The 57671-nt window shown below is 58.5% G+C and carries 52 protein-coding genes and 5 pseudogenes (2 of these 57 running past the window's edge); 17 read left to right on the top strand and 40 right to left on the bottom strand.

Annotated features, from left to right (window positions below; translation table 11 throughout):
• The 4 genes in view from NP511_RS21590 to NP511_RS21575 are tightly spaced (each overlapping or abutting the next) and all read right to left on the bottom strand, a layout consistent with a single transcriptional unit that may run on beyond the window.
• A protein-coding gene (locus tag NP511_RS21590; RefSeq protein WP_049967095.1) for a hypothetical protein crosses the window boundary here: on the bottom strand, positions 1-2251 show its 5' portion. The gene continues 1583 nt to the left of window position 1, outside the view; 2251 of the gene's 3834 nt are visible here — the first part of the coding sequence; it begins with the start codon at positions 2249-2251; its stop codon lies beyond the left edge, outside the window.
• Complete coding sequence (locus NP511_RS21585; protein WP_049967096.1) at positions 2248-2829, bottom strand: BREX protein BrxB domain-containing protein; 582 nt, start codon at positions 2827-2829, stop codon at positions 2248-2250. The genes NP511_RS21590 and NP511_RS21585 overlap by 4 nt, the downstream gene beginning before the upstream one ends.
• Entirely contained in the window at positions 2826-6509 is a 3684-nt protein-coding gene (locus NP511_RS21580; RefSeq protein WP_049967097.1) for a hypothetical protein, read from the bottom strand. Before NP511_RS21580 ends, NP511_RS21585 begins: the two co-directional genes overlap by 4 nt.
• Positions 6506-7348: a BrxA family protein gene (locus NP511_RS21575; RefSeq protein WP_049967098.1), complete on the bottom strand. Its 843-nt coding sequence runs from the start codon at positions 7346-7348 to the stop codon at positions 6506-6508. The genes NP511_RS21580 and NP511_RS21575 overlap by 4 nt, the downstream gene beginning before the upstream one ends.
• Before the next feature lie 305 nt (positions 7349-7653).
• On the opposite strand from NP511_RS21575, the gene NP511_RS21570 reads away from it, so the two are divergent.
• A complete protein-coding gene (locus NP511_RS21570) occupies positions 7654-8682 on the top strand; it encodes a Cdc6/Cdc18 family protein (protein WP_049967099.1) in 1029 nt (342 codons plus the stop codon).
• 18 nt (positions 8683-8700) lie between these two features.
• On the opposite strand, the gene NP511_RS21565 is transcribed toward NP511_RS21570, so the two are convergent.
• Complete coding sequence (locus tag NP511_RS21565) at positions 8701-9387, bottom strand: SOS response-associated peptidase (RefSeq protein WP_049967100.1); 687 nt, start codon at positions 9385-9387, stop codon at positions 8701-8703.
• Positions 9388-9568: 181 nt separating this feature from the next.
• Between NP511_RS21565 and NP511_RS21560 the strand changes: the two genes are divergently transcribed.
• The 4 genes from NP511_RS21560 to NP511_RS21545 all read left to right on the top strand — a co-directional run bounded on the left by NP511_RS21560 (position 9569) and on the right by NP511_RS21545 (position 13193).
• Positions 9569-11014 (top strand): ribonuclease H-like domain-containing protein, encoded by a 1446-nt coding sequence (locus NP511_RS21560; RefSeq protein WP_211249136.1) that lies wholly within the window; start codon positions 9569-9571, stop codon positions 11012-11014.
• A 378-nt stretch (positions 11015-11392) separates the two neighbouring features.
• Positions 11393-12229 (top strand): hypothetical protein, encoded by an 837-nt coding sequence (locus tag NP511_RS21555; RefSeq protein ID WP_049967160.1) that lies wholly within the window; start codon positions 11393-11395, stop codon positions 12227-12229.
• 2 nt (positions 12230-12231) lie between these two features.
• Entirely contained in the window at positions 12232-12552 is a 321-nt protein-coding gene (locus NP511_RS21550; protein WP_049967101.1) for a DUF8156 family protein, read from the top strand.
• Positions 12549-13193, top strand: a complete 645-nt coding sequence (locus NP511_RS21545; RefSeq protein ID WP_049967102.1) for a ribonuclease H-like domain-containing protein — start codon at positions 12549-12551, stop codon at positions 13191-13193. Before NP511_RS21550 ends, NP511_RS21545 begins: the two co-directional genes overlap by 4 nt.
• A 188-nt stretch (positions 13194-13381) precedes the next feature.
• Here NP511_RS21545 and NP511_RS21540 read toward each other — a convergent pair whose 3' ends face one another.
• The 3 genes from NP511_RS21540 to NP511_RS21530 form a co-directional block, all read right to left on the bottom strand.
• Positions 13382-13720: a DUF8158 family protein gene (locus NP511_RS21540; protein WP_136396951.1), complete on the bottom strand. Its 339-nt coding sequence runs from the start codon at positions 13718-13720 to the stop codon at positions 13382-13384.
• A 234-nt stretch (positions 13721-13954) separates the two neighbouring features.
• Entirely contained in the window at positions 13955-14443 is a 489-nt protein-coding gene (locus NP511_RS21535) for a toxin-antitoxin system TumE family protein (protein WP_084158363.1), read from the bottom strand.
• On the bottom strand, positions 14440-15051 hold the full coding sequence (locus NP511_RS21530; RefSeq protein WP_211249138.1) for a winged helix-turn-helix domain-containing protein: 612 nt from the start codon (positions 15049-15051) through the stop codon (positions 14440-14442). The genes NP511_RS21535 and NP511_RS21530 overlap by 4 nt, the downstream gene beginning before the upstream one ends.
• Before the next feature lie 813 nt (positions 15052-15864).
• Here NP511_RS21530 and NP511_RS21525 point away from each other — a divergent pair.
• The 3 genes and pseudogenes from NP511_RS21525 to NP511_RS21515 form a co-directional block, all read left to right on the top strand.
• A pseudogene (locus tag NP511_RS21525) lies at positions 15865-16611 on the top strand (type B DNA-directed DNA polymerase); the annotation flags it as partial.
• A 143-nt stretch (positions 16612-16754) separates the two neighbouring features.
• Positions 16755-17984, top strand: coding sequence for an RNA-guided endonuclease InsQ/TnpB family protein (locus NP511_RS21520; RefSeq protein ID WP_049967162.1), 1230 nt, complete (start codon positions 16755-16757; stop codon positions 17982-17984).
• 8 nt (positions 17985-17992) lie between these two features.
• Positions 17993-19110 (top strand): annotated as a pseudogene (locus NP511_RS21515) (type B DNA-directed DNA polymerase); the annotation flags it as partial.
• A gap of 139 nt (positions 19111-19249) precedes the next feature.
• Here the strand turns inward: NP511_RS21515 and orc4 are convergent.
• On the bottom strand, positions 19250-20482 hold the full coding sequence (orc4, locus tag NP511_RS21510; RefSeq protein WP_049967105.1) for a DNA replication protein Orc4: 1233 nt from the start codon (positions 20480-20482) through the stop codon (positions 19250-19252).
• Between the two features lie 630 nt (positions 20483-21112).
• Positions 21113-21436 carry a DUF6788 family protein gene (locus NP511_RS21505; protein WP_049967106.1) on the bottom strand — a complete coding sequence of 108 codons (324 nt, stop codon included), beginning with the start codon at positions 21434-21436 and terminating at the stop codon, positions 21113-21115.
• Positions 21437-21574: 138 nt separating this feature from the next.
• Here NP511_RS21505 and NP511_RS21500 point away from each other — a divergent pair, with 138 nt between their 5' ends.
• Together NP511_RS21500 and NP511_RS21495 are read left to right on the top strand one after the other, a co-directional pair.
• Positions 21575-22501, top strand: a complete 927-nt coding sequence (locus tag NP511_RS21500) for a helix-turn-helix transcriptional regulator (RefSeq protein ID WP_049967107.1) — start codon at positions 21575-21577, stop codon at positions 22499-22501.
• Positions 22498-23092: pseudogene (locus tag NP511_RS21495) on the top strand (hypothetical protein). The gene NP511_RS21500 and the pseudogene NP511_RS21495 overlap by 4 nt, the downstream one beginning before the upstream one ends.
• An 11-nt stretch (positions 23093-23103) precedes the next feature.
• On the opposite strand, the gene NP511_RS21490 reads toward NP511_RS21495, so the two are convergent.
• Complete coding sequence (locus NP511_RS21490) at positions 23104-23919, bottom strand: hypothetical protein (RefSeq protein ID WP_049967108.1); 816 nt, start codon at positions 23917-23919, stop codon at positions 23104-23106.
• Between the two features lie 163 nt (positions 23920-24082).
• On the opposite strand from NP511_RS21490, the gene NP511_RS21485 reads away from it, so the two are divergent.
• Positions 24083-24841 carry a potassium channel family protein gene (locus NP511_RS21485; RefSeq protein ID WP_049967109.1) on the top strand — a complete coding sequence of 253 codons (759 nt, stop codon included), beginning with the start codon at positions 24083-24085 and terminating at the stop codon, positions 24839-24841.
• Positions 24842-24975: 134 nt separating this feature from the next.
• Here NP511_RS21485 and NP511_RS21480 read toward each other — a convergent pair whose 3' ends face one another.
• The 6 genes from NP511_RS21480 to NP511_RS21455 all read right to left on the bottom strand — a co-directional run bounded on the left by NP511_RS21480 (position 24976) and on the right by NP511_RS21455 (position 30641).
• Positions 24976-25902 carry an ArdC-like ssDNA-binding domain-containing protein gene (locus NP511_RS21480; protein ID WP_049967110.1) on the bottom strand — a complete coding sequence of 309 codons (927 nt, stop codon included), beginning with the start codon at positions 25900-25902 and terminating at the stop codon, positions 24976-24978.
• Between the two features lie 86 nt (positions 25903-25988).
• A complete protein-coding gene (locus NP511_RS21475) occupies positions 25989-26336 on the bottom strand; it encodes a DUF8013 domain-containing protein (protein WP_049967111.1) in 348 nt (115 codons plus the stop codon).
• 71 nt (positions 26337-26407) lie between these two features.
• Positions 26408-27409, bottom strand: coding sequence for a DUF6610 family protein (locus NP511_RS21470; RefSeq protein WP_049967112.1), 1002 nt, complete (start codon positions 27407-27409; stop codon positions 26408-26410).
• Positions 27410-27534: 125 nt separating this feature from the next.
• Positions 27535-27756, bottom strand: a complete 222-nt coding sequence (locus tag NP511_RS21465; protein ID WP_049967113.1) for a DUF8129 domain-containing protein — start codon at positions 27754-27756, stop codon at positions 27535-27537.
• Positions 27757-27822: 66 nt separating this feature from the next.
• Positions 27823-28983: a hypothetical protein gene (locus NP511_RS21460; protein WP_211249139.1), complete on the bottom strand. Its 1161-nt coding sequence runs from the start codon at positions 28981-28983 to the stop codon at positions 27823-27825.
• A gap of 242 nt (positions 28984-29225) precedes the next feature.
• Positions 29226-30641, bottom strand: coding sequence for a class I SAM-dependent methyltransferase (locus NP511_RS21455; RefSeq protein WP_049967114.1), 1416 nt, complete (start codon positions 30639-30641; stop codon positions 29226-29228).
• 532 nt (positions 30642-31173) lie between these two features.
• On the opposite strand from NP511_RS21455, the gene NP511_RS21450 reads away from it, so the two are divergent.
• Positions 31174-31959, top strand: coding sequence for a hypothetical protein (locus NP511_RS21450; RefSeq protein ID WP_004595480.1), 786 nt, complete (start codon positions 31174-31176; stop codon positions 31957-31959).
• A gap of 43 nt (positions 31960-32002) precedes the next feature.
• On the opposite strand, the gene NP511_RS21445 is transcribed toward NP511_RS21450, so the two are convergent.
• Complete coding sequence (locus tag NP511_RS21445) at positions 32003-32449, bottom strand: hypothetical protein (RefSeq protein ID WP_049967115.1); 447 nt, start codon at positions 32447-32449, stop codon at positions 32003-32005.
• Positions 32450-32583: 134 nt separating this feature from the next.
• On the opposite strand from NP511_RS21445, the gene NP511_RS21440 reads away from it, so the two are divergent.
• Positions 32584-33948: a restriction endonuclease gene (locus NP511_RS21440; protein ID WP_049967116.1), complete on the top strand. Its 1365-nt coding sequence runs from the start codon at positions 32584-32586 to the stop codon at positions 33946-33948.
• Between the two features lie 36 nt (positions 33949-33984).
• Here the strand turns inward: NP511_RS21440 and NP511_RS21435 are convergent, their stop codons facing one another.
• The 11 genes and pseudogenes from NP511_RS21435 to NP511_RS21385 form a co-directional block, all read right to left on the bottom strand.
• Positions 33985-34935, bottom strand: coding sequence for a winged helix DNA-binding protein (locus NP511_RS21435; RefSeq protein ID WP_049967117.1), 951 nt, complete (start codon positions 34933-34935; stop codon positions 33985-33987).
• 44 nt (positions 34936-34979) lie between these two features.
• Positions 34980-35564 carry a hypothetical protein gene (locus tag NP511_RS21430; protein WP_049967118.1) on the bottom strand — a complete coding sequence of 195 codons (585 nt, stop codon included), beginning with the start codon at positions 35562-35564 and terminating at the stop codon, positions 34980-34982.
• Positions 35565-35646: 82 nt separating this feature from the next.
• Entirely contained in the window at positions 35647-36042 is a 396-nt protein-coding gene (locus tag NP511_RS21425) for a DUF7567 family protein (protein WP_049967119.1), read from the bottom strand.
• A gap of 72 nt (positions 36043-36114) precedes the next feature.
• Positions 36115-36480, bottom strand: coding sequence for a DUF7568 family protein (locus tag NP511_RS21420; protein ID WP_084158365.1), 366 nt, complete (start codon positions 36478-36480; stop codon positions 36115-36117).
• Between the two features lie 6 nt (positions 36481-36486).
• Positions 36487-36986: pseudogene (locus NP511_RS21415) on the bottom strand (DUF7995 family protein).
• A gap of 108 nt (positions 36987-37094) precedes the next feature.
• Positions 37095-37517 carry a DUF8025 family protein gene (locus tag NP511_RS21410; RefSeq protein ID WP_049967120.1) on the bottom strand — a complete coding sequence of 141 codons (423 nt, stop codon included), beginning with the start codon at positions 37515-37517 and terminating at the stop codon, positions 37095-37097.
• A 74-nt stretch (positions 37518-37591) separates the two neighbouring features.
• Positions 37592-38254 carry a DUF6735 family protein gene (locus NP511_RS21405; RefSeq protein ID WP_049967121.1) on the bottom strand — a complete coding sequence of 221 codons (663 nt, stop codon included), beginning with the start codon at positions 38252-38254 and terminating at the stop codon, positions 37592-37594.
• 74 nt (positions 38255-38328) lie between these two features.
• Positions 38329-38706, bottom strand: a pseudogene (locus NP511_RS21400) (hypothetical protein); the annotation flags it as partial.
• Between the two features lie 91 nt (positions 38707-38797).
• Positions 38798-38986 (bottom strand): DUF8012 family protein, encoded by a 189-nt coding sequence (locus NP511_RS21395; RefSeq protein WP_049967164.1) that lies wholly within the window; start codon positions 38984-38986, stop codon positions 38798-38800.
• A gap of 138 nt (positions 38987-39124) precedes the next feature.
• Entirely contained in the window at positions 39125-40003 is an 879-nt protein-coding gene (locus NP511_RS21390; protein ID WP_084158367.1) for a biosurfactant protein 1, read from the bottom strand.
• Positions 40004-40096: 93 nt separating this feature from the next.
• Positions 40097-40990, bottom strand: coding sequence for a transcription initiation factor IIB (locus tag NP511_RS21385; RefSeq protein WP_049967123.1), 894 nt, complete (start codon positions 40988-40990; stop codon positions 40097-40099).
• A gap of 264 nt (positions 40991-41254) precedes the next feature.
• On the opposite strand from NP511_RS21385, the gene NP511_RS21380 reads away from it, so the two are divergent.
• Positions 41255-42238: a hypothetical protein gene (locus NP511_RS21380; protein WP_136396948.1), complete on the top strand. Its 984-nt coding sequence runs from the start codon at positions 41255-41257 to the stop codon at positions 42236-42238.
• Between the two features lie 3 nt (positions 42239-42241).
• Positions 42242-44110, top strand: a complete 1869-nt coding sequence (locus NP511_RS21375) for a hypothetical protein (RefSeq protein ID WP_136396947.1) — start codon at positions 42242-42244, stop codon at positions 44108-44110.
• Positions 44111-44303: 193 nt separating this feature from the next.
• Here the strand turns inward: NP511_RS21375 and NP511_RS21370 are convergent, their stop codons facing one another.
• Both NP511_RS21370 and NP511_RS21365 read right to left on the bottom strand, forming a co-directional pair.
• Positions 44304-45170, bottom strand: coding sequence for a DNA-binding protein (locus tag NP511_RS21370; RefSeq protein ID WP_049967127.1), 867 nt, complete (start codon positions 45168-45170; stop codon positions 44304-44306).
• Positions 45171-46032: 862 nt separating this feature from the next.
• A complete protein-coding gene (locus NP511_RS21365; protein ID WP_049967128.1) occupies positions 46033-46287 on the bottom strand; it encodes a HalOD1 output domain-containing protein in 255 nt (84 codons plus the stop codon).
• Between the two features lie 119 nt (positions 46288-46406).
• Between NP511_RS21365 and NP511_RS21360 the strand changes: the two genes are divergently transcribed.
• Positions 46407-46667 carry a MarR family transcriptional regulator gene (locus NP511_RS21360; protein WP_049967129.1) on the top strand — a complete coding sequence of 87 codons (261 nt, stop codon included), beginning with the start codon at positions 46407-46409 and terminating at the stop codon, positions 46665-46667.
• A gap of 2 nt (positions 46668-46669) precedes the next feature.
• Here the strand turns inward: NP511_RS21360 and NP511_RS21355 are convergent, their stop codons facing one another.
• The 6 genes from NP511_RS21355 to NP511_RS21330 form a co-directional block, all read right to left on the bottom strand.
• The gene (locus NP511_RS21355; RefSeq protein WP_049967130.1) at positions 46670-47239 is read right to left on the bottom strand and encodes a hypothetical protein; all 570 of its coding nucleotides are present in this window, start codon (positions 47237-47239) and stop codon (positions 46670-46672) included.
• On the bottom strand, positions 47236-47592 hold the full coding sequence (locus tag NP511_RS21350) for a lipase chaperone (RefSeq protein ID WP_049967131.1): 357 nt from the start codon (positions 47590-47592) through the stop codon (positions 47236-47238). The genes NP511_RS21355 and NP511_RS21350 overlap by 4 nt, the downstream gene beginning before the upstream one ends.
• Positions 47593-47764: 172 nt before the next feature.
• On the bottom strand, positions 47765-49036 hold the full coding sequence (locus tag NP511_RS21345) for an RNA-guided endonuclease InsQ/TnpB family protein (RefSeq protein WP_049967132.1): 1272 nt from the start codon (positions 49034-49036) through the stop codon (positions 47765-47767).
• A gap of 426 nt (positions 49037-49462) precedes the next feature.
• Complete coding sequence (locus NP511_RS21340) at positions 49463-51196, bottom strand: sensor histidine kinase (RefSeq protein WP_049967133.1); 1734 nt, start codon at positions 51194-51196, stop codon at positions 49463-49465.
• A gap of 41 nt (positions 51197-51237) precedes the next feature.
• Positions 51238-53496, bottom strand: a complete 2259-nt coding sequence (locus NP511_RS21335; protein ID WP_049967134.1) for an AAA domain-containing protein — start codon at positions 53494-53496, stop codon at positions 51238-51240.
• A 487-nt stretch (positions 53497-53983) separates the two neighbouring features.
• Positions 53984-55498 (bottom strand): amidohydrolase family protein, encoded by a 1515-nt coding sequence (locus NP511_RS21330; RefSeq protein ID WP_006648261.1) that lies wholly within the window; start codon positions 55496-55498, stop codon positions 53984-53986.
• 165 nt (positions 55499-55663) lie between these two features.
• Here NP511_RS21330 and NP511_RS21325 point away from each other — a divergent pair, with 165 nt between their 5' ends.
• A complete protein-coding gene (locus NP511_RS21325) occupies positions 55664-56266 on the top strand; it encodes a helix-turn-helix domain-containing protein (RefSeq protein ID WP_158413772.1) in 603 nt (200 codons plus the stop codon).
• 151 nt (positions 56267-56417) lie between these two features.
• On the opposite strand, the gene NP511_RS21320 is transcribed toward NP511_RS21325, so the two are convergent.
• The 3 genes from NP511_RS21320 to NP511_RS21310 all read right to left on the bottom strand — a co-directional run.
• Entirely contained in the window at positions 56418-56690 is a 273-nt protein-coding gene (locus tag NP511_RS21320; RefSeq protein WP_006648263.1) for a PadR family transcriptional regulator, read from the bottom strand.
• A 186-nt stretch (positions 56691-56876) separates the two neighbouring features.
• Positions 56877-57170 (bottom strand): PadR family transcriptional regulator, encoded by a 294-nt coding sequence (locus tag NP511_RS21315; protein ID WP_006648264.1) that lies wholly within the window; start codon positions 57168-57170, stop codon positions 56877-56879.
• 182 nt (positions 57171-57352) lie between these two features.
• Positions 57353-57671 carry the 3' portion of a PIN domain-containing protein gene (locus tag NP511_RS21310; RefSeq protein ID WP_049967135.1) on the bottom strand. 194 nt of this gene lie beyond the right edge of the window, so 319 of the gene's 513 nt are visible here — the last part of the coding sequence; its start codon lies beyond the right edge, outside the window; it ends in the stop codon at positions 57353-57355.

Genomic DNA, 57671 nt, shown 5'->3' with positions numbered 1-57671 from the left:
GCGTCTCGGTGAATACGGACTTGACTTGCGATTCTACGACCTGCTCGAACACGTCCCCGTATCGCCCGTTCGTCCCACCAGTTCGGACGTAGACGTCCGCTTCTTCGAGTTGCTCCCGAATCGTCGATTCGAGCGCCCGCTGTTCGTCGCGGTGGTCGGACTCCAAGTCCGGATACGTTTCCGTCTCCTCTGACAGCACCTCCTGCATGCCCATCACGTCCCGCAAGCGGTCGATCGTCGACTCCTGTAGATCGACGGCGACGAGGACGTGCTCGCCCCCGTCCCGCCCCTCGTTCGTCGACTGCCATGCATCAACCTGATCGCTAACCTCATCGTCGCGTCCCGCGACCAGCCGTACACGAACGGCGTCAAACTCCGGCGTCGGTGCTTGCTCGATAGGGTCGAGAACAGAGTAGCCGAAACGGAGCGGGACTTTGCGCTCACCCTCGAGATCGACCTCGTGTCGACTGCCCTCAGAGAGCAGGAGGTCACTTCCCTCTCGAAGGGAGTTCTCCAACTTGGCCGAAAGTCGGTGCGACGGGATTTGCTGTGCGCGAGTCTTCGCCCGCGTCAAGATGTCTTCCTGTTCTTCAGAGACCAGCAGGTATTCCTCGTCGCCACGGTCGTTCGTCTCCGTCAGCACTTTCCGATCCTCAAGAAGGTCGATCAGCGCTGATTCGACATCGTCGCGGACGGAGTCGAACGACTCGTCAGTCGACTTGACCATCAGCCGGGCGAGGTTCGCCGGCGTCGACGGAACCTCGGAACGAACCTGATTCAGCAGGTACAGCGCCTTCGCAACGCGAACCGAGAACGCATCCTCGTCGCCGCCGGCCGAGGGAATGAGTTTGTTCTCGACCATTTCCTGCACCCATAGCGGGATGTAGGTCGTCTCTTCGACCAGCAGGTCGTACAACTCGTCCCACGTGACGAGGGCACCGACCTGCTTGTCTCCCCACTCGAACCGCGTGAACAGCGAGCGGACGAGGATGAGTAGCGCCCGACCCTGCACGTACTCTTCTTCGGTCACGCGTCCCCGTGGCATCAGTTGCTGAATCACCGTCCGGAGCAACCCGAGATCGTACTCGCGGAACGGGTACGACTCGACTGCGTCCGGGTCGGCGCCGGCAATATCGGAGTACGCGTCGAGCGTCAGGTCGGTCATCTCCCGAAGCGCGGACTCGACGGCCTGTCCACCCTCGGCGTCCTTCTGCAGCCACCGCTTTCGGACGATGATCTCGGTGTCGGCACCCTCGAGCGGTTCTTGGGCACCGTACCACGGCTGCTCCGTGACTTCGGTATCGTCGAACTCACCGTGGATACGCTCGATCGGATACTGTCCAGTCCCGATGACCGGAGGATTGGGGCCGACGCCCAGCTCCGTCAGCGCTTCCATCGTCTCTTGGAACTCCCTGTAGCGATGGCGGCCATCGCCGATGAACAGCGCCACCTCGTCGAGCCCGATCAGCAATTCTGTCTCGGTCTCCGGCGTGCTCAGCGACTCTTGAGCCGCTTCGACGCGCTCGACGAGTTCGTCGGGGTCGAACTCGTCGGGATCAACCTCCTCGATGGCGTCGTCGATTGACTGCTTGACCTCCTCTCGAGACGCGAACGGAGAGTCCTCGAGTGTCGGAACGACATCATAGAGCCAACTCCGTAGCGAAGCCCGTTCGTCGTACACATCCTCGAACGTCTGTCCGTCGTGCTCGACTTCCTGTAGCCGCTCCCAGCAGTCACCGTGGTTCATGTCGAGCTGCCACGCCCACTCGAGCAGCCAGTTCGGGTCGGTCGGATACCCGAGCTCGCGGCCGATCGCCTCGTAGATGAGGTACGGGAGCGGCGGTTCCTGTGACGCGTCCCGGTTGAGGAGGTTCAGGAAGACGGGCTTCAGGCGGTCGACGTGAGAGTTGGCGACGCTCTGTCGGAACGACTGGAAGCCCGGCCATCTGTTCGCCAACTCTTCGCCGAGGTCGGCGAACTCCGATTCGGTGTCAGCAGCGAACCCGATGAGCTTCAGGAGGTGCGTCTTCCCCGACCCGAACGTCGCGGAGATGTAGAGGAAGCGCGGTTCCTCGTGTGGATACTTGTCGACGAGGTTCCCGAGCGTGGTGAGCACGTCGCGAGCGCTGTCGGTCTCGTAGAACTCGCGGACGTCGTTCTCGGCCTGCGCTCTGGCATTGACCTTCTGGACTTCCTCGAGTTCGCGGGTCGGTGACTGCTGGAAGATGTCGTGAATGTGTGTGTCACTCATTGGAGATGCACCCCCTCAACCCGGCCTTCGATCTGGTGGGCTGGGTAGTAGTTGCGCGATTCCTCGCCGAAGAAACTCAGTTTCCCACCGACGATGTCTCCGGGGAACGGAATGCCGATCGTAGACTGGACGTTACGGCGGTCGAGTTCGTCGAGTAGTTCCGACGCACGCGTGAACGGGTAGAGGCTCCCGAGGTGCGTGAGGAGAACGACGTGTCGCTGCTGGGCTGGCGCCTCGATTTTCTCGACCATCACCGCGACGAGTTCCTCCGCTAATCGGTCTTGCATCGTTTCGGTGATTGTCGCCGGTTGGCTGTTCTCGCCGAGGTCAACCGCGAGTTCGAAGACATCGGTTTCGACGAACAGTTCGTCCAGCCGGAGGACTTGGACGGTCCCGTCATCCGGGAACTCCTCGGTACGATGCGGGTTCGTCGCCCACTCGGTGAGCCGTTCGGCGACCCGTCGCTCGTACTTCGGCTGGACGGGGACGATCACGAACGGGTTTCGGATGCCGCGTCGTCCGTCGGCGAACTGTGCGAGTCGCTCCGTGAAGTCGTGGAAGGGACGTTTGGTCGTCATCGGATAATCACCCCCGTCTCAGTCCGCTCGATACTGAGGTCGTGGCGTTCGACGAGCCGTTCCAGTTCGGAGTCCAGCGATTCGCGATCCGACGGGAGAACCCCGATCGCAGTGATGTCTGTGGGAGACTGATCCCCAACGAGTGTCTGTAGCTCCTCGAACGTATCTCGTAACTCCTCGATGTCGCTACCGGCAACCACAGCGAGGGGTTCGCTGTCGAGGAGTGTGTTCGTCGCTCGAATGAAGTCGTCAGCCTCGGTGTTGGTCGTTCCACCGGTCACTGTCGACACCGCATCCGAGACATCCTCGTACCACGATGCGGCGCGACGGAGCGGTGTGATGTATTCGCTCTCGAAGGCCGGCCGAACGTTCGAACCGAACTCGCTCGCGGGCCGAATCCACGGATGCTCCTGCAACTCGTCGACGAACACATCGATCTCAGTTTCCGCTCGGAACGAGTCCCACGCGGTCTCGATTGCGTCGTCGAGCGCCGGCGAGGTGGTTTGGGCGTCGTTAAACCGATCCCAGCCATCGTGTGTCCACCACTCGCCCTCGTAGTCGTTGATGCTGTCGCGAAGCGTCTGGCTGGCCGTTTCGCACTCTTCGGTCAGCCAGTCGTACGACTGCTGGGCGAGAGTCAACTGCGAATCGATTCGCGTGAGTGCGGGAAGGCGCAAACTCCACACTTCCTCGGCGTCGTCGTACCACTCCCGAGCGTCGTTGGTTGCTTCGACGACGTCCTTCCAGTCGGTGTCACGTGATTTGACGGCCTCTCGTCGGTTGATCGCGCTCTGCTGCTTGGCTTCGAGCTCCTCAACGAACGACTCGAGGAGGTTGCGAACGGCGCGCGTTTGGATGTCACTCTCGGCGACCAACCTGACGTCTTCCACGAGACTACCGAGTCGACCCGCGAGCGTGTCGTTCGCAGACTGGAGCCTGACGATTCCGTCCGGGATGGTCTCTGTCGAGTCGATGAACCCTCCATCGCGAAGGATACTTCGTACACCGCCACTCCCCGCGATCTTGAGACGCGTCGTCGTCAGTTTGTTCAGATCGATAACGGCATCGAGTTCGAGGGAGTCACCCGTCTCATCAACGGGCAGGAAGTCCCCCTTTCGGCAGAGGCCCCAGATAATCGCACACAGCGCGGGGCGAGCGTCCTCGTAGATCGGCTTCTTCTTCACGATGCCGTCGAGGATCGTCGCCATCGCGAGGTTCCCGCCGCGTTGCTTCAACTGTCGGCCGGTGAAGGCGCGAACGTTGTTTTGGATCGATCCACCGTGTGTTTCCGGGTCTTCTGTTGCGACATCGATCTGCTGGGCCCACGTGGGTAGCGGATCTTGTGCGGAGAGTCCCCGGAGTTCCTGTAAGTGCTCGTCGCCGACCTGCAGCATTACGGGGTGGAAGTCGTCGGGGTAGTTGACGTCGAGATACTCCTCGACTCCCGAGACCATGCCCCCGATCTGATCTCCGCGATCCTTGACGTCGAACGTCCCACTCTTGAGCGCCTCGACGAGTTTGCTCTGGACGCGAGCTGCGCGGTCGGAGAGGTCTCGTTCGACGGACTGTGGGAGCGTGTGATCTCCGACGGCATCTCTGAGCGACCACCACTCGATGAGGCTATCACGGAGATCGTCGAGTCCGTCCTCTCCGATCGTCCATTCGAGCGGGTCGCCGTCGTAGCTGATGTCTGCTGCGGCGGGAGAAATCCCTTCGACGGCGACCTCGACATCGAGTGCGTCCTCAGCGTCGACCGTCATATCGAGTTCGACCCCGTCGATACTGAATTCGTAGCGAACGGGATATTGCTCGCCGGTATCCGGGTACTCAGCCGATGTCGGGAGTGAGAGGTCGCGCACGATGTCCTCCCAGAGATACCCGTCCACGGCTTCGATGATGGACTGCCAGTCCGGGTTGTCAAGGTTTTCCTCGGAGGCTTCGATGATCTCGCGCTCTTCCGGGTGGGTGAACGCGTACTTCGGCCCGGTTTCGTCGTGCGTCGGCCGGATGAACTTCCGAAGCCGTTGGAGCGAGTCCTCGACGCGGTTCTCCATCTGGAACTGAGTCGGCCCGTCGAGGTCGGTCAACACGGCGACTGCGAGGTTCCGTTCGGACATCGGAATGGTGTCCGGGATGTGTTGGAGGAGTAGCACGGCCTTCGCGACATCCACGTCGATCTCTTCCAGTTCGCCTGCCTCGTGCTGTTCCTCGATCTCCTCGATGACCCCCACGTCCTGTGGCGTAATGTCATCCAGTTCCGGTTCGATGAGGTCGTAGAAGTCCACCAGCGAAATGACGTTGGTCTCCTCGCCGGCCTCTATCCACTCTTGGAGGAGTCCGTGAACGAGGGCCAAAATCGCCCGCGCAGTCCCAGAGAAGATCGACTTCGCCGGGTCGTGTGCTTCCTGCCGGAGGTTCGAGAGGATCTCGAGGAACAGCGGTGGCTGATACGGGAGGAACGGATAGAACTCGACGAGGCGCTCGCGGTCGATGTCGTCGAGCGGCGGTTCGGTGTTCTGTTCGATGCCCGAGTACACGAGTAACGTCTCGGGCTCGTTGCTGGTTCGATCGAGGACGCGTTCTGTGTCCTCCTTCCCGTCCACCGTCTTTTTGAGCAACCGCTGGGTCGATATTTCGCCGACGTGCCGGCTCGGAAGGCCAAACCGATGGGGGAATCGATCCTTGACGATGCTGAAGTCGGCCCCGCGAGCCGCGAACTGCGGCTGGACGTCCTCGATTTTGGCCTGTGCCGTCGCCACCAGTTGGATGTCGCCGTCACCGGTCTCGTCGACGCTCTCTGCAAGGGTCTGTAACTCGGTGAGGCGGTCGAAGTCCGTCCCGATGAAGAGACTGACCTCGTCGAGTAGTAGTACGAGTTTGACCGGGCGTCCGAGTTCCTCTTCGCGGTTGCTCCGCAACTGTTCGAGACGCTCGACCATCGCTTGGGGGTCGAGATCGGACGGCATCAGGTCGTCTAGACCATCCGCCGTGCCGGTCTCCTGCTCGAAGAGTGTGGGAAGAACGGCGTCCGCGAGAGCGTTGTACTGCTGAACGTCTTCCCAATCGTACTTCTCGGGGCTATTAACCGTACTTCGAAGTGCTGTTTGGGTGTTGGTCGTCCGGTCGTCCCACGCATCGGTCGTCCGGTACCAGTCCTCGAAGAAGGCGACGTCGAGTTGCGACGAGAGCCCTCCATCGGCACCGGTGAGCCGTTCCGACGTGTGAGCACTGCGGAGAACAATCTCGCTGAAGCTCAATTTCTTCTGACCCTGATGCTTCAGGAGGTTCACCGAGATAGGGATAACCTCGTAATCATCGTGGATCGACGACCACGTGGACTCGAGCGTCTCCAGCTCACGACCGTCGGTTAGCTGCTCCCAGACATCGTCGCGCTGTCGAAGCCATTCGCTATCCAGAAGCCCGCGGAGTACGCTAAGGAGGTGACTCTTTCCGCTCCCGTAGTATCCGTAGAGCCAGTAGTTCGCGCCCGACCGCATATCCTCGGAACGGCCGAGCAGGCGCGAGAAGAAGTCGGACATGAAGTCCTCCGACTCCTCTGTCACGTGGTAGGTGTCGATCGATTCCAGTCGATGATCGCGACCGTCATCCTCGCGGTCGATGCGGACGGACTCCTCGAAATCGCTTCCGACATCGGCAGCGAACCAGCTCTCGTCAGTCATACTTCGCCCTCCCACGGTTCGGCCCAGTCGTATGTATCGTCCACCGGCTGGAGTCTCAGCTCACCGTGAATCCCGCTCGCTTCCCAGTTCGGATCGTCGCTCACTCGTTCGGCCAAGGAGTCCCAGTACTGTTCTGACTGGAATAGGTAGAGCCAGCCAGTCGGTTGGGAGAGCCAGTCATCCCCGTGAACCTCCCACGAGTAACCTGACGCGACGAGCAGAGGCGTCGTTCCGAGGTTAGGTATTTGTCCTTGAAGGGCCTGCTGTGTGTCGATAACACCGATCTCTCGCATCACCGATCGGAGCCCTTCTCCCCATCGGCGCGTCGTCGATTCTGCATAGTCGAACTCGCTTCCGTCGTCGTAGTGGAACTCGTTCAGGAGGCGCTCGACCGTCTCCTGCTCGAAATCCAATCCTTCGACACCGGACTCCTGAAGCCGGTCGACGTACCGGTGAACGGTGTACTTCACGAGAGGGTCGTCCTCCAGCAAGTAGAAGTACAGTACTTGCGCCTTGTCGCGCACCGTCTCACACTGGTCGAGGACGGAGGGTAGTTGGACGATAGATGGAAGCTCGCTACCAGCGGTCTTGAATCGGGAACTGAGAGCGCGGTAGATTCCTTTCGAACTCCCACGCGTACTGCGCTCGTCGAAGCGTTCTTCGATCCATTTCTCTTCGACGACAGTCCAGTCCCGATGTTGGGCGTACAGCCGAGCGAGCATCTCTGCTCTATCCACAAGAAGTCCGCATCTAGTGAGAGCCATCGACACCTCGTCGTGAGAAAATGTCGAGTCGAGCGACGGTAGGGAAGTTCCCCTCCCGTCGGTGCGGAGAGTCATATATCATTTCGAACCATCCACACCACTTAGTTGATATGGATAACTCGATCACGAGGGGTCCAGCCTCGACCTCTAATATCGGTTAGTTTAGCTGGAGTGAATGTCGATGACTAGAAAATTCGGACTTCACACGCTCCTATTCATGAACGAACTCCTGAAATTATCGGAAATATGGGACATCTACAAACCGAACCGCGATACTGAGCGGGAATTGCCACAGGTCAGAGAGGACTAATTGAACCGTTTCCGGAAGCAACCCGGTCACGTTTTTACTACTAGCCAGAAAACCAGTCTATCAAGCAAAGATGATTCGTGATGCTCGCGTTCTCCGCGCCGGGTTCGTCCCTCGAGAAGTCGAGCATCGCGACGCCGAAGTCAACCACCTCTCCAGCGTTCTCGAGCCCATCATAAACGGAGAACCCGCCAACACGGCCATCGTCACCGGGCCCAGCGGGACGGGGAAGACGTGCATCTCGAAATTCGTCACGGAACGCCTACGTGAGGAGGTGCTCGACGTCGAGACGACCTACGTCAACTGCTGGCGCAACTACATCCGATTTCGGACGCTCTACCAGATCCTCGACGACCTCGGCGCGACCATCGACATCCACCGGCAGTCGACGCCCCACGACGAACTCGTCGACCGCCTCCAGCAGCACGACGGCCCGCGAACCGTCGTCATCCTCGACGAGGTCGACCAACTGGAGGACCCCAGCGTCATCTACGACCTCCACAGCCTCCCGCAGTTTGCGATCATCTGTATCGCGAACAAGGAAGAGGAGCTGTTCAGCCGCGTCGACGACCGCCTCGTGAGCCGCCTGCGCTCCAGCGAACACGTCCGGATGGACAAGTACCACGACGAGCAGCTGTACGACATTCTGAGTGCGCGGGCGAAGTGGGGCCTCGATGAGGACGTCATCACCGACGACCAGCTCTACCGGATCGCCGACGCGGCCGCCGGCGACGCCCGCCTCGCAATCGGCATCCTTCGAACGGCCGCCGGCAAAGCAGATCGCGAGAACCACGAGCGCATCACCGACGACATTCTCCTGGATGCCGCCGAGGATGCTCGGGCCCAGATCAAGCAGAAGAGCCTCGACTCGCTCACGCCGCACCAGCGCGTCGTCTACGACATCGTTCGCGAGTACGGCCCGGTCGGGCCGAGCGAAATCCACGAGCGATATTCCGAGGAGGTCGATGATCCACGGACGAAGCGGACTATCCGCACGTACCTCTCGAAGATGGAGCAGTACAACCTCCTCGAGGCGGAAGGGACGAGCCGAGACCGAGAGTACTCGCTCGTCGATTCAGCGGCGGCGTCGCCGATGCAGTGACCGTGACGCCACCACCGATCAGGAACTGAACTCGCCGAGGCCGGATTGCTCGTGGTCCAGTGGCTCGATGACCTGGGGATCGTCGTTGCCGGGGTTGTTGACCCGCGCCGAAATCTCGTAGGCGTCTAGATCATCCTTCGGGTACGGCTGGCACAGTTCCTTGCGGGTGTCCGAGTCTGCGGCGAGCCAGTCGGACTCAGCGTCCTTCGGGAGGACGACCGGCATCCGGTCGTGGATTGAGTTCATCAGGTCGTTCGGCTCCGTCGTGAGAATCGTGACGCACGAGATCGTCTCGTTGTCGCCCTCCCAGACGTCCCAGAGCCCGGCCATCGCGAATGCGGGGTCGTCCTCCCGGTAAATCCGATAGGGCTGTTTCGACCCGCCGTTCGGCGATTTCCACTCGTAGAACCCTGACGAGGGGACGAGGCAGGGACGTGATTCCCACGCCCGCTCGAAGACGCGTTTCTCGTCGGCTGTCTCGGAGCGAGCGTTGATGATGCCCTCCTCGGGTTCGTCCGCCCAGAACGGAATCAGCCCCCAGTGGTAGGCGTCGATCTCGTCGGAAGCCTCGTTCGTGATGATGTGGAGGTCGTCGCCAGGTGCGATATTGTATCGGGGGGTGTACCCGCCGTCCGCGACGACCTCGGCTTCGAAGCGGGCCTCGAGGTCTGCTTGGTCGATGAAGAGCGAGTTCCGGCCACACATACCGAGGAGTTCGGAAGGAAGCATCTTCAACGTAATCGCACAGGAATCTCGCTGTTAACCAACAGATTGTCCCGATGAGCCTGAGTTGTTGGTTAACGACAACGGGCGGAGAATCCCCTAATGCCAAACGGTACACCTAAACAAACGATAGAAGAGGCTACACTAACTACGCTCAACCAAAATGACCCACATTCTCGCCGTATCTGACTGGCGCTCTCAACCTATTGACGATCTCTACACCATTCTCGAAACTGTAGAACCAACTCCAGATCTACTACTGTATGCCGGCGACGACCTCTCACGTTTCAAAAACGCCGATACTGACACAGATCATCTTGCAGAACTTGCTCGCCTCACGAAGCACCAACAATCACTCTATGTCCGAGGAAACGACGACTTCCCCCCGTCAACCGGTCCGCAGTTCGATTCGGAATTTACCACCGACCTCCACAGGACACCATACACCTACGAGGATCTCGTGTTCATCGGCCAGGAAGGATCAACCCAAGGACCTGGTCTCATCACCTATACCGAGGACGACGTCCAACGGCACCTTTCCGAACAACGCACCGCTTGTGAAGACAGAACTCCGATTCTTGTCACTCACACACCCCCCTTCGGCATTCTCGATATCGGGAAGCGATTCGGGCAACAACATATCGGGTCGAAGGCCGTCAAGAGCTTCATAGACGACATCCAGCCCCCAGCTACCGTCTGCGGTCATTGCCATCAATTCGGAGGCAGAGCTGAAACCCTCGAGTACGGCACAGTGATCAATATTGCGTCCCATGACGGAGTAGACGACCCAGGAAGATACGCACTCATCACCATCGACGCCTCGAACGAGTCAATTGAGTACGAGTTCAACGACACTCGCCATCTGCTAGGGAGCCGACTGACTGATCTCGTCCAGGTCGGGAGAAACCGAGTGGAGCAGTTCAGTGAGTTAGGGATCGCTAACCCAGATGAAATTACCGAAGAACGGCGTGCCGAACTCGAAGCCCTCCCTGGAGCCTCGTCATGGCACGTGGACCGGTGGATTGCTCATCGACAGGCTTTCGAAAACGATGAGGTCGTGATTCTAAACAAGTCCGCCTTCGACGACCTTCACGATACGAAGCCTCTCCTCTTGGACATAGAAACGGATCTTCAGCAGGATCGGATCTGGCTGGTCGGCACCTACAGTTACCAGAACGATGCGTACCGACAATTCTTCGAGCCGGACGACGAGTCAGCACTCCTTCAGGAGCTGTCTGAGTACCTTGATGATCATGGCTCCGAGCCGATCATCTACTACGGAGGGAACTACTTCGACGAACAGTGTCTCAGTCGCAGATTCGACGAACACGGCATTACTGAGGGGATCGACCATCTGGAGCGAGCGCACGACCTCGGGATTACTGCCCAACAGGAACTCTTCGGTCCCTTCAATCAGCATAAATTGGATGTCGTAGCGAGCGCACTCGGCTTTGAGTATCAAGACCCGACCGTCGATGGATTTGTGGTCGGGAGCAAGTACACACGATATCTCCTCGACGGCGAAGAACCAGACTGGGATCTCCTCAAACAGTACAATAACGACGATGTAACCGCGCTGAGAACAATCGTCGATCACATCAGATCGTAGGCTCGGGATAGATACGGGCCGTCAGCAGAATTACGTGAGGGCGATATCATCGTGGGTTCATAGAGCCTTAACCAACAATTGAGCTGTGATCCCCCGGCCTGTTGGTTAATCCGACGATGCTGTCCGCCTTCCTCTCTGGAAACGTTCTCGGAAACGGTCGAACGATGGCAGAAATCCGTTGCCTGAGTCCGGTTCTACATACCTTCCAGCCCTTCCCTGAAACGCGGAAGCGCCACGCCGCGGCTTATCGGGAACGTAGACAACTATTCGGGTATGGGAGAACACTCAACGTCGAACCGATTGGCAGTGGACCAGCCGACACGGGGCGCTGACCGCAATCGGTCCCTCGCTGACGAGGCCGATCCGGCTATGGACGAAATGTTGTTGCCGCAGCTCGACGACGGCATCACGCTGCTCGACGTCGAGGGAGGCCGCGGCGTCCCGATCCTGCAGTCGCTGGTACTCGACCATCTCCTCCTGCACGACGGGCCCGCCTTCTGGGTTGACGCAAACGGGCACGCGACCACGACGACACTCGCCCAAATCGCCCCTAGTCAACGGTTGCTCAACCGAATCCATGTGGCACGCGGATTTACCGCCTACCTGCACTACGGCGCCGTCTGTAATCTCTCGACGGCAGTGAACAAAGCAATCCAGATGTCCACCGCCGATGCCGGGGCGGCCGGTCGAGGGGCGCCAGGTCGTGACGAGGACACGTCGCCCCACACGCCCGCCCTCATCGTCGCGCCGGCGGTCGACACCCAGTACCGCGCCGACGGTACCCTCGGCGAAACCCACGCGAAAACCCTCCAAGCCCGCACCCTTGCCCGGTTGGCGACCTACGCCGATGGGTACGACATCCCGGTGCTCGTTACGCGAAACGAACGAAACGAATTCACCGAGCCAGTCGCGACGGTCGCCGACCATCACCTCGAGTGTGAGCAAACCCGGATGGGCCCACGGGTCGTCGGGGAGGACTTCGAGACGCTCGTCTATCCCGTCGACGACGGCGCGTACTACCAGACGACGTTCGCGTACTGGCGGCAGCTGCTCGCGGCACGCGCCACGCAGGTCGGCGTAGAACCGACGACGCCGGCGCCGTCGAAACCGACTCCGGAGGGTGTCGGGACGGGCGTCACAGCTGACGGTGAGACGGTGTCGGCCACCGCGGACCCCCTGCTCGACGCGTGGACGGCAACCGGCGGAGGGCGATAGCGATGGGACGCACGAACCCGACGTACCGAGATGCGTTGCGGGCCATCGAAGAGCGGTGGGCGGAGTTCCGCCGGGCACTGCGGCGTCGCGACCAGCCGCGCTTCGACCGGCTGTTCGAGTACGCCCGCGACCACGCCGACGCGAGCGGGCTGTTGAACCATCAGAATCCGCTGCTGCCGGCGCTGCTCAGCATCGATCTCGAACAGGAGGCCCGCCTCGACGACCACGAGGAACGCCTATCAGAGCTTGAGCAACGGCTTTCGGAAACCGGGGGCGAACAGCAGCAATCGCCCGCCGAAGGTACCACTGGAGGTGTAGAATGACGGAGTTGACGACGATTGCATTCGATATCGAAACGACGGGATTTCAGGCCGATGATGAACTCACAGTAGTTGGGTTCGACTCCGCGGTCTCGTCGCGAGTATTTCTCCATACCGGGACGACACCACAAACAGGCCTCGCAGATCGGCTCAACGACGCCCTCCAGACACCGGTACAGCTCTCACTCCATGACAGCGAACAGGAACTCCTGAACGAACTGGCGACGTTTGTCACATCGACACTCACCCAACGTGATGCAAAGCTCGTTGCGTACAACGGGGAGCGGTGGAACGGAGGATTCGACCTCCCGTTCCTTCGCACACGGCTCTGTACGCACGGGGTCGAGTGGCCCTTTGGCACGTTGCCATACGTCGACGTGATGGATGTCTTCGAGACGCGCTTCAATACCAGTGAGGATACCTTGGATGGCGTCTATGGCGAACTGATTGGTTCACGGTTGAACAACCTCGATCCATTCGACGATAGTGGAACGACAGTCACAGCCTGGAAAGAAGGCGCGTATGAACGCCTTCTCACGCACAACGTCGCCGATATCCGACGAACAAGAGCGCTGATGGAACTCGCAGAACGATATTGCTCGAAATCGGATTTCTCGATGAAGTCACTCGAGCCAATCGTTTGAGAACGCGAGTGAACGACCCTACTCTTCTCGCTGATTGCGGTGAGGGAGTGGAGTGCAATAGGGACGACCACGCTGGTGAATGCCTACATCATGAGTCTACTAGTAGAGTAGCGCTGCAGACGTGTATCACCAGCCGGATGCGCTCACCATTGCTGCGATCTACATCCACATACTGGGGGATTGCTTAGTCAGGGGTCAATCTGTGGGTCGCTGTTGAGCTCGCGGAGATATGCTATTGCGGCGACACCGACGTGGATTCCGTAGACGTAGTCATCGTCGCCGAATGCCTCTCGACCAGCCATTCGATGGGTTACTCCCTTGGTGAGTGATAGACGGATAGCCTCCTTGACGGCGGCTTCACCGGCGTATTCAACGGCGCCTCGAACGTACTTATCGAAGTGACTATCTTGGTGGTCAGATGGCCGTGGATCAGCAGCTCGGTCAAGCGCGAGGGATACGACTTCTTCAATAGAAGGATGTACTGGATTGCCAGTGTTCTCTTGGACGCGATACACCTCGCCAGGCATGGTGATGAATGCGTCAGCCCATGGTATAAACCCAACTGGAGTATCTGGGACTCAAGCAAGGAGTTCGAGGATCAGCTTCGTAGGATCTGTTGCGTCGTTCTAACTGGGTTCTCTACTCGAGTGTCGGTCTGTTCCGTTCTGTGGGACCCATCGTAGGTCCTTAGCGTACCATTGTAGGTTGCGAAATGCGTTGTAGCCGGGTTGGAAGTGTAGGAGTCTTCCCTGCATTCTCGTCTACGGCGGATTTTCTGCGTCGTTGAGCCCTTCGAAGGTTCCGTTCGTGTAGGCGTAGCGCCACCGTTGGAGAACCGCTCGCGTGACCAGTGGGGCCTCACGCACAGTGATACAAGATGGCTCAACAGGACGACTTGGAGCATCAGGTGGTGGATGAAAGTGTCGTGTCGGTGCATCCGGTTTCGGATGACAGTCGAATCGAAAATCCCGCCCCTGGGTGTCCGTGTAGTGCGCAGCGTAGTTCCCAGCCAAGCTCCACCGAATATCTATACGCGCTGTTGATGCCGCTCCAACGCCGTCAGACAGGTCAACCGAAAGCGTCTGTGGGTTCAGGGGATCATCCAGTGAAGCCTCCTCAACCAGCGGCTCTTGATTGACGACCAGATCTCGGATTTCTCGTAACGCTCCGGCATCGATCGGTCCGAACACCTCTGCCTGTTCGGCTGGCTGACTATCGTGAGAAGGGTCCACATCCTCGTCGCTGGTCATACGACGATCGATGAGTCACTGTTACCATCGTCGTCAGTATTGGTGCCAGTGAGATGACCGGTGCGGGTTGCCTCAGCAATCGCGAGTGTCGCTTGTGCCAAGGCGAGGTTGCGGCGAGTGGTTTGCCATTCTCTGAGCAGCGCACCTTGGTCGCTGTCGGTATCTTCGATGTCCAGTTCCCGAGCGAGTTCCTCGGGTGAATCAACGTCGTATTCGGTACGCCAGTCCTGAATCTGTGCTTTCAGTTCAGCGATGCCAGATGCGATCTCTTCGGGTGTTCGTTCCGCAAGTAGCGACTGTGCATGCTCGGTGACGATACCCGTTTCTGACCGGCGGTACAGCGTCGTCTGGCCGTCCTGTGCTGTCGTCACTTCACCGGAATCCATGAGCGTCCGCAGGTGCTTTCGTGCGGTCGTCGGCGAGACACGAGCACGATCAGCAATCTGTGCTGCAGACGTCGGATCGTAAGTCCGGCGAATGATTCCATAGACTCGTTCGAAGGGCGTCGTGTCCTCAACCCATTCCTCTTCGACCACGTCGTTTATGTCACGTTGTTCGGCACCGCCGTCAGGACGTACTCGGTTGGGTGGGGTCGTCTCCTCAGACATCATATGCTAACCCACGGGAGGCAAGTATAATAATCCTCGGGCCAGTATATTGGTCTGTAGTCCATCGGAACACGGAGTGTCTTCACCAACCATTTTAACCAACAAATACGACTATTCCAGAACTGTTGGTTAACCCGGGATTCCGGAAGTCATCTTGGAAAAGACCACAGACACGCAAATAGGACAAATACCCCGGTAGCGATGTCTTCGAAGTCGTCCTCTGAATTATGGAAACACCACGCCACGGCTTATAGGCTGAACAGGCGCAATACCACGGCCTTCAGGCCGTGGATACGCGCCGTCACTCTGGGAAACGTCCCACCGTTCAAACGCCCGCCGTGAGTTTCCCACAGTGACGTTTAAGTGACAGACCGCCCTACTGAAGAGCAGGAATCGGTCGGAACGGAGCGGATTCCGAACCGTCCTTCGGAGGCGGCCTGTCCGCTCACGTAACGAGGCAGTGTCCGGAAAGGGCAGTCGGTGAACGCACATTCCAGAAGAGTGTGTCCGTGCCGACTGCTCAAAGCGAGCATCACGATACCCCCGACTCTGCTGACGCCTGCCGGCGTCCCCGTGGCAAAAACAACACTGGGACGCCGTACACGGTTGAGGATAGGGGTAACGGCGGTTTGGCACCGCCAGCAGTCCACCAGTCCGACGTTGTGGGACTACCCGCGCCCGAAAGGACTGGTAGTCCGGTGACTGGACTGCAGACCTGAAACTCCCACCGCTTGGGATTCCTCCGCGTTCACGCGGAGGAGGATGTCAACTAGGACTGAACCGTTTCGTTCAATCGAGACGTGACAATCCCAAATGCCGTTCACAATCGATATCTTAGACGACGGCCGCGTCCTGGAGTGGGAGGCAACCGCCGACGGCGCCGTCACGACCGAGCGCCAAGACTACACCCCACGCTTCTACGTCGCCGCTCGCGACCCTGATGCCGGCCTCGACCTCACGACACTCCAGTCGGTGTACGACCAGCACCCGGACGTCGTCGCGACCGAGATGGTTACGCGACGGCCGGGCTTTCGACGAGACGAGGAGGCCGTTCTCGCGGTCGACGTTGCCCACATCGACCGCGTCACTCCACTCGCCCGGCAGGCGCGTCAGCTGTCGGACTATCCAGTCGGGGATCTCGCCTGTTTCAACGTCGACTTCTCGCGAGAGTTCCGGTACTGTCTGGAGACCGGCGTCAATCCGACGCCGGCAAGCGAGTTGTCGACGCTCCGGCTCAGCGTTCCGGTGACCGAAACGAGCAACGACGTCTACGGCAAGTTGACCGTCGCCGGCGACACCGTCACCGGCTCGCCGACGGATATCCTGACCGCCGTCCAAGGGGCGCTCGACGCACACGATCCGGACGTCCTGGTCTGCTCGACGAGTGAGATCGTCCCTACTCTGTACGAGATGGCGACGGCTGACGGCGTCGACGACTTCTCGCTGAGTCGATGGCCGGACATCGACTTCCAGCAGCTCGCAAGTCGGTCGACGTACTCGAGCTACGGCCGCGTCGGTCACTCACCGGCGCGGTACAACGTCCCCGGGCGGGCGATTATCTTCCCCCCGCGCAGACCCCACTGTTCACAGCAAAAAAGAAGCGCGTTTGCTTGACTACCTACCATTATTGGTGGTGAACTGCTCCCCCCCCCCCCCCCAAATTTACATTAATACTTTTAATGGTGACGCTATTTGTGAAGTACGTGAAGGTCCGCCGCACCGTCCCAGTCAAACTCGACGTGACCGACGAACAGGCGGACCTGCTTCACGAGACGATTGACGAGTTTCTGTGGGCCGCCAACTATGTCGTAGACGCCGCGTGGGACGGCGAGTGGGCTGAAACCCGTAAGTCCGTTCTCCACGAGGAAACCTACGACGAGGTACGCGAACAGACACGACTCCACAGCAACCACGTCCAATCGGCTCGTGACCGTGCTGTCGATGCACTTGACAGCGTGGTCGCAAAGTGGTCGAAGGGCGAATACGCCTCGTTGCCGACGTTCACCACTCCGTTTTGCGAATACAACCAGCGCAACGCCACGTTCCACGACGACTACGCTTCGCTGTCCACGGTTAATGGCCGGGTCACCGTCGAGTACGTCTTGCCCGACAAAACCCGTGACACGCCCCACTCGAAGTACCTGCGTTCTGAACGATGGGAGACGACCGGCGCGACACTCCACTACCGTCGTGGCGATTTCTACCTCCACGTCCGAACAAAGGCGGACGTGGACGTCCCCGAACCAGCCGAGAACGGAACGGTTCTCGGTGTAGATCTCGGGGTCGAGAACATCGCCGTCACCTCGACTGGTGCGTTCTGGTCTGCGGACGAACTCAACCACTGGCGAACGGAGTACGTTCAGCGCCACAAATCGCTCCAAGAGTGCGGGTCGCGGTGGGCACACAAAAACGTCCAAGCGGTCGGACGCAAGGAGACAGGACGCTTCAAGCAATATCTCCACCGCGTAGCGAACGAACTGCTTGAACAGGCTATAAAGAACGGCTGTACGGTGATTGCCTTCGAGAACCTGACGGACATCCGTGACCGGATACCGAACGTGCGGAAGTTCCACGAATGGGCGTTCCGGCGACTGTACGAGTACGTCTCATACAAAGCCGAAGAACGCGGTATCCACGTCGAACAGGTGAATCCGAAGAACACGAGTCGGCGGTGTTCGTCGTGCGGGTTCACCCACGAGGGCAACCGACCATCGCAGGAGACCTTTTGCTGTCAATCCTGTGGGTATGAGAACCACGCCGACTACAACGCAGCCAAAAACATCGGCTATCGACTCCTTCGCAACCAAACTGGCGGTGAAGGAGGCGCACCCGTAGGCGTGCGCTTGAACAGCGGGATGTTGAACGCGAACGGTGTCAAATCCGTACCGGATTCGGTTAGAGCGGGAGTCCACGCTGAAAGCCCACCTCCTTAACGGGTTAGCTTACCTGTACCCGGAACGTCTCGCCAGACGTTATCCGGTGTGACTGCCACAGCGACCGCGACGACGTCCCCGGCCCCACGGGCTCGATCTGCGACGACCGGGGCTACCTCGTCGACGTGCTACAGCCGATCATCGACGCGCGCGACGAGATCCAGGCAGCCATCCGTCGCGAGAAGGAACGGGACGACCCCGACGAGGACCGACTGGCATAACTCGAGGGGCGGTCGGGAGCGCTGAAGTGGATTCTCGTCGCCTGCTTCGGCTATCAAGGGTTCAGCAACGCGAAGTTCGGCCGCATCGAGTGCCACGAGGCAATCAACGCGTTCGCTCGTGAGATTCTGCTGACGGCGAAACAGCGACTGGAAGCTGGCGGCTGGCGGGTCGTCCACGGTATCGTCGATTCCATCTGGGTAACCCCATACCCCAGCGTCGACGACGATGACCGCGAGGACCTCGAGACGCTCGCGACGGAGATCACGAAACGCGTCGAGATTCGGCTCGAACACGAAGCCCACTACGACTGGGTGGCGTTCGTCCCGCAGCGCGAGAGCGACGCCGGCGCGCTGACGAAGTACTTCGGGAAGGTCGCCGGTGACGACGACTTCAAGATCAGAGGTATCGAAGCCCGGCAGCGCTCAACCCCGCCGTTCATCGAGGACGTCCAGCGGGACTGTCTCGACCGGCTCAATGCCACGCGGTCACCGGACGCGGTGCTCGGACGGCTCGAACGAGCAATCGACGAACTGCAGGCGGGCAACGTAGCAGTGGAGCGGCTCGTCGAGCGGAATCGTGTCTCCAAGCCCCTAGAAGGCTACACACAGAATACCCAAAACGTGGCGGCCTTGAAACGGGCTCGCGAGCAGGAACTGGCAGTCCACCCGGGCCAGGATATCGAGTACGTGGTCGTCGACGACGAGAAATCCTCGCGAGACCGTGTCGCCCTCGCCCACGAGGAGATCGAGACCTACGACGCCTCGTACTACGAAACGCAGCTGGTCAGAGCGGTCGAGAGCGTGCTTTCACCGCTCGGGTGGGATCGGTCCGACATTAGTCGAGAGCTCTCCGGTGAGAGGGCACCGTTTTGAACTCGTTCGGAGCCTCCAACGAACGGTCGTAGTGGACCCCACCCCTGGTTTCCGTCGTTTCGATCCAACCCCACGTTTCCGACGTAATTTTCGACCCCCCTCGTTTCCGTCGTTTCCTCACGCCCCACCCCAGATTTCCGTCGTCCGCACCCACTCAGTAGTAGGGGGTCACTACTCGCGAGTCCAGTCCTGCATCCGGCTGTCCTCGAGGATCGTTTCGCGGACAACCTGGGGATCTTCGATGAGTCGGTTCTGGAGGTGGATGCCGCCCGCACTCCCCTTGTTGATCTTCTCGATTTCGACAACCCCGAGGAAGGCCTGCTCTTTCAGGATGTCGCGGAGCCGACGGACTGAGAGGATATCCATATCGAGATGGTTACAGATGCGTTCGTACTGGTCGTACACCCGGCTCGTGAGGAACGTATCGTCGTTGCTGTTGACACTCAGCTCCGTGAGCGCCAGCAACGCCGCCTTCGCCTGCGTGGGTGCGCCGTTCACGAGTTCTCTGAACCTGTCCTTTTCGGCGTGTTGCTGTGCCTGGCGGACGTGTTCCTCCGTCACTTGCTCTGCCCCGGCCTCGTAGGCGACCTCCCCGGCGTGGCGAAGAATGTCGATCGCCTTCCGAGCATCGCCGTGTTCCTGCGCGGCGAAGGCCGCCGAAAGCGGAATCACGTCCTCGGAAAGGACGTCGTCCTGGAAGGCGTCCTCACGGTTGAACATGATCTCCCGGAGCTGGTTGGCGTCGTATGGCTTGAAGAACAGTTCCTTGTGCTGGAAGCTGCTTTTCACGCGCTCGTTCACGTTGTCGACGCACTGGATCTTGTTGCTGATCGCGATGACACCGACGCTACAGTCGATTTTCCCCGCCTCCTCAGCGCGCGAGAGCTTCATCAGCACGCTGTCGTCGTTCATCAGATCGATCTCGTCGAGGATGATGATCACAGAATCGAATTGAGCGTCGAGCGTCTTCCAGAGGAGTTTGTAGTATTTCGACGTACTGAGGCCGGTATGGGGGACGGAGATTCCAGTCGAAGATTCATCGTTCAGCTTCGCGGCCAGTGAGGAAATCGACTGAGTCTCCGTGTTGTCTTCAGCACAGTCGATATACGCTGTTCCAATCTCGACGCCATCCTGAGCGGCATTTTGAGCTCGTTGACAGACGTGTTTTGAAACGAGAGATTTGCCGGTCCCCGTTTTCCCGTAGATCATCACGTTTTCTGGGGAATACCCGTGGACAGCACCGTTGAGACGTTTCGCGAGCTTCGAGATTTCCTCGTCGCGACCGACGATCCGGTCAGCCTCCGGCACGTGGCCGATTTTCAGGAGATCCTTGTTCGCGAAGATGTGATGCCCGGATTCAAAGAGTGGATCGTCGACAGAACTGGGTGAAGAGTCGGGCGTCATTGAATATCACACGGTGTGAGCGGGGAGAGTATAAATCTAGTGGAGAACGCCACCCCACGTTTCCGACGTTCCTTGTCCGATATCAGCCGGAAAATGCCGTAATTCGTTGGAATTGGATTGCTGACAATATAGCCGCGTTTCCGACGTGAAACAGGAAACCCGGAGACGGAAGCGTCGCCTCGATGCCGAACCCCGAACCCACACACCCCACGTTTCCGTCGTAATCAACGAACAGGTGGGGAGGGGACTCGAAGAAGACATCCACGACGAGTTACCAAAGACGAGAGCGGCCTAGACGTCCAATACTGGCCGTCTACAGTAGCAGCTGGAAAGAATCGTTTCATCTGAGGGGGCGAAGTACCTCGCCCCCTCTTTGATCGAAGTTCACTTAATGAGCTTTTCTCAGCTATACTACTTTAATCTATATGTTGCGGAAGTTAGTTCATCTCTAGATTGGTTCTAGGTCAACAGAATTAGTGGTTGCATAGCACTATCGTAGCCTCTCCCTACGCCGTCGTGAAGAAACGACGGAAACGCGGGGGGTGTGGTCACCTCCAAATCAACGTTACTCCCTCCACCCACATCCAGTTACGACGGAAACGTGGGGTGGGTGTCCTCCATCATCGAGTTTTACTCGTCTGGGTTGACCGGACCTTTGTACTTCGACTTCACTGAATCACCCTCCCGCCACTGCCAGTAGTAGTAGCGATTGTCGTTGATCTCCTTGATCGTGATTGTCGCTTTGGCAGGAACGTCGTCCGGGAGATCGTCTGGTCGCTCTTCGATCTCTTCTTGATCTGCCGACTCCTCGAGACGGGCCTCTCGTTCCTTGTGCTCGGCGAGCGCTTCAGCGTACGTCGCAACGTCTCGGAGCTGCTCCGGGTCCGACTCGTTGAGCGTGTTGACGATCTCCGTCGGGAGGTTCGCCGGTGGGGTCGGGGGTTCGTAGGACATCGGCTACTCTCGTGTTAACCAACACGACCCACGAATCCATAGTTTTGTTGGTTAAGACGATGAAGGCAGTTCTCGCGACCGCTGGCTGTAACACTACTCGAAACTTCTTTATATACAAGTTTCGTACTATGTTACACCGTGCTCCGGCGCATCGAACTCGAGGTCCTCGCCACGGTCGACCGAGGCGACACGATCTCCGAACTCGCGACGAAGCTCGACCACAGCGAGAGCTACCTCTCCCGTGCCGTCGGCGACCTCGTCGAGAAGGGGCTCGTCTACACGGAACGCGATGGCCGGCGAAAACGAGTCGTCCCGTCGGACGCTCGTGCCGTCGAACTCTACCAAGACCTCGTCCGCCAGCACTCCCATATCGACTTCCCCGAGCTGCTGACCGGCAAGGCACTCGAGGTGCTGTACTACCTCGACCAGCCGCGAACCGTCTCCGAGATCGCCGACCGGAGCGACAACTACCGCAACACGGTCAACCGCGTCCTCAAGCGGTTTCGTGACCGTGGTCTCGTCGGGACGGCCGACGGCCGCTACGATTTCAACGCCGACTTCGACCGCCTCCACGAGTTCGCCCGTGAACTCGCACACCATCTGCATCGTCAACGCCTCGAAGCCATCGCCCCGAAGGGGACGATTCTCTGGGAGGACTACGACGAATTCCTCACCCAGACCCAGACGGAGATCGACGCGGAGCCGTTCCACGAAACAGGCCTCGCTCGATTCGCGGCCTTCGACCTCCAGTTCCTGCTCACCAGCCATCGCTACTACTTCTACTCCGAGGACCTCGACGCAGTCTCGCCGGCGGAACTTTGTTGTCACACGCTACTGATCGACGACGGCAGCCGCCACCGCTCGTACTGTCTCCTCCTGCTCAGCCGCGTCGACGTCGACGAGGCGGACCTCCGAGAGCAGGCGGCGAAGTATGGCCTTGAAGCCGAAATCGACGCCTTGCTGCGCTACCTCGAGACGCACGGCGAGGTCGACGACGACCGGCTTCCGGAGTGGGACGAGTTTCAGGCGCTAGCGGCTGACTACGAGGTGGATCTACCACAATGAGACCAACATTCGGACGCGAGTACATCGAGAACGAATTCCAGCAAATCGGGAACGGGCTATCTGAACCGCTCACGGTCTACCTGATCGGTGGTGGTCGCGAACAAGCTCGTACTCACCGACGGGATGCAAGAGCGCAGCGAGCCGTTCCTCGACACTGATCGACTGACGGTCCGGCTGGTCAGCAACGAGGATATCTTCCTGTTCAAGGCAATCGCAGGCCGCGACGACGACATCGAGGACATGAATATGCTCGTGCAGGCCGGCCTCGATTACGATGTCGTCCGGGATGAACTCGAAGCCCAGATCGAACGCCTAGGGGACGATCAGTTCGCCACGTTCGCGAACGAGGCCTTGGTCGAACTCGAGGACCGGTACGGGGTGACCACGCCGATCGAGGCCCGCGTCCAGGAGATCACGAATAGGTACTACCAGGGGCTCGAAGTCCTCCAGGCACTCGATGAACCGATGACCGTCGACGAACTGGCCGCCGAACTGGAGCTGGATACCGACGAGGTTCACGACCGGATCGCGTATCTCTCAACGTTCGACCGGGCCCAACGAGATGGCGACACAGTCCGTCCCGTGGAGTAGTCTGGTCACGACTACGGGGAGGGAAGGCGGCCGTCTGGGCGGGGAACGCGGCCCCGTTTGATCTCGTGATCGACGCGGCGCAGGTGCTTGCAGCCGCCTTCGGGTGAACGTTGCTGCCAGTCGGGACAGGTACACGATTCGTCGATGATGTCGACTTCGTACCTGTTACCGGACGCGGACTGCACCTCGTAGCGGCCACCTTTCGAGAGGAGTGAGACGTCCATCGCTTCGGCGACGGCACGCTTCGTGCGGGGCTCGAGTTCGTCCTGCGACTGTGCGTTCTCGTCGACGACCAGTCGGTCGCGAACGTCGCCCGTTCGGCCACCGTCGAGAGCGGCGGCTTCCGCAGGGCCACTGAGCCGCTCGTGGAGTACTTCCTCCACCGGATGGCCTTCCGGCCACAGGTAGTGGACCTCGCGGCGCTCGCGATGGTCGTAGGAGCCGCACGCGGCTGCGCACCCAGTCCAGACGCGCCAGGCACCCAGCGCGGCCATCACGTCGACGATGTCACGGGGAACCGTCTGGTGGTCGTCCGGGAAGAACACCCGGAAGCGGGTACACGCCTCCTGCGGCGGGACGGTCTCCCACCAGTCTTCGCTGGAGCCCCAGCTGTCGTACATCGCGTCGTCGCTCCCGTAGCCGACGGTCACGCCGTCGATCGGCGTCCAGTCTGCTGGGAGGTGGTCCGACTCGCCTTCGAGCACCCGAAGAACGGCGTATCGGAGGTACTCGTGGGCTTGGTTGTCTGCCGTTCGAGCGACTTGGTCGTGTTGCTTGGCAACGTGCTCGGCTTCCTCGAGGACCGTCGTGAGATTGGGTTCAGTCATCATTCGACGGAGGTCTGAATGCGCCTCCGTCCCTCCGAGGGCGCAGAAAAACTCCCAGTAGCTGATGGACTGGCTTTCACTCAGAATGACTGTTTATAGACACGGTGAATGCAGTGTTCGCGTAGGCGGTGCTATTTACAGATATGGGGACGCTACACTAGGTATGGTTGCCACGTACTCAATACTGTCACTACTGATCATCTTCGCGCTGTCGTTGTTGATTGTACGTACCGGCTCGATTGCGCTGGAGATGACGGGCCTTTCACCAGATGTGGCCTCCTTCCAAGCCACGTCTGCGTTCTCTGGAGCCGGATATACGACCGAAGAGGCAGAACAGGCTATCACCACCGTCGGCCGCCGAAAAACCGTGAAGGCGCTCATTCGGCTCGGCAGTATTGGACTGCTCGGTGCGATTTCGTCACTTATCCTTTCGTTCACGCGAACTGGTGGCGACGACCTGTTGAACTTGCTGTATATACTCGGTGGCGCCGGTGTGATCATTCTGTTCGCACGAAGTCGGTGGTTCAACCGCCTCGTGACGCCGCTAATTGAGTGGGCGCTGAGTGAGACGACAGAGTTGGAGATCTCGGATTACGCCCAGTTACTCGGACTGCAACGCGAATATCGTGTGGTGGAGGTGGAAATCAGCGCGGGTGATTGGCTGGCAGGGGAGTCGATTTCGGAGCTGGATTTACCACGCGAAGGGGTGTTGATACTCGGCATCCGTCGTGATGATTCATATATTGGTGCGCCACAACCAGATACGGAGACGAAACCGGACGACACGCTCGTCCTCTATGGGAAACAAGACCGTCTCAAAGAATTGTCAGACCGGCTCAGTGGTGATGCTGAGGCTCGGGAAGATGCTGTTGAAGACCACGAGGAAACGCTTGAAGAGCAAAAACAACTCATTGAACAATAATAGGAACCACACCCCGATTTTGACCTCCTGATCAGGACGTACAATTGACTGAAAGAACGGCGACATCACATTTGGATTAACCAACAATACAAAACCACGCATCCTTCTGTTGGTTAACCGAATGGACGAGGGAGTCATTCCTCGAGGAGGTCGATGAGCTCTTCTCCTGTGGAACTGATCCGTCCAAGCCGCTCGCGAACGACCTCGGGGTCGTCCGACTCCCAGGCTGCGAGGTAGAACGCTGACCCACTGGTGTCGAGCCCGCAGTAGCGCCCGACGACGTACGCGACGGCTTCGGCCTCGACTTCGCGTTTCGACCGCTCGGTGTCGTCGTCGACGTCGAAGTGGAGCAGAGCGTGAGCGTACTCGTGAATCAGCGTTCGCGCGAGGTCGGCCTCGTTCTCCCGATCACGCACCTCGACGAGCGGCTGAACGTCGACGAGGCACAGCTGCTCGCAGATGCCCTTCGCCTCGCCGTGGGTCCACTCCTCGGCTGGAACGATCCGCACCGTCACGCCGAGGTCGTCAGCGGCGGCAGTCAACTGCTCGACGAGGTCGCCGGCGTCCCCGGTTGCTTCTGTGTCCAGGTCGGGAAGCGGTTCGCCCTCGGTCTGGGAGATGTCGAACACCGGCGCGGGCTTGAACCCGACCAGGCCCTCGGACCACTCCTCGGGCGACGTCTCATCGTAGTCACAGTCGCTGTCCTCGTGATAGCTCGGCGAATTCTCGCACTCCGGGCACTGCTTGGTGATGATCGGCGCCCAGATCCAGATGGCCGACTCACCCTCCGTGACGTGACGGTCGAACTCCTCCTGCCACGTCTGGTAGCCAGCCACGCGGGTTGCCTCGGGACACTGCCGCTTGATGAGGAGCGTGTTCCGATACGAGTAGTCGTGGAAGCGACTCTGGACGTCAAGCCACTCCTGGAACTCCGCGCTGGCCTGCGCGTCGTCGACGCCGGCGACGAGGTCGTCGATCCACTGTTCGATCGTACTGTTCATCTCGTCCGATCGCGTGTCGGTCTGTTCGAAGGAGACCGACGAGTCTCTGGTCGTAGACATCGTGATCACCGAATCGAGTTCACGGCGACTGCGTCTGTTCAGACCGCGCCGCACCCCTCAGGGGCGTCCAAAAACCGCTCTGTCGGTTAGCGGAGCTCGTGACGTTCGTCTGCAAAGCCGACCGTAACGAGGTACTCGAGGAACTCGTCGAACTGCTCGACGTCACTGGGCGTGTCGGTCGCAAGATGACGCGCCCACTCGATGGCCCACTGGAAGGCGGGATCCGTGCCGCCCTTGCCGTGAATGTACCACCACCGGGCCGCTTTCAGCACGACCAGCGGATTCGTCGGTGGCTGCTCACTGGCGAGCCCACGGGTGATAGACTCGATTTCGTCGGGGACGTCGGCGGGATCGATCTCCGCTGATTGCGTGTTGTCGATATCGACCGGGATATCGTCGATCGAGACGTTGTCGGGACTCTGTTGTTGACTCACTGGAAGTCACCTCTGAGAGCTTTCGAAGGAGCCCTCGCCCTCTCTGGGGGCACGAAAAACAGGTCGCGAAGTCACGCCGGCGGGAGGTAGACGCTCTGTTTGCCGGCGATCTCCTCCAGGTTGTTTCGATGACGGTGGCTGAAGTAGCACTCGTAGCTGCAGTATCCACAGATTGCGCCGGTATCGTATTCGGCGACGTACGGGCCGCGGCGAGTTCGCCAGACGTTCGTCCCGCACTCGGTACAGGCGGCGTCCTCGAGATCGGCAGGACTCGGACCCTCGTACTCGACGTCGAGCCCCTCATCTTGCGGTGTCGTTTCGGGCCAGATTCCGTGGGTCCTCCAAAACTCACGGACGCGAGCGAGGCTGTGGCGCACCGTCTTTCGCACGGTGACGTGGTCGGCGTCGCGACCGCTGTCGTCCCAGCCGTCGGCCGTCCAGAACTCACCGAACTGTGCGCCGCGATGCAGCCCGTTCCAGTCGACGCCGACGATGTCGGCCGGTGGCTCGTCCGTGAGTGTCGGTCTGGTCAGCTGTCGAATGGCGTTGAGCTGCTTGGGCGGACTCCCGCCGAGGATGTGGACGCGCCGCCCTCTCCAATCGGCTGGGTCGGAGAACTCGTGGGCCAGGCGGTCGGCGTATCCCCGTGAATATCCGAGGACGAGGGTCTCGGGAATCGCGTCGATCACCGCCCGCGACTTCGGAACGACGATGAGCTCGGCCTCGGGGTAGCTCGCTTGGATCTCGCGAGCGGCAGCGACGTGGGCGTCGACGGCATCTGGTTCGTAGATGTCGCCGATGACACCGACCTGTGGCTCGTGCTCGAAGAAGCGATCGACGAATCGTTCCAGGTCGGGATTGCGGAAGTCGTTATCGAGCATCCCCACAGGAATCTCGAGGTTCAGGTACTGGTCTGCCTGATACCCACAGTCTTCTCGAAACCCGGGAAGAAATCCGAGGGCCAACGCATCAGCGACGAATGGAACTCGATGGAGGAACGCCACATGGTCCGCTTGTCTGGCGGCAGCGATGTCGCTAGCCGTGCTGGAGTCTGGACTCAAATCGAGGGACATGACTGAACTCGCGAGGCGGCTGCTGGTCGCCCCGCACCCATTCAGGAGGCTGAAAAAACGGGACACTCTCAACGTTAACCAACACGAGGTGGTAGCTGACTCCGGTTGTTGGTTAAGACCAATCGCTACGTCTCATCCTCACGCAACTCTTCGGCCTTCCACTGGAGCCGACGCAGAATCTGCGTCCGATTCTGGTGGGCGTTCTCGTAGGCAACACACTCACGGAGTGTCTCCATATCGGGGATCGTCGCGATCCCGGCCTTGATCAGTCGGTGGTTCGGTGCTTCGAGGCGCTTCTCGGGTGGGAATTCATCGTTATTGCCGCTGCTGTCCGCGGATTTCTCCATCTCTATCGCCCTCCACCCCTGAAGGGCGAGAAAGACAGAACAGACGACTACGTCACCGTCGCGGCGTCAGGCCATCGCGTCCTGGAACCGCTCACGAAGCGCGTCCTCACGCTCCTCGAACTGATCGACCTTCTCCTGTAGATCGTCGCTGACGCGCTCGATGCTCGCGAGCGCCCGCTCGCCGGCGAGCGACGCCTGCGACCCGTCGTCGCCGTCCGCCTCCAGCTCCTCCTCGTAGGCTCGCTCGACCCGCTTGATGGTACCCTCGGGGTTGAACAGGATGTCGTTGGCCGTGCGAACGTAGCCGTCCAGCGACGCGCCTTCCTTGCCCTGGAAGAAGTGAGTGAGCGCGTACGTCGCGCCGGAATGCAGCGTCCACATATCGATCTCGACGGGTGAGGCCGCGTTGGCCTCGGCATCGCTCGCAGCGCGCTCGGCCAGGTAGTCCGGGAAGCCCAGCAGACTGTAGAACTCCGTGACGGTGAACGGGAGATCGGAGAAGTCGAGTTCGATGTTCTGGGCGTCACGGATGAACTCGAAGAGGTCGTCAGCCACGAGTTCGACCTGTGCGAGAATCTCTTCCCAACAGGTTCGGAAATTCCGCACGTCGCCGACGTGCTTGATGACCTCCTTGTCGGTGAGCGAGCGCATTGTATTCGAACAATACCCGTCCTGGGCGAATCCCTCCACGTAGACGGCGTGCTCGCCGAAGAAGTCGTAGCCCGACGTGACGCCCATCGTTATCGGGTCCGACCGGCCGGGGAGGCGCACCTCGAGGCCGTCGAACATGATGTCCATATGGACCTCGCCGCCGCCCCGGTAGCGACGAATCTCGCCGAACATCACGTCACCCAGCGGCGTTCCGTCGATGGTCTCCTCGCGGAGGACCTCCTCCAGAGGGCCGTAGACGTCGACCGGGTTGATGATCGAGTACGAGTCGGTCGGAATATGGAACAAGGAATCCGTTTCGGCGTCCTCCTCACGGGCCTGCTCTCGAGCGCGACTCGGCTCGACGAGCGCGTTGAACCGCTCCGTCTCGACCCACTCGTCGGTGTACGGATTCTTGTAGGCCACGGTCGACTCGACGGCCTGCGGGAGGTCGCGGATCGCCTCAGCGAAGCTCACGGTGTCTTTGCCGCCGTGACGCTGACGATACCACTCGGGTAGTTCGGTGTCGGTACGTCCATCGACGCCAGCGAAGATGGTTCTCGACTCTGGGTCTTTCATCGTAGTCACCTCGATGCAGGAACGCTCATCGACGGCTGCCTGCATCGTCTCGCGCCCTGCGCCCCTCTGCCGGGCGCAACAACAACACCACGTTAACCAACATTGACCCAGGAAACAGCCGATTGTTGGTTAATAACCAACCGGCGGCGACACATCTTACTGTCGTTACTCAGTACTTGAGCGACGAAGTCGTACCTGCTACGGGTTCGGAATCCACGGATGTCTCTCCCAGGGGAGATGGCTCAATCCGATTCTACTATATCCCGCAAAAGCTTATGTCGGGCACGTAAATCTCCTGCTGTCCAATCGCTCTCCGTGTCGTTACTCATTGAGTGAACAAGCGGGTTATAGTGAGCAACAGCATCTCGAAGGTCTTTCACATCCCATATTGTTGCCCCATATGATTCTAGATCTACCGGTAGCTGCTGCATCTCATCGGCCTCAGACAGGATGTCAAGTAGTTTCCCTACGGTACCCCCGGCTAGCTTGTCAGGTGCGAGATCGCCGACATAGGTCGTGCGGATGTGAATGTCGGTCTCAGTTTCCCAGTCCGGGATGTGTTCACGGATGATCTTTCGTAGTCGAATTTCAAACTGAGCGAGAAGCACGTACAGGTACTGGTAGACGGGAATCTTGTTCAGGTCGAATCGGGTCACGATTCCCTCCGGATCATTTGGCTGGCCGACGAAACAGAACCGTTCTCCGTCTCTTCCTAGTCGTTCAATTACCGTCCCGACTTCTTCTCCGGGAGCGACGCAATCTGAGTCCGTTAGCGGCAGTACGTGTTCGGTGACGGGCTCTTCACCTCGTATCTCCATCTCTGCTCTGGCGACGTAGCCACGAAGTCCCTCTAGTTGCTCCGGATCATCGAAGACGAATGCAGCGTCGTAGTCCTCATAGTAGAGATCTAAGTAGACGAAGGCAGCGTCATCCTCAGCACTATATACATCCAACTCCGGGAAACATGTCGCTGTATGGCGAGCAGGCTCGCTGATTGTCGGTGAGGTTGCACTCGCCATGAGTTGGGACTCAACTTCTGATGGGTCTGGTCGGATTGATGATACCGCTGGGTCGAACTCCTCTGACTCCGGACTATTGACTTTGAGGAGCATGTGGGGAATATCGGCCTCAAAATGGTCGCGATCAACCGATTCAACATCTGCAACTTTCGGAGCCAAGTAACTGCGGAAGGGGCCCTTTGTCTCTTCTGTTTTGAATCCTCTCGTAGTCAAGAATACACCGTTTCCGTCCTCTGTTAGGACGTGTAGCGACCGTTCGAGAAACAGCAGGCCGGTATGGATACGGGCTGTATCCGGAGATATCTGAGCAAAGGAGGTAGCATACTCGCGCTGCTTTTCCTCACTCAGGTCAATCCACTGGACGGTTGGCGGATAGCTAAGCACGAACTCAAACGAGTCAAGGCGTGCGTCCGCACTCAGATAGTCTCCTTTCCGAACCTCTACTTGGTCAGTGTAGTTCTCTCGAACCGTCTCGACATACTCGTCCTCTGTATCGATCGCAACCCCAGATGGTGGGTCATGCACCGAGTCCTCGAAATATCGTTCCACAGCAGAAATTAATTCACCTTTCCCACATCCCGGATACAGGATTCGCTTCCCGTACGTGGAGCTGATATCCTCGAAGAGGAGTTCAGCCATCCGATCAGCAACCGTCTCAGGAACACGAAATGGAGGCATAATCTCCCGTTTCGCATCCAACCTAATGACGTTATGCCGGGAGAGAGTGGTTCACTCATCTGAGTCGGTGGTCTCTGATTGGACTGTTTCGTGAACATTCTCCAGTTCCTCTCGGCGAGCCGACGCTCTGGTGGACGCTGATGTCGTGCTTTTTACAGAGCATTCGTTTGACTGTGAAGGTCATCTCGTCAAAATCGGCCGTCGTGATGCCGATGTCCTCCGGTGATAGCGTCTCATCAGCCGTTGATGTCTCGAAAACAGGTATCGGCCGCGATGTCGCTAGTGGGGAGCCGTCACTCGTCGCCTTCGAACCCCTTACGCGCGTAATGACGCGCGCGAATTCGTGCGTAATTGGCATCCTCAAGCGCTCTAACACCAGATTTATGGATTATGGGTGTATCTGTCATGATAGAATATCATCAGATCACTCTCGACCCAGGCTTGCCACCATGTTTAGTCGATTTCAGAGCCAGCCAGAGGAGGGTCGTTGAATATGCCGACGATCAACGCATACAAACACGATCCTGGTTACTACATCCGCGCTTGGACAACCGACCTCGGAAACATCAATTACAAGCTTCGCTCCCGGGGTAACACGATCATCGAACGCTTCGGATTGGAAGATGGTGACGAGATTTCGTGGGATACAATCCACGCTTTGAAATCGATTGGAGAAATCTACACCGAGGGATCCGGAACGCTCGGTCGCGATGACTTCGCCCCTCTTGATGGTGATACGAAAACTCTGTCAGAAGAGGAAGCGAAAAGACTGCTCGATTCAATTTTGGACGAGAAGAATCCGTCCGAGCAACGGATCAAGGAGCTCTGTGACATCTTAGACATAGAGCGTCCCGAGTCGAACATTGAGCGACTGGAGCAGGAGTTAGCATCCCGAATCGCCGGCATCACCAGTCGCGAGAGTTTCCAAACGGAGGTGACATTGAATGGTCCCGCCGATCAGGCAAGCATCTCTGTCAATATAGAGCCCTCGGAAGAATCCACAGAGCCACCTCTGGATTCCACGATCAATCTTCTGCTGTTGGGCGATACGTCCCTCGATGATCCCGGGATTGCTCGACATGATATCTATCTCTGCGAGGAACATGGTCTCGAAGGATGGTCGTTTGCTTATTCGGGTTCGTGGGAGACCCATGCGGAGATGGCACGTCAGAAGGCAGAACTCATGCCAATCGTGATTCAGTGGTTCGACGATCTGAATATTGACTACGGCATTCCGAAGGAGAGTTTCGGCGGCGCTCAACGAGATCTCCTTGGATAGCATCCGCCCACACAGCCTTCGTCGCGGTATGCTCGGCTAGCGGTTATTGGAACTCACCTTCCCGGTGTCCCAGGCCTCGTGGTCGTTCCGGGGGCTGGCGGGGAAAGGAATCCGACGGCCGACGGGCGGTGTCTGGACCGCGTCCGGCTTCTTGATTGCTCGCACTCGCGGTCCCGGTTGGTCGGGATCCGACGTACATCGGCTTTCGCGCTTGGCTCCGCTCCGTGACGACCTCCCGATGGAGCAGCGTACAGAGCTCCATGACGCTCTCGGCGAGCGCGAATGCTGCCTCTCGAGACCGGAGGTCGTGCTGGCTGAAGAGGATCGTCCCATCGGCTCGATCGACCCGGACCAGCCAGTCCGAGGATTGCTGGACGTGGCAGAGGACGGATTTCGAGAACTCGTAGGCGAACACGAAATGGTCGTCGTCTGTTCGTCGATACAACCACCAGTTGTCGGGGGCGCTCTCGCTGTTGCTCTCAGAACTCATCGGTTACCCGGGACGGATGTGTCGTCCCGCACCCCTTGCGGGACGAACAACAACAACGCTCATGTCGTCGCGACTTCGTCGCCACCGTCGGCAACGTATATAGTCATAGCAAGATACTGTCCAATTACATTCGGATGGCTGTACTGGACGACCTCTCGGGATTCGAGTTCGAGGACTTGATGGAGGACGTCTTCCGGAACCTCGGCTACGAAAACGTCCGCCAGGCCGAGCGGACGGCCGACGAGGGGCGCGACGTCATCATGGAGGAGGTCGTCGACGGCACGCGACGGGCGATCATCGTCGAGTGTAAGCACACCGGGACGGTCGGCCGGCCGGTCGTCCAGAAGCTGCACTCGGCCATCGCGACGTTCGACTTCGACGGTCCAAAGCGTGGGATGGTCGCCACCACTGGTCGATTTACGAACCCTGCCGAGGAGTACGCTGACCGGCTCCAGCGGAACGACGATCCCTATCCCATCGAGCTGATCGACGGCGAGGACCTTCGGGAGATCGCCGACGAAATCGGTCTCGATCTCTACAACGGGCGCATCGAGATCCTCTGTGACGAGACGCTCCGACCGTACGATCCGGCGGCGGATGCCGACGCACCTGTCCAGGAGGCGTTCCGCGACATCGAGAACATTGAGGCCGCGGATCTGCCGGTGCCGCACTCGCAAGTGACGTTCCGACCGGTGGTTGCGATCACCGCCGACACGAACGCTGTCTTCGAGACCTCAGTCGGTGTCATCCACCGGATCAACGATCGCACACAGTTCGTTGTCCACGCTGAGCGCGGCCATCCAAAGGTGGCCAACGACGAAGTCGCGACGCTGGTCACCGAGAATTTCCACGCGACGGTTCCCCTCGATACCGGGCAGTTTACCGAGGAATTCGACAACATCGACGAACGACGGTTCGGTCAGACTCAAACGGAGTACAAGGAGTGGGCTGTTGATCGTCTCCAGGACTACCACACGACGACGGTGACCTACACCGGCGACAATAACGTCACGTACAACAAGACGTGTGAACCGAACCTCTCGGACATCTCAGTGCAATCGATTGAGCCGGTGTATCTACCTGAGGTTCGGCAGACGACAGAGATACTGGAGTACTCGTATCCGTACGAATACTATGCTGCTGGCCCCTCACGGGTCACTCTGGAGGACGGCATCCATCGGTGCGTCCACTGCGAGACGAGCGGCGTCGACGAGACGTACACCTACTGTCCGAACTGCGGGGCGATCGCCTGCGACAGTCACATCAAGACCGAACGACTCGAAGGGAAGCCGGTCTGTACCGGCTGTGCGGTGACCGAACGGTTCGCGCTGAAGACGAAGTACTTCTACGACGAGGAGAACCGAGACACATTCCGCAAGGAGTACGCCGAGATGCCCCTCCACGAGAAGGCGATGGAGAACAAGCTGCTTGCTGGCGGGAGCGTGGTTGCGACGCTGCTGCTCGTCGTCGGACTACTCGTGATCGGCGGCATCATCTAACCCGTCGCAATTTTCCGCCAGACTGCGGGGTTGGTGTTACGAGACGCCGTATTGCTCTTTGAGCGCGATATATTCGTCCTTCTTTGGGAGGATGACTGGCAGATCATCTGTTCTGTCGAAGTCGCCCTGAAGTGGCCGATACAACGCTTTCACAGTGGGTTTCAGGTCGTACCACCGTGCGGTCTCGATGAGCGTTTCCTGATCGATATCCTCCGCCTCGATCAGCAGCATCGAATAGCTGACTCGTCGGGATCCGCTATCCAGAAGGAGCGTATGGCATACGACTTCAGCAGCCGTTAGCTCCTCACCTGGAGCATACCAGAACGGAGGCTCGCCGGCGAGGAAAAACTGTAGACTATACGCTGCAAACCGACCCAGTCCGGTCATCTCCCAGTCCGGAGCTGCTTGGAGTGCGTCCGTATCCTCAGCAGTCTGTACGCGGACGAGGGATCGGTTCGGATCGCACCACGCGATCGTGGCGCTGGGGGCGATTTCCCGGACTCGGGCCCGATGTTCGTGCTCTACAGTAGCCCGGGCGAACGCCAACAGCGGCGAGACTTCGTCATGAAGGGCGTACTTCGAATCGGATCTGGAGAGTAGTGCTCGGTGCTTGAGCGGCGATAACGCGCTGTGGACACCTTGTCGAGTGATTCCGAGCCGGTCTGCGATATCAGCGATGTAACGTGGTCTATCGAGATACCAACACACGCGGAGTGTGGCTGGGGAGAGCAGTTCCGTCCAGTCTACGTGGCTGAACTCCGACTGCAGCGTTCGATACGCTTCGGTAACTGGATGTTCCGCGATGCGGACACGACGCTGATTGCTGGACCCACGGGTTTCTGTGAGCAATCCCGCTGCGAGCAATTCGTCGAGTACGTCGTACAGATGTTCCTGTGAATATCCGGTTTCGGCCGCGAGTTCCGCCGGTGTTGCTTTACGGCCGGTACTCAGCGCGTCAAGCACGGCGAGTCCGGCCTTCGAAATCATCTGGGTCTTTCTAAACCCTAAATATATAAATACGATTTGGGATTTTACTTGACGACTGCTTCGTCCCGGACCAGTTCTGCGAGCGCGTCCTCGAGCGACCCGTGGAACTGCCAGCTCGCCTGCTCGAAGGCCTCGTCGGTCGGGCCGTCCCAGCGGGGGAACGCGGAGTGACCGCTCACTTTGACTGTCCACTCGGTCGGCTCGTCGAACGGGTTCTCCGTCGGGAGTTCGACGACGTAGAGGTACTCCTCGTCGCCGTGGATGCCGTCGGACGGATTCTCGACGCCGTGGCCCAGCAGGAACAGCGGCTGGTCCAGGTGCTCCATATTGGACGGCTCGAGGAGATCCGCTGGCTGAGCCGCGTCGATCGTTCGCTCTGGGTCGCCATCCAGGTAGAGGTCGACCGTCGAGAGCTTGTCGAGGAACACGAAGGTCGCCGCCGTGTAGCCCGGGCCACGCTCTGCGCGGGTCGCATCGAGAAGCTCTTTCAGTTGTGCGAGATCCCGGAGGACGCTCCCGGGGTACCCGTCCGAATGCCGGTACACCTGCGCGACGCGGTCGGCGCTGCCATCTGTCTCACCGGTCTGTTCGACTCGTTGGACGAATCGGAGTTGGCTCCGTGTCGACATCGGTACTCGCCGGCGCGTGTGCGCCGGCACCCATCGCCGGCGCTGAAACAACACCACACAGTCGTAGCGGGATTGCAATCCGCTACGCGAGATGTGACACCTCGTCTGGTTCCTCCACGTCGTCGAATTCACCACGCTCGACCGGCTCCCAATCCTCCCCAGGTGCTGGACTCCACCAGTCGATCTCATAGGCACCCGGTGCACCGAGGATTTTTGCCCGTGCCGAGCCGTCAGGCAGGTCGCGACGGAGCTTCTCGTCGACGTGAAGGTTCCACGTCGAGTCGGTGTCGAAGCACGCGAGCACAGCCTCCTCGTAGCCACGGTTTTCTCGGGACTCTCGGAGGACGACCTGCGTGTTACAGTTCTTGCAGAACACTCCCTCGAAGGGAATGTGGGTGAACACTTCCTGCCCGCAGACGGGGCACCAGAGGAACTCGAACAGTGCCTCGCTGTGTCGGTCGAGTACTTCGAGACTCATTGTTGGACCGACCCGGTTCGACCGGGTCACTCTCTCCGCCCCGGCCGAAAAACACCCTGCGTGTGTACGTTCTCAGCGTTCAGGGCCGTAGACGATGCGCGAGAGGGCTTCGTACCCACAGTCCGGACAGTCGTACCAGCGCTGTACCTTCGCTCCATCAGCTGTCTTCTCACCGACGAGGACGTCGTCGTTTGGACACTCCGGACAGTTCAGTTCGGGCGCTGGCTGCTCCCGAAGCGCATTCCGGAACGTTGTCGCCTCCTTCGTCTCGAAGCCTCGCGACCAGATCGGGTAGCCGTCGACGAGGATCCCCCCGCGCCACTTGTACCGGTATGAATCCGGAGCCCGGTGTAGAACGGCTCGCGCTCCAGTCTCGGTGTTTCGATACGCGAGTGTTGGTGTACGACTCTCCCGGGACCATTTTGTGATTCTGGGCATTGTCAATCAGAAGTGGACGTCTGCGGGGACAATCCAGAGTGTCTGGCTGTCTTCCTCTTCCTCGAGGACACGATCGAGCTGATCGCGATGGCGAATCCCCATCGCGTGCTGGTCGTACATCGGGACTGATGGTCCCTCGTAGGCGCCGACCTGATGGAACGCGTGTCGGGCGAGATCTTCATCACGCATAATCTCCTCGTCGCTGAGCTCGTCGAGCGCCTCTTTCACGCGGTCGAGATTCCGCTGGAACTCTTCTTTGTGGCGTTCCAGGCTCGGTCAAGCAGTTCACCGCCCTCCTCTGAATTGATGGGTGCTGCCGTCGGTAGGTCTCCCCAGCGAGCCTTCCCGGCGACCGTCGTATCCTCTTCGTCGAAGGTGCAGTAGTAGTCAAACACGGCGCAGCCGTGGGGATTCGCCCCGACGAGACGGTCGAAGACCGCTTTACCCTCGACTAAGGCGTCGTGCTGTGTCGGTGCCTCGACCAACGCGTAGATGACCATATGCATCTTTGTTCACCTCGGAGCGCCGACTCACCGGGCACTGCTCGGCTTTGTCTGCTCGGTGCGCCGGCACCCATCGCCGGCGCTCGAAAAACTCGCTACGAGAGACCGGGTTCAGGAGTCGCGTGTCCGCTCGACGGTGATCGTCAGATTGCCCGACTCGTAGTCGGCCTCGAAGTCGACGCTGAACGCGTCGGAGTCGTAGGCGGCGTGGTAGGCACGGTGCAGTTCGAGCGATCCGGTCGCCTTGAAGTGGAAGAACGCAGCTGAGGTGTAGGGCTTGCTCTGGGTTTCGACCTGCGTCTCGACAGAGGCCGGGAGCGCGATTTGTGGTGTGTCCGTGTCGATACTCGCAGCGAACGCCTTCGCTTCCTCGACGGTCGCCTGCGAATGTGCGGGCGTCTCGCCGGTGAGCACGTTCACCGGCGTCTCGGTGTCGTCGGTGAACAGGACATCGTGGAAGGTGCGCGTCCCGAGGACTGCGTCGGGACCGAACTCGCAATCGTGGAATGGGTCGTCGTCTGGTTTCTCGGGCATCCAATCACGAGCCTACGGTGGGGCTCAGTCCTTTCTGCCCCAGAAAAACACCATCTGCTTCGACGCAGATCGGCCTACGAGCGGCTGAGTGTCGCGTCCGGGGACGGTGCTTCTCCGCTCGGGATGCGCAACTCCTGCCGCTTCCCGACCCACTCGCCGAGTTTCTGCTTGAGGTACTGGCGAGCAGTCGACTGGGTGAACACACCCTTGTCGACCATATCGCCGACGACGTCCTTCAGCGCCCGGAACTGCCCCTTCAGATGGCCGTCGCCGACCGGCTCGCCGTCGTGCCACCGAACGGTCGCGAGCGCCCCGTTCCCGACCGTCTCACCGTGGTCGATTGTCTCCGAATCGTACTGCAGGCCGAACCACAGCGTCCGGTAGGCGGTCACCTCGAACGTCGGCGACACCACGAAGAACGCCTCGTGGTGGAGGTAGTCGAGGTGGTCAGCAACGATCTCGTCGAGGGTGAGCCCGGTGGCGCGGGGCTTCGGCTCGACAACCGTCGACGGTTGGTCTTCGCCGGCGAGGTAGCCGTCGACGGCTTCTGCCTCGAGGCCATCGGCCAGTTCCGCCAGCAGCTGTTTCGGCCACTTGGAATCGGTATCGTCGCCACCGAACGGCGACTCAGCCGAGATTCGGTGCTTGAGATTCAGGTTTGCAGCACCCCAATGAGAGTAGTGGAGCGTGTACTGTCCGTCTGTCCGTTCGTACGCAACAAGTGCGCGGTGACCCATCTGAACAATCACCTCGCAGGGCGCCCCACGACTGGATCGCCCCGCCCCCCCCCTCCCGGGGGATGAACAACTCTATCGTCGATCGGCTCGGGGGAACTGAGGTCCGCGTGGAGGACTTCGCCGTCGCGAACGACGTACCGCTTCGCCAGCACGGGGAAGCGACACTTAGTGAACCCCGCTGTCTGGATGTCGAGTTCCTCGTCAACTTCGAGGTGGTCGGCAAGTTCTCGCAAGAATTCGTGGGTCACGATGCCGCCCTCGTAGTCCGGCAGGCCTTTCTCCCGCGCCTCGTACACCTCGAAGTCGTCGTATCCCCAGATGGTGAGCTCTCCGTCTTCGGTCACCTCCCAGTCGAGCGTCCCGAAGCAGTAGCTCTCACAGAGCTCGCGGACTGCCTGCGGATCCGATACGATCGCGCCGGTCGACGTCGTCGCAGCTTGTAGTGTCGCCATGTCTGGACCTCACGGGGTCGCCCCCGCACCTCTGTCGGGGGCGATAAACCGACGCGAGAGGTGCCTCCCGAGGCGTGGCCGGCGACGCCAGTTAGGAATCTGCGTGGTCGTCCGCTCCGGTTCCGTCGCCCGGCCGCGTGAGAAGGCTCACCTCCTTCAGGAGGTCTCTCGCGGTCTCGACTCGCTCTCGATCCGCGTCGTCCAATCGTTCGACATCGAGTCGGTTGAGATTGCTGAGTATACGATGCATCCGGTACCCTTGTTTGAACTCTTGCTCCATCGGAAGCGCCTCACCGCTCGCCGGCGCGGAAAGACTCCCCATCGAGACTGGCGTCGGGGTTACAGGAGTTCGCGGCCTTAACCAACGAACCTCGACGGTACTCGCAGGGTGTTGGTTAATCGACGCCCAGCACTGGCGCTACTCGAGACTGGGGCCGTAGCGAGCTGAGCCACACACCCGGCACTCCCAGATCGGTTGCCCCGTCCACGCCGCATCCGGGACCGACTCGTGGGTCTTGAACCGATGGTCGGTCGCCCGTCCACAGGTTTGACAGTCGAGTTCCTGAGTCGTCGGTACCGACGACTCTTGCCGATCAGCTGCAGCTTCGCCAGTAGATTCGGTCAGCGCCATCGCTGGAACCAGCCACACCGCGTCGACGGCGTCGTCGAGGACTGCGTCGAGACGCGACGCGTCGCGGATGCTGTCCCCACGCTGGTCGTAGAGCCGCGTCGGGCCCTGCTCCTGACCTGACGCTCTTTGCCCGTACCACCCAGTCCGGTCACGGGCGGCACTGAGAAGCTGCTCTCCCTCCTCTGACGACAGCTGTACCGCGTCGGGGAGTGAGGGCCATTGCTCGGCCAGCTGGCGCGCCGGCGCTTCGTCGAGATCGTAGATGAGCGTGTAGTCGTCGACGGCCGGCTCCGCCTCGTTGGCAGAGAGGAGGTTCGCCGCGGCGCCGCCCTTCGCGACGGCGCCGTAGAACGTGGTCGATTCGACGACCAGGTGGACGATGCCGAGGAACGTCGTCGACGCTGCCTCGTTCGTGCTAGTGGCGTCACCTCCGAGATGGTTAGAGAGACAGAACCGGCATTTCGTCTGGCCGTCTGGGACTGACGCCCCACAGGACCGGCACTCGCCATCGGCGGCCGTCGGCGCATCAGGGTAGCCACCAGCGCTCGTCGCGACGCGTTGCCGCCGGGGGGCACCCTCACACCCGTCGTCCAGCCTCGTGTCCGGAATATGGGACGCCTCGCCGGTCGGCCGCAGTTCCTCAAAGTCGGAGTAACGACCGTTCATAGAGCAGTCTACAGAGAACATGGCTCGTCTTCGTGTTTAAATCGTAGCGTGGATAGAACGATTGCAGTACAGACGGAGAGACAGTGATCTGTCTCAGGCGACCTGTTCCTCCAACGTATTCCGGTGTGCCCGGACGGTCGCCTTCGAGGCGTTCGCCACGTCCGCGGCCTCGGATTGCGTCAACCATCGCCCCTCTTCGAGACCGGCCTTGTAGAGGCAGGCCGCTGCGAACCCGGCCGGATGGACGCCCATCGTGACGCCGAGCTCCTCGGCCTGCTCTGCGAGCGTTCGGGCCCGCTGTCGGATCTCGTCCGGACACTCGAGGTCTGAGGCGAGTCGCGGCACGAACATACTGGGGGAGACGGGCTCAGCGGGGAGGCTAAGCTCTTTGTTCAGCGTTTTGTACGCGTTCGTGACCCGTGACTCCGCGACGCGGGCCATCTCGCTGATGTCGTCTACTAACCGCGAGAGGCCGTTGCACCGGCAGGCTCCGTAGACGCTGGCCGCGGCGATGGCCTCGATGGATCTGCCACGAAGCAGATCCTCGTTCTGGGCGCTTCGGAAGAGCTCGAGCGCACTCGCCAACCGACGCACCTCGCCCAACCCGTGTGCGAGATTCCGTTCCGCTTTCGAACGCCAGCGACCACGGGTCTGCTCACGGCGCATCCGCACGAGTCGCCGCCGCTTCTGCCCAGAGATCTCGTTCCCATTCGCGTCGATGCCGCGACCGATTTCCGTCGACAGGCCGCGATCATGGCGAGCCGCAGTGAGTGGGGCGCCCGTTCTTTCGGACTCCTCGTTGTCGTACGCCCGCCACTCCGGCCCGTGATCGATGCGCTGTTCGTCGATGACCAGGCCACAGTCCTCGCAGACCGTTTCGACCGCGTTCGTGGTGACCCGGCCGTCGCACTCGGGACACTGGTTGGTGTTCGAGTCCGTCTGGACGTCCTCGTCGAATCCGCTCTCGTAGATGTCTCTCGTTGCCATCGTTCTTACCGTGTTTCGGGAACTCGCCAGTACAGCGAGCCCCTCACCCATTGAGGGGTTAACAGACTCAGAACGAACGATACCCCTTCTATGATACCTACGACTTAGTGGTCAGGAAAGTCATATAATGAATATGCCATTAATCAAGTAGCTAATAACCCGTTTTCTGTCTTCAGCATAACCGGTTTTATATTGGTAGCGCAAAATGGTTGATTCGAGAATATTATGACCACAGTCCGTTCAATTTGCCTAATTGGCTGTGAGATGTCCGAAGACGGTTCGGACCCAGAATTCGATGTTTTAGGAACTTTGCTGGAAGGGGATCTAGAAGAGGGCGAAGACGAATCTGAAGTACATCAGACCTGTCGTAGACTTATAGAGGATGTGTGGCACAAAAAATATGAAAGAGAGGATATTGCTAACGCTAGAAATCACCAATGGACAGAGAGTGCATATGAGGCTATAGATATCGATTCTTCTGATAGTACCCCGATAGGCCTTCTTGAGGAACTGAGAGGAGGGACAGACTTTGAGAATAATTCTCGGAAGCTCACGGAACTATTTCTTCAACAGGTCAATCAGGTCCCTAATGAGATCGCAGTCTTGGATTTGCTTATATTTGGCCGGTTCAGTAGAGGGAATGACGATTTTGTAACAATAATTAAAACTCCGTATATAGACGATGCGTATAATATCAATCCAGATGCTGAGGATATCCTCACTGAAAACGAACAAGTAATTCGGGAACAGACCGATAAGAGTCTTCTCTACCCTCGTCATGACGGTGTAGATGAAGCAATTGATGATTCAAAAGTTCAAGTATTCCAAAAACGGGGTAGTTCTAACTGGGCTAATTACTGGTACGAGTTTATCGATCTTGAAGAGAATGAATACCCTGACGAACTTGTTGAAACTACATTCAAAGAGCGGGCAGCTGAAGGCGAGAGTGATGCTGTGTTTTCATCATATAGTGAGTTTGATGGAACTGATCTCGATGAAGAGTTCGATACAGATGGAGATCTCCATAGTGGCGATATTGCGATCCAATTTGCCGGTGAGAGACTGAAAATATCTATCGAGAAGGTGAAGACAGACGATCGGATTCAGTTAGCCAGATCGGATGATGGGGAAGAATACTATCTAATTCTCAAAGATTCTGACCCTGAATTCCCAGTTGGTCCATCAGGCTCAACAAATCCGCTGTTCGAGGACATAAGTGATTTGCCTGTAATTCAGGATCTGTTTTGAATTATGGTTGCTGACGAGGTTTCCGCTGTGAGGTCCTTAGTCGATTTCTTTCCTGAAGCAAACGAAGATCTGGATAGAATCAAACTCAGCGGCCAATATTCCGAGGTTGAATCCTCTCTTGACGAAATATTGGAATATGTTTCTGAATATAGTCATATTTTGACTTCATTTGAAATCGAAGAAAGAAACGGACCTCGAATATTTTTCGAATTGTCTGGTGCTACGATTCGGAACGTCGGTTTAGACGATCTTGACGAAGAAGAAACAAATTATGATGATATCGAGCTATCTAGATTCCAACGCCGTCGGCAAGAGGGTGACTGGGAATCAGCGGGAACACACCTCACCTCAATATGTTCTGGTATCGCTGATTCAGTTGAACTTGTAGTTACAGCTACGGTCAACAAACCTCAGGTAGTCACCAGTATAGAGACTGCAGCTTCCTCGATCTTCGCTGGTATCGAAACTAATCCGCATTTTTGGCTTTCTGAGGGGAGTTTTTCACAATGGGCTGAAGATAAACATCCCAGCCGAATTGGCGAGGTAATGTTTGACGCAAATCGGCTCCCAATACTGTTTTTTGATGATCAATCTGAACTGACTGTTGACCAAACTGTTATAGCTGGTCTCGACACCTTGGGGCAACTTGATTCTGATACTCTGCAGCAGGCGTTAGTTGAGTATCGTGCTTCACAAGACTCTGTTAGAGAATATGTGAGCTGGGGTGAAGATATAACTCCAGTACATCCGGAACCTATCAATACACTCTATAATCACTGTTCATCGGGCCTCCCGTCCCATTTCATCGTCTATTACAATCTTGGCTTGTTCTGTAGATCTGTAGCATGTGTGGATGACATCACGAAATTTAGTATTGAACTGAACCCTGAACTAGAAATTCGATTGGAAGACGGACAATTCCATGAGGGGTTTAACGATAACATCACATCCGGTTTGGTTGAACTCTACAACAACTTTTCATCTGAAAGTACTGAGCCATCTTTCCGCAGTCTATGGCAGAGAGCGCTGGCTGAAACTATTGCTGGAAGAGAGGAGGAAATTGAGAGTGAACTGGATAAGCTATACCTCATCGTTGAGTCCCGGAATGAAATTACTGAGACACTTGATCGTCTCAAGAGGCAGGTAATAAAAGAGGATTTCCAGGGCCTCAGCGACGCGCTTGATGAAACCCAGGCCCTTATGGCAGATATTACGAGTCGGCTATCGGATGCCGCTACTGAAAGCTCCCGTAGAATTCAGGGGTTAGGATTCACGCTACTGGGGGCCATTATCGCCAACATCTTTCTGGTGCTTCGATGGAGTGAAAATCGGCTTGTTATCCCTTTTACAACATTCGTCACGATTCTCATTCTCACATTCTATCTGCCGTTGATCCAGGGGCAGATCGATGATTTGGATCGAGTAATCAGAGAATCCCAGAATGATTTCATTCTATACAGGGATCGCATTCGACAGTTCAATCAGGACCTCTTCGAATTCTCCCAATTAGAGTCTCGTATTAATAGCTATCAGGGGATTGCAGAGAAACAACGGGATAGAGCGCAGAATTGGATTGATCTTTCATTCTATGTTCTTCTGAGTCTCTGGATGGTTTTAGCGACAATTTCAGCGGTTGTTTTCTCTATAGGTAGCTTACACTTCCTTTCGATTATTGTATCTGTGCTGGTTTTTGCTGCGCTGGTGCTACCATTTGATTATTCGCCAGTGGGAAACGATTACTTTGAACGAACTGCAGTTATTGTAGCGATCGTAATTGGAATCGCCTTAATTTGTATTAGTATTTGGATAAGCCAGAATCCAGATGCCTATAGCTGGTTTAGCTCACTTCCCCGGTTCCAATCAGGTAATTAGCATCTGCTCTCTTTTTGTGTTATAAAAAAGATCTTCCACCTACCATCGGGAGACCCGCCTAACGATATGTCTCTCTAAGCTGGACACAAGGTCGTGGCTGCCGGCCGACCGACGGGAGGCCGGCAGCGGAGGGTGGGGCGGTGGGGTCAGGGTCGGTCCGGCACACACCAAAAAAGAAGGGCGACGCGCTCGCCTACTCTTCCCACCACCGACCGCGCTCTGGGAATTCGATCCTGCTCCAGCCCGTGATAGCGATGCTGCACCGACCCTGGTACCAGTTCTTCTTGACGGCCCGGAACCGGACCGTCTCACCTTCGCTCACGACCGTCTTCCGAGAGGCCTCCCAGATGGTGAACTTGATCTTCCCGCTATCGTCCTCGATCAACCCGACCTGAGAAATCGACGTGTCACTCGGATCCCAGAGTTGCGTGATTTCACCTTCGACCGTCACCTCACCGACTGGGACGTCCGGCACGTCCGCGATGGGCACGATCGCCCCCGGCGCCGCCTTCAGTTCTTCGAGGGTTTCCAGCACCGCCTTCGTGACGTCCCGCCCGCGCTGCACCTTCTCAGCCAGCTGCTTCGCGACGACCGCTCTCGACCAGCCGCCCTGCACTTCGTCGCTGATCCGCATCGCCTGCTCGTTGACCGCCGCGAGTTCCTCTTGCGGCAGCTTCTCTCGGGGATCCGTGCGCTCCGCCGGCGCCGGCTCGTCACGGCCACACTGCTCCCTGACGACCTCTCGCGTGCGCTGCTCGCGACCGTCCTGCGTTCCCAGCTCGGCCTGGGCACTGATGTGCTCCAGTTCGGCTTCCCGCGCCCGAATGCGCTCTTCCTGTTCGAGGGTGACACCGTGAATCCGCTCCTTGCTCGTGTCTGCAATCCCATCCGGGTGGTTCGCATCGACCTTGGCCTGCGTCTCCTGCTCGACTGCCGCCTCGAACTCTGGCGTCTCGTCGACGACCGGGAAGCCGTCTTCATCGACCGCCTGCTCGTCCGCTTTTTCGAATGCCTGTTCATCCACCGTAACGACCTTGCTACTAGAGCTGTTACTTGACATTGGTCTCACCAAAGACCGAAGGCGCTCACGCGCCGACACCGCGATGCTCCTACATCGCGGTTTTCCGACGACAACGACCGACAGAACCATCTGCGCGCTCTCGCTCGCGCCTTCGCGAGCGCCCTACCGGGCGCGAGCGAGAGCGCGCCTGCATGAGGTGGTCCCAACCAGCACCGCGCGCCGACCCGCCCGGAGCGAGCGGCCAGCGGGATATGCCCGCTCGTGTCCGGCCCGGACTGCGGGTCCGTGTCCAGCGCGACTGTCGCCGAGAACGCGCGCCGCGGTGTGGCGCGCGACAGCGCAGGCGGCACCAAGCGCTGGAACGCGAAAGCCCGCGAGGGGCGAAACCGACGGGGATACCCGCTGGCGCCGAGGGCACATGCACTTTAGCCCGGCAGCCCGCCCGCGACTGCAGGCAGGCAGCCCGGAATGGTCGGTCGCGAGCGATGCTCCGGGCGGCAGCGACGAGCGGGGCGTGCCGGTTACGAGGGCTAACTACCGGCTACACTGTAGCCGACTAATCCTTCCACACGGGTGGGACTGAAAGGGGCTGGCGGGCTCGAGGAACCCCGACGACGCAAGCACCGCAATTCCTGAGGAGCGCAGCGAGGCGCGGGACTCGAGCCCGTCAGGGGCTTTCAAGATGTTACCTTCCAGCACTAGCCAGAAGCACAATGACCTACTGACGATCCTCGCACTCACTGAACGATCGGTTCACCACGAGAAACCTGCCTCAGAACTCAGAAACAGAGCCAGGCAACTCGCAGCTGATCGCCTCGTTAGCGACGATATCGATCTACCTGAAGTCATTGATGAACTCGAGATCAGCCAGAAGTAACCTAACGATGGGATAGATAGACTTCTACTCTAACGTGCTGGCGGAGCCATCTTGCAGAACATCGACACCAGTTGACGTCACCGCAATTCGAACGCCGGCGATGGTGACACGAACTTCGACATCGGAATTTGAACCGGTGAGCAACTGCTCGAGCGCCTCAACATCGACGTAATCGTAGAGTCGGTACTCGTCACGATCAAGGCCAGCCGCTTCGAGCGTCTCGACGAGTTCGACAACGAGATCAATCGAGGGGTCGTGCCCAGTTGGAGCGGGACTCATTAACTGGCTAACACTTCTGATTACAGGCTGTTAAAAGATTTGAAGTCAACTATAGAAGCGCATCGATCTTAGAGTTGACTTTTCGAGTATAAGATGATCGCAGCGCAAGCAGATAGAATATGCGCTTTGACGCCGACTGGATGTCTCGCGCTGATGACCGCATTCTCGAGCATCTCGCTGAAGCCGGCCCCGATACCCCGAAGGAAATGGCGGACAGCGATCGGGTTCGTTTCTCCCGCCAACACATCAATGCCCGCTGCAAGACGCTGGTCGAATACGGACTCCTCGTCCACCTCGGCAACGGCGTCTACGATATCACTCGTCAGGGTGAGCAGTATCTCACTGGCGAACTTGACGCTCGTGACCTCGAAGCTGACTGAACCTACTCTTCCAGAAGTGCGACTAACTGGGCGACGTACGGGCTGTTGTCCCAGCTCCGGTGGGGGCTGATCACGCTAAGTAGCGTTCGCGCCTCCTCGTGGGTCAGATGGCCGTTCCGGGCGTAGTCACAGATAAGTCGCGGTGTCGGGACGATACGCGGCCCCTGGAGTACAGCGTGAATCAGTGGGAAGTTCGTGCCACCAAATTCGTCGGTGAGAAAGCCGTCGACGTCGAGTGCGTTCGCGAGGACAATACAATCAGTTTCGCCGTCATCGAGGCCGAACGTCGGTCGCGCGTCCGGGGTGTCCTCGCGCGCATACGGATCTTCGACCGTGTAGTGGCCACGGGCCGCGAGGACGTTACTCGCGGCTGCGGCGTGGATGTCCTGATACTGCGTGATGTCGCGGAGTTCTGCGACGACTTCCGGAGAGACGACCACGTCACAGGAGGTGAGCAGGTATTGGAACGGGTCGGGAACATCGGTACCGATGGCTGCATCCGCACGGGGCACCGCGAGACTGACGAGCGCACTCGTGTCGGCGACGACTGTTCGCAGTCGTGGACCGCTCATCGATCGTCGTCGACCGTCGTCACATCCCCTTCGTAGACGTCGACGTCATCGGGGGCAGCGAGATCGAGTGGTTCGTCCTCGAGATCCGCTTTGAGGAGGCGGAGTCGCTGGGCGGTCTCGGCGCCCACCAGTTGCTTCACCGTCTCGAACTCGAGTTGGTCGTTGTAGTACTTCGTCGCAACTAATTCCTGAAACGTCTCGCTGTCGGCAGTGTCTTCGATGTACTCTCGGATGGCATCGACGAGGAGATCCGTCCGGTCTTTGTCGAAGAGATCGGCGATGGCATCGAGCCGGTCGACGAGATACTCCGGCGACTGGAAGTGAACCCGCCGCGGATCGTCGCTTGCGCTCATTGTATGTGCAAGTTTTGCACATAGTCGGATAACGGTTTCGGCGTATGCACAGAGCTTGCACATTACGGAGAATCGAGGAGAAAGCCCCCCAGTAAGAGCGATTGCTACACCGGCGAGTTCAGCGCCCCGAAGTGAACCGCCACGGGCGCGGTGGCCCGTGGCTTCCCGTGGATTAGTCTGACACACCCGCGACACCATCGGCATGATGACCTCTGGCGGTGTCGTGGGTCACGGTCGGCTGGTCCACACAGCCCGATGCCTGCCGTCGCAACTTCCGCACAGTGGGAAGTGTCTTGAGAGCAGGCACATTCCTATCCAGTTTCTCCAATTCTTTCTTGGCGATGTTGATGGCCGCGTTCCGGTCAGCATGGTCTTGGCGGCCACACTCTACACACTTGAATCGCTTCTTGTTCCGGTTTGCACGAGTCGTATGCTCGCACGTTGTAAGTGAACACGCCTGACTCGTGTATTCAGGGTTAATCTCCTCGCTCGGGATGCCTTGGAACGCGGCTTTGTACGTGATGAACTCCCGAAGTTTGCGGAACGGAAGTGAGTGGAGGCGACGGTTCATCCGGATACCATAGTCAATCGAGTCCCGCATCTCTTTGAGGTCTTCAAAGACGATGACGGGGGTCTCAAACCGTGACACCCACTCCACGACTCGTCGAGAGACTTTGTGGAGTTGGTCGTGAACGAACCGTTCCTCCCTCTGCTCGAACGCCCGGTCAAATGACGACTTCCCAGCGTTCTGCATCCGCTTTCGCATCGTGAAGTACCGATGCCGTTCTTTCTTGATTTCAGGGAAGTCGATGATCACCGAGTCACCAATGTCGTTCTCGTAGAGGGCAGCGAGAGCAACGCAGTCCTCGTTAATATCCACACCAACCACTGTTCGTGACTCCGCTTTGTCTTGGACTTCGGTTTCGGTGTGGGTGATGTTGATGTGGAGTTCGTAGTTCCCATTCCGCTGTATCGCTTCCGCCGTTCCAACACGCCACTCATCGGATTGGATAGCTTGGCGAAGTTGTTCAAGAGAGTCGAGCGAGCCACTGAGTGTCCCCTTCACCGGGTTGTACGGTTTCGCACTGACCCGATAGCGGATGCAGTCGTCTTCGAGGAACAGGTTGTAGCCTTCCTCGTAGTTCGACCGGAGCGGGTATGCACCGTCTTTGGTGTGGCTGGGTTGGTTATAGTCGTCGTACTCGTAGTAATTCTCCATCGCTTCCAGCGATTTCTGTACGACGAGCTGAGCGGTGTTGTTCACGAGGTTGGCGTCAGACTCCAAGTCCTGCCGAATCTCATCCCAGTCCTCACCGTTCTTCGCTCGCCGGATCGTTTCGTTGTACACGCGCCGGGCTTCAAGGAAGGCGTCATCCAGAAGTCGCTGACCGTCCTCGTCGGGTTGAAGTTGGAAGACGAGTGTTTTGGTCAGCGACTTCTGCATACCCTAATCGTCGTACTGCGGTCTTGTAAAGGTATGGAGCACGGTTGATAGGTTGTCCGAGTGTCGGGCTTCACCCCCGACCACGGTGGGTCGGGGTACTCGCCCTCGCTCTTCTAGGATAGAAGTCTTCTTACACCGTGATCGCGGTACTTCCTGGATTGTCTCCACGTCGTAGTTGGTGATCGAAACGTGCTGACTTCCGATGTAGAGTTGGCACTCGAGCAACGGGACGTCGAGCACGCACTTACTCGCCTCCTCGAACGAGGCTACTTCTACGAAGTCGAGAACGAACTTCGGATCACATCCCCAGAAGAGCAGTGTTGACGGCTCTTCGAAGAGCTATCCTGCGTATCGATAGATCAACGCACTATGCCGAACTCGAGCCACTGCACTCGACTCGAGTCGATCTTCCACCTCGCCGCCCCATTATCGAAATTGGCCAGAGGAGTCGCCTTCACTCTGCTGGATATCTACCTCATACTCATCAAACACGGACTCGAATCCTTCGTCGACGATCTGCTGGACGAGTTCAGCGAACGAACTTCGATTTCCTGGTTCCTCAACGAGCGACCGATACGAACTCTCGAAGTGATGCCCGTGTGAGGGTCGATCCCGACTCGAGGTTTCGTGAGCGGCTTCGTGCAACACCACGAGATATAGATCGTGCATCCAGACTGCACGCTGGCGGCTCGTCACTGCTGAGTCGGTGATCACGATGTACGTCCTACCGTCAGTCCAGGCATCGGCACTTGCCTCGCCATAGTACACATCTCGTTCAATCCCAAGCTCCTTTGCGAGCACTCGAGCGAAGCGAAGATACCGCCGCTGATCAGCGTTCAACTGCGATTCATCCTCGATGCGATGATAGCCTGTCCAGACACCTTCTGACTCGGCTTGTTCGCCAACATCGAACGTCTCTGGCACCGTTATCGATGTGTCCTCGTCAGTAGCGAGATCACGAAGCCGTTGAGTTGCCGAATCACTTGTATCGAGGACGACGTAGCCACGCTCGACGAGTTTGTCCGCGCCTTTTTCGGCACCGTCGACCCACCCAATTTTCGGGGCCGTCTGGATCTCCTCGAGGCTGATCCGGGACTCCGTTGCCAACTGGAATAGCTTGCGATCGGCCCACTGCTCGTCCGATGACTCGGACGCCATCGCTTCGATCATCACTTCTCGACTCTCGGCAGTCAGCCGATCGTCCGAGACATCCGTATACAGGTCGTCACGTGCCTGCTCGAGTGCGTAATCGATCCGCTGCCATCGATCACAGCCGGACTGGATATCGTTTCGCGCAAAATTCAGCGTCAAGTTCCCCTTCGAGACGACGACTCCGCCGAGTCCGTACTCGCGTTTCGTCGTCACGTACAGCCCATTGCTGTAGATATCGAGTCCCTCGTGGGGTGTGTACTCGAGTGCAAGGATCGCATCCTCAGTTTCGCGTGTGAGCGACGGGTGTGGCGAGTCAGCCACTGCCTCGAGTGGATCGCCGTTGTCGACCGATTCGCCGTTGATCACGACCGAGACGCCCGTTCGAGACTGCACGTACGCGAAGCGCTTGCGAAGATCGCGAACGTAGCGCCGCCACCGGTAGCTGTCCGGGTCCGGCACTTCGTCTTCGTAGTGATCGATCTCGACGAGCATCCCCTCGAGATGATGCTCAGCATCCACGAGCTGGCCGTCACGACCGCTGACGTCTTCCCACGGCCTCGAATCGCGTCGATTGCGATAATCGAAACACAGTGCGGTGTCGTGACTCCAGATTCGAACGGCACCTTTCGCGATGATCGCACCCTTGCCGATTCCCCACTCGCCGATTGTCTCGTCGTCCGATCGTTGCTTGCTTCCCGCGCCGAGTACTGAGAGGTTACGCCGCCCTTCGGTCGACTCGAGATCGACACCAGCACCGTCATCGAAGATGATCGACCGCTCGGGTGAGATGCTGACCAGCACACGGGATGACCCAGGACTGTCGATGCCGTTTTGGACAGCTTCGCGAATCGCGTCTGTGAGATCCGCCATTTGGTCTTCGATGAGGTACGTTGCGACCCGCTCGTCAGCGGTCATCGTCACGGTCTCATCAGTCGATGGCTGACTGGCCGGCCTCGAGTCAGTTGCTTCGTTCGTGGTGAACTCCGATAACGTCGGATGATCTGTCATGGTGTCCACCCATGTGGCACCACAGAAACCGAACCGTGCGGTCACTTGGGAACAGGAATGAACTCTGGTTCGACTTGACGTAGTCTCCCGGTGCTCTCGAGGAATGAGTAGAGATCGTCGTACAGGCCAGTGTTTTCGTCGGTGCCGTCTGGGGATGAGCGTAACGTGTACCAGTCGCCGACGATCGCACAGAACCGCTGGGCGCGAGTCATCGCGACGTTCAATCGCCGAGGACCGTCAATTGGACGCCCGAGGAAACCTGTCTCGCCTGCTGCGTTACTTCGAACTAACGAAATTACGATTGCGACCTTTTCGCTTCCTTGGAAGGAGTCGATCGTGTCGACCGTGATGTCCCTTCCAGAATCAATATGTCTCGCTAACTTCTTTCGAATAGCGTTAGCCTGGGCCGTGTATGGCGTAATGACGCCGACTTCGGATGGGCTGAGATCTGCATCGGCGAGCAGTTCGCCGACGATATGGGCAACGAGTCGCACCTCTGCGTCGTTGCGCTTGGAGTGATCGATCGTCTCCTCGCTCCCACCGATATCATAGCTGACGAACGCCGGACGGTCCTCAAGTGCGGTAACGTCACGCCCTTGCCGCAGGGCCCGGTCGTAGAAGCGGCTGTTCGGAAACCAGGCGATATCGCGATGCATCCGGTACTGCGTTCGGAGCTGGATACCGACACCCTCGTAAATACCGCCGTCAGCGTAGAGGTGTTCGAACAGGGAGAGACCGGCTGCAGACTCTGGCGGCTCCTCGGTTGCACTGAATGGCGGCAATTGCTTGTGATCGCCTGCGAGGATCACTTTGTCCGCTCGCGCAAGTGGAATACACGAGGCGGTGCATGTCGCCTGTGTCGCCTCGTCGAGGACGAGCACGTCGAACTCTCGCTCGAGGGTCGCTGCGCTGCTGTTCGTCGCTGCGACGACATCGGCTAGTCCGTCGCAGGTAGCATACTGGGTGCTAACGACTTCATTTGATGATCTGCTGGCGTTCACGCGTCGGAGTACGAACTCACCGGCACCGTGTTGTGCATGGGCGTGCAGTGATCGGTCGTCGGTCTCAGTCGCTGTACTCGAGCCAGCAACGAGATTGTCGACTGCTTGGTTCGAATCGGCACAGACGAGGACGTCGTCCCCAGCCTCGACTGACCGTCTGACGACTTCGACGAGCGTTCGCGTCTTGCCTGTGCCTGGTGGTCCATGAATGCAGAAGAGGTGATCAGCAAGGAGTGCACAGGACACTGCAAGCTCCTGTTCTTGATTCAGTTCGACATCTTGCTGACTACTCTTGACACCAGCCGTGTCCCCGAAGGTGACTGCTGTGTCGCCTGTCAAGAGCGCGCGTTGATCATCACGCTCGCGAACGCGCGTAATCGCAGCAAGTTCGCGCTCGTACGGAACGGGATTTAACAGTTGAGTGAGCGCAAAATCCCGTCGCTTCTGGCGGAGGAACGCACCGACAGCCGACCGGTTCTCGATCGTATACCAGTCGATAGCGAGACTGACGGTTAGTCCCTCGATCGCATCGACTGTCGCTGGAATCGGGAACACGTCTGGTGAGTGTTCTTTACTTGGTGGGTGTAGGAGCACTTCGTTTCCTTCGAAGATCCGGAATTCGCTCTGGACGACTCGATACGTGTCATGCTGCCGATCTACTTGCCCGTCATCGATTCTGAATCGGTAGACACCATCTTCTGGGTGGCCAAGGGATGCAAGCGATGGAATCGCACTGAACCCCTCGGCACGGAGTGATTCGGGCGTTGACGCGGCTGCTTTTGCTCGGTTTTCATCACGTTGGGCATCCATCTCCGCTTGGACAAACGACTCGAGTTCGTCAAAGAAGGTGTCCGTGTCGTTGTCGTCAGAAAGCGGATTTCGCGGTGGTTCCCGCTCTGCAATGGGAGAGTCGGAGTACGACGGCGGATCGTCAGGCGCGTAATCGGAGTGCCAGAAGCGTACCCGGTTGGCTAGCGATGAGACGGCAAACGTGTCTTGATCGACCGAAGCATAGTCGCCGCCATCATCGTAGATGAAAACATCGCCATGGAGTGCGTGTTCTGTGAAGGCGAGATATTCGCCCGAGAGTGCTGCGCTATTGCGCGCATGGAGTGGAACCACAATCCAGTCGTCTTTCTCGGGATGTACGAGTTGGTCGTGGTAGCTCGCATATTCAACGATCCCATCGATTGGAATGGGGTCATCACGCACCGGTTCGAACGTCTCGTCTGCCGGTGAATGGAGGGCAGCACTCGAGAGGTCGAACTTGCCGATCGCACTCTCGAAGAGGAGAGACATGTCGATCAGAACGAAGCACTGAGTCCTAAATCTTCCCGTTCAGTGAAGTCATCACATGGCTAGTAGTTTTGATAGAGTGTGTCACAGACCACTTCTCATGAGGTTAATTACCTCTACTTCTCGATGAATCGGCCGACAAATGGCTCTGCTTATTGAACAGATAGCGGGGTTTCACTCAGTCGCATAGCCGTTTTAAGGCTTAATACAGTATCACATAGTGGCAACCCCTCTGAGAAGGTTGGGGCCAAGGGAGTGGTTGAGGGGCCACCGCTCCCTTCACGTTATTTGAATTGACCGTATCGTCCCTGTACTAGAACGTCTGGAAAGAGATCCAGTGGTTTGCTATGTACACCTGCGTACTTAGCAATCCAGCGGACTATCGGAGAATCTGATGCGGTGAATCACATCTTCGGCATCTAGATACCACTGGCCGCCGAATGCCACCGGTACGCGCCTCTCCTCTCCTGAGGCAGTTCTATGAACCCTCTCAGAATGGGAATTGATCCTTGGCCGACTGGAACGCGAGCCGTCCGAGCAACTGACTGGGGCCGCGCTTCGGCAGGTCGTGGGCAACATTCAACTTACTCGGCGGGACACTCCCGCCGACCCCGAGTTCCCAGTCCGTCTCCGACTCGAAACGCTCAACCGCAGATTCGACCTGCTCACGCACGGCGTCGGCATCCATTGTTTTCACATCACCGTCTCGCATCAGCACGTCACCGTCCACGATGACTGTCTTCACGTCGGCGGGTACCGCGTTGTTGACGATCTGTGCCGGGATGTTGGTCATGGGGATGAACTTCGGCTTCTCGATGTCGAGCACAATGACGTCGGCGCACTTCCCGGGTTCGAGACTCCCGACCTCGTCATCAATTCCGAGTGCCGCTGCCCCTTCGATGGTGAGCATCCGCACCAGCTCCATCGAGTGGTACTGCCCCGTTGACCGTTTGAGATTAGCTGCGAGCCGGGCCTGCCGCGCTTCGCCGAACAGGCTGTAGGAGTCGTGCCAGTAATGGTCGTCGATGCCCAGCCCAACATCGACACTCGCGTCCCGAAGCTCCGGCACAGGCGTCCACTGCACGTCGCCGTCCGTGTTCCAGTACGCGAAAATCGACGGGCAGTGTGCAACCGACGCGTTCGCGTCAGCAGTTCGCTGGATATCCTCGTTGTTGGCCAGCCGGAAGTGAGCGGCCACCAGCCGATCGTCAAGGAGGCCGATGTCGTCAAGCAGGTCGAGCGAGTCCTCGGCACCATTTGACCGCGCCATCGTATTACTCGCCTCCAGTTCGAGCAGATGCGTGTGAACGAGTAGATCAGGATATTCGTCAGCGAGGGCGGCAGTACGCTCCCACAGCGCTCGTGTACACGACCAGTCATCATGGGGATTGATCGTTGCCCGGATGCGGCCGTCGTACGCGCCGTGGTACTGGTCAATAAACTCGCGGGCGCGTTCGAACTGCTTATCGACCGGGACGTCCCAGAAGAGATCGGAGAGCGCCATCCCAAAGAATCCGCGGAGGCCAGCCTCGCCGAACGTCTCTGCGCCCCCGCTGGGACGGACGTCCATCGAGTTGACGGTCGTGACACCGCCTGCGAGGAAGTTGAGTGCGGCGAGTTCGTATCCCGCGTCGGTAAGGTAGTCGTATTCGCCGTCAGCGATGTGACCGAAAATGGCGGTCATCCCGCTCATCATCTCCAATAGGTCGAGGTCACTGAACGCGCCGATCAATGGCGTCAGCTCCAGGTGGGTGTGTGCGTTGACGAGTCCCGGCATCACGAGGGTACCCTCGCCGTCGATGACACGGTCAGCGTCACAGTCTCGGTCACCGTCTCGTGTCGTTCGCACGTCGGTGAGGACACCGTCTTCGACTACAACCGTGCCGTTTCGGTAGATTCTGTTATCTTCGTCTACAGTCACAACCACTGCGTCGTGTACTACGAGATCCGCGTCGTTGACCGCAACCTCAGTGTTGTCTCCCAACTCAGCGGCATCTGGCGTCATAATTGGAGGTAAGAGGGGTCGTCCGGTGAGCCTTCTGCCGAGTATTGTCATGGGATTTTTAAACAGAGCTGGTGAAACGAGAGGTACGCTCTGCCGATGTCGTTGACTCGACTTCAGGTTTCAGCGACGCTGGCTCCCACAGTCCTTCCGTCATTTTACGCCACGGTGACGGAGTCGTCAGCGATCTCGCAACTGCGGCTCGTTGACTGGAATCTTGCAGCAGAGGACCTAGCAACTGTTCTGTACGACGTTGACGGTGACACGAGTGTGTTCGTTGATGCAGCGCGTGGCACCGATGGAATCGAGGATGTCGCGGCACCCACTTCTACCGGTGGTTCGGGGTACGTGTTGGTCACGGCGAATCCCGACGCACTCCCATTCTTTAGAACGTTTCTCGTGTTGACGGCGCGAGCGGGGTTGCTCGTCAGGTCTCCAGTCGTGTACAGCGACTTCGAAACAAGAGGTGAGGTGGTGGGAGACGCTTCGGCACTGCAAACCGCGGTTGACGCCGCACCACGGACTATCGACGTGACGATCGAGAACATTGGGTCACGTCCGTCGCAACGGACGGACCCATTTTTTGAGCTGAGCAATCGGCAGCGTGAGGCGGTTTTTACCGCGTTCGAACACGGGTACTATCAGCATCCCCGGGAGACAACTCACGCAGAATTAGCCGAAGAGCTTGGGTGCGCGGCCAACACGGTCAGTGAACACCTCCAGAAAGCGGAAGTGAAACTTATCAAGGCGCTCGTAGAGCTTCAGTCGTGACTTTTAGACGCTTGTGACAGATTTTCTATATAGGGGTCTATCGGTTTCTCGTTGATGAAGCACTAGATTGAGTTGTGCACTGGTATGTGTATCCCCTGTACTTACCGATTCGGGAGGGCAAAGCAAGAATCCAGATCGCTTCCGATTTCGATTAGTCGATGTACTGGGATTCCCACTCATAACGATCCTCGATCGCTTGCTCTCCCTCGTCTGTAATTGCGTAGTAGTTTGTGCGCCTGTCGAGTTGTCCTTTCTCGACGAGTTTCTTATTCACGACCGTATCGAGATTCGGGTATAGCCGACCATGATTGATCTCTGAACTGTAGTACTGCTCGATCTCGTCTTTAACATCCTGTCCAGATGGCTTGTCAGCGCCCACGATCACGTACAGCAGGTCTCGTTGGAATCCTGTAAGGTCGTCCATGGCCCAGCCATTCAGGCGAGATGATATTTGTTATTCTACACGTACGTAGGTGTAAGGTAATCCAACTAGTCGATTCTTTATACCACTAGCTGACTCTCGTTCCATTCACGCCATCCTGAAACTATGGTTGTAATAGAGTACTCGGGAGATCAGATCTAGCGCGCACGCTCAGTGGTCAGGGCCGTCTCACTCTGTACTCGAGAGTAGCTCACCGACGTACTGATTTTCCCACTCTCGCCGGGCCTCGAGTTCGCGTTGACCACGCGCTGTAATCGTGTAGTAGTTCGTTCGTTTGTCGGCTTCTCCTTTCTCGACGAGCCCTTTGTCGACGACGTCGTCGAGATTCGGATACAGTCGCCCGTGGTTGATCTCGTTCTCGTAGTACTCCTCGAGTTCGTCTTTGATCGCGAGCCCATGTGGGTTGCTCTGGCCAGCAATCACGTACAAGATGTCACGTTGGAATGCAGTGAGATCGTACATATATGAATGTGAGTGTATCTGCTGATGAAAGTTCCGAGAGCAAGTGACACCTTAGAAATTTCTCGTATGTTGAAGATGTGGGAACGGCGAGACAGACTTGCACAGGGTCTGCGCCGAACAGGGGCCCAGGTACGGACGGGTTCTAGGCGGTGACTGAGAACCGATGGGCGACAGCGTCGGTGTCAGGGCTCCTCGAGCAGTGACCGGGCACGTTGCACGTAGCTGTTTGCGTCCCAGCTGCGGGCATCGCTGATCTCGTCGAGAATAGCACGAGCATCGGCAGCTGACAGCTGTTCGGTGCGAACGAGTACTGAGAGCAGCGTTGGCGTCGTGACGAGCCGGGTATCGGCAAGCGAGGCGTGGACCAGACCGAGTTGATTGAACTCATCACAGAGCAATAGTGTGGCGTCGAGGTCATTCGCGAGGGTGACAGCAGCGTTTTCGCCGTCATCAAGCGGAAATTCGGCGTCGAGATCGACTGATCGTACCTCGAGCGTCTTA

This window comes from Natrinema thermotolerans (assembly GCF_031165565.1).
Lineage (GTDB): Archaea > Halobacteriota > Halobacteria > Halobacteriales > Natrialbaceae > Natrinema > Natrinema thermotolerans.
The sequence above is the reverse complement of the archived record's forward strand: the minus strand, read 5'-3'. Positions and strand labels throughout refer to the sequence as shown.

Bases quoted from the DNA above. Each gene is read 5' to 3' on its own strand.
- NP511_RS21585 (WP_049967096.1), bottom strand. From the start codon at position 2,829: ATGACGACCAAACGTCCCTTCCACGACTTCACGGAGCGACTCGCACAG.
- NP511_RS21580 (WP_049967097.1), bottom strand. From the start codon at position 6,509: ATGACTGACGAGAGCTGGTTCGCTGCCGATGTCGGAAGCGATTTCGAG.
- NP511_RS21575 (WP_049967098.1), bottom strand. From the start codon at position 7,348: ATGACTCTCCGCACCGACGGGAGGGGAACTTCCCTACCGTCGCTCGAC.
- NP511_RS21570 (WP_049967099.1), top strand. From the start codon at position 7,654: ATGATTCGTGATGCTCGCGTTCTCCGCGCCGGGTTCGTCCCTCGAGAA.
- NP511_RS21565 (WP_049967100.1), bottom strand. From the start codon at position 9,387: ATGTGTGGCCGGAACTCGCTCTTCATCGACCAAGCAGACCTCGAGGCC.
- NP511_RS21560 (WP_211249136.1), top strand. From the start codon at position 9,569: ATGACCCACATTCTCGCCGTATCTGACTGGCGCTCTCAACCTATTGAC.
- NP511_RS21555 (WP_049967160.1), top strand. From the start codon at position 11,393: ATGTTGTTGCCGCAGCTCGACGACGGCATCACGCTGCTCGACGTCGAG.
- NP511_RS21550 (WP_049967101.1), top strand. From the start codon at position 12,232: ATGGGACGCACGAACCCGACGTACCGAGATGCGTTGCGGGCCATCGAA.
- NP511_RS21545 (WP_049967102.1), top strand. From the start codon at position 12,549: ATGACGGAGTTGACGACGATTGCATTCGATATCGAAACGACGGGATTT.
- NP511_RS21540 (WP_136396951.1), bottom strand. From the start codon at position 13,720: ATGCCTGGCGAGGTGTATCGCGTCCAAGAGAACACTGGCAATCCAGTA.
- NP511_RS21535 (WP_084158363.1), bottom strand. From the start codon at position 14,443: ATGACCAGCGACGAGGATGTGGACCCTTCTCACGATAGTCAGCCAGCC.
- NP511_RS21530 (WP_211249138.1), bottom strand. From the start codon at position 15,051: ATGTCTGAGGAGACGACCCCACCCAACCGAGTACGTCCTGACGGCGGT.
- orc4 (WP_049967105.1), bottom strand. From the start codon at position 20,482: ATGACGCCCGACTCTTCACCCAGTTCTGTCGACGATCCACTCTTTGAA.
- NP511_RS21505 (WP_049967106.1), bottom strand. From the start codon at position 21,436: ATGTCCTACGAACCCCCGACCCCACCGGCGAACCTCCCGACGGAGATC.
- NP511_RS21490 (WP_049967108.1), bottom strand. From the start codon at position 23,919: ATGACTGAACCCAATCTCACGACGGTCCTCGAGGAAGCCGAGCACGTT.
- NP511_RS21485 (WP_049967109.1), top strand. From the start codon at position 24,083: ATGGTTGCCACGTACTCAATACTGTCACTACTGATCATCTTCGCGCTG.
- NP511_RS21480 (WP_049967110.1), bottom strand. From the start codon at position 25,902: ATGTCTACGACCAGAGACTCGTCGGTCTCCTTCGAACAGACCGACACG.
- NP511_RS21470 (WP_049967112.1), bottom strand. From the start codon at position 27,409: ATGTCCCTCGATTTGAGTCCAGACTCCAGCACGGCTAGCGACATCGCT.
- NP511_RS21465 (WP_049967113.1), bottom strand. From the start codon at position 27,756: ATGGAGAAATCCGCGGACAGCAGCGGCAATAACGATGAATTCCCACCC.
- NP511_RS21460 (WP_211249139.1), bottom strand. From the start codon at position 28,983: ATGAAAGACCCAGAGTCGAGAACCATCTTCGCTGGCGTCGATGGACGT.
- NP511_RS21455 (WP_049967114.1), bottom strand. From the start codon at position 30,641: ATGGCTGAACTCCTCTTCGAGGATATCAGCTCCACGTACGGGAAGCGA.
- NP511_RS21450 (WP_004595480.1), top strand. From the start codon at position 31,174: ATGCCGACGATCAACGCATACAAACACGATCCTGGTTACTACATCCGC.
- NP511_RS21445 (WP_049967115.1), bottom strand. From the start codon at position 32,449: ATGAGTTCTGAGAGCAACAGCGAGAGCGCCCCCGACAACTGGTGGTTG.
- NP511_RS21440 (WP_049967116.1), top strand. From the start codon at position 32,584: ATGGCTGTACTGGACGACCTCTCGGGATTCGAGTTCGAGGACTTGATG.
- NP511_RS21435 (WP_049967117.1), bottom strand. From the start codon at position 34,935: ATGATTTCGAAGGCCGGACTCGCCGTGCTTGACGCGCTGAGTACCGGC.
- NP511_RS21430 (WP_049967118.1), bottom strand. From the start codon at position 35,564: ATGTCGACACGGAGCCAACTCCGATTCGTCCAACGAGTCGAACAGACC.
- NP511_RS21425 (WP_049967119.1), bottom strand. From the start codon at position 36,042: ATGAGTCTCGAAGTACTCGACCGACACAGCGAGGCACTGTTCGAGTTC.
- NP511_RS21420 (WP_084158365.1), bottom strand. From the start codon at position 36,480: ATGCCCAGAATCACAAAATGGTCCCGGGAGAGTCGTACACCAACACTC.
- NP511_RS21410 (WP_049967120.1), bottom strand. From the start codon at position 37,517: ATGCCCGAGAAACCAGACGACGACCCATTCCACGATTGCGAGTTCGGT.
- NP511_RS21405 (WP_049967121.1), bottom strand. From the start codon at position 38,254: ATGGGTCACCGCGCACTTGTTGCGTACGAACGGACAGACGGACAGTAC.
- NP511_RS21395 (WP_049967164.1), bottom strand. From the start codon at position 38,986: ATGGAGCAAGAGTTCAAACAAGGGTACCGGATGCATCGTATACTCAGC.
- NP511_RS21390 (WP_084158367.1), bottom strand. From the start codon at position 40,003: ATGAACGGTCGTTACTCCGACTTTGAGGAACTGCGGCCGACCGGCGAG.
- NP511_RS21385 (WP_049967123.1), bottom strand. From the start codon at position 40,990: ATGGCAACGAGAGACATCTACGAGAGCGGATTCGACGAGGACGTCCAG.
- NP511_RS21380 (WP_136396948.1), top strand. From the start codon at position 41,255: ATGTCCGAAGACGGTTCGGACCCAGAATTCGATGTTTTAGGAACTTTG.
- NP511_RS21375 (WP_136396947.1), top strand. From the start codon at position 42,242: ATGGTTGCTGACGAGGTTTCCGCTGTGAGGTCCTTAGTCGATTTCTTT.
- NP511_RS21370 (WP_049967127.1), bottom strand. From the start codon at position 45,170: ATGTCAAGTAACAGCTCTAGTAGCAAGGTCGTTACGGTGGATGAACAG.
- NP511_RS21365 (WP_049967128.1), bottom strand. From the start codon at position 46,287: ATGAGTCCCGCTCCAACTGGGCACGACCCCTCGATTGATCTCGTTGTC.
- NP511_RS21360 (WP_049967129.1), top strand. From the start codon at position 46,407: ATGCGCTTTGACGCCGACTGGATGTCTCGCGCTGATGACCGCATTCTC.
- NP511_RS21355 (WP_049967130.1), bottom strand. From the start codon at position 47,239: ATGAGCGGTCCACGACTGCGAACAGTCGTCGCCGACACGAGTGCGCTC.
- NP511_RS21350 (WP_049967131.1), bottom strand. From the start codon at position 47,592: ATGAGCGCAAGCGACGATCCGCGGCGGGTTCACTTCCAGTCGCCGGAG.
- NP511_RS21345 (WP_049967132.1), bottom strand. From the start codon at position 49,036: ATGCAGAAGTCGCTGACCAAAACACTCGTCTTCCAACTTCAACCCGAC.
- NP511_RS21340 (WP_049967133.1), bottom strand. From the start codon at position 51,196: ATGACAGATCATCCGACGTTATCGGAGTTCACCACGAACGAAGCAACT.
- NP511_RS21335 (WP_049967134.1), bottom strand. From the start codon at position 53,496: ATGTCTCTCCTCTTCGAGAGTGCGATCGGCAAGTTCGACCTCTCGAGT.
- NP511_RS21330 (WP_006648261.1), bottom strand. From the start codon at position 55,498: ATGACGCCAGATGCCGCTGAGTTGGGAGACAACACTGAGGTTGCGGTC.
- NP511_RS21320 (WP_006648263.1), bottom strand. From the start codon at position 56,690: ATGGACGACCTTACAGGATTCCAACGAGACCTGCTGTACGTGATCGTG.
- NP511_RS21315 (WP_006648264.1), bottom strand. From the start codon at position 57,170: ATGTACGATCTCACTGCATTCCAACGTGACATCTTGTACGTGATTGCT.